The sequence below is a fragment of the Mesorhizobium sp. ES1-1 genome, from assembly GCF_020164785.1.
In the GTDB taxonomy this organism is placed as follows: Bacteria; Pseudomonadota; Alphaproteobacteria; order Rhizobiales; family Rhizobiaceae; genus Mesorhizobium.
Genome location: NZ_JAIUGX010000011.1, coordinates 57,367 through 111,481, shown reverse-complemented (window position 1 = coordinate 111,481; position 54,115 = coordinate 57,367). Strand labels below are relative to the sequence as shown.

The following is a 54,115-nucleotide window of genomic DNA, read 5'->3' as shown; positions in this document are numbered from 1 at the left end:
TCGGCGGCATAGCCGCAGAAGCGCCAGCCTTCATTGACCACCACGGCATGGTGCGTTTTCGAGATGGAGGCGACGATGGCGTTGACATCGAGTGGGCGCAGCGACCGCAGGTCGACGATCTCCGCCGACACGCCGTCCGCCGCGAGGAGCTCGGCGGCCTTCAACGCCTCCACCACCATCTTGGACGTGGCGAAGATCGAAATGTCGCTACCCTCGCGCATGGTTGCGGCCTTGCCGAGCGGCACCGTCACATCGCCATTCGGCACCTCGCCGCGAATGTTATAGAGCAGCTTGTGCTCCAGGAAGACCACCGGCTGGTCGTCGCGGATTGCGGCCTTCAGCATGCCCTTGGCGTCGGCCGGTGTCGAAGGCGCGACCACCTTGATGCCGGGTATGTGGGCAAGCATGGAATCAAGCGCCTTCGAGTGCTGCGCGCCGGCGCCGGCACCGCCGCCGCCTTGCGTGCGCAGCACGAAAGGCATCTTCACCTGGCCGTTCCAGATGTAGTTGTAGATGGAGGCCTGGTTGACCAGGGCATCGAGCGTCAGCGGTATGAAGTCGGCATACATGATTTCCAGCACCGGACGGGTGCCCGTCATGGCCGCGGTCACCGCCATGGCGGTCATCGCCTGTTCGGAAATCGGCGTGTCTCGCACGCGCGACTCGCCGAACTCCTCCATCAGACCCCTTGTCACCTTGAAGACGCCTCCGTAGCGGCCGATGTCCTCGCCGAAGAGGAACACGGACGAATCGGCCTGCATCTCTTCGCGCAGCGCTGCGTTGAGCGCCTCCGCGTACCGCATCATGGCCATGTCAGTACGCCTCGCTATAGGGATTGCAGGCTTCGTCGACCAGGAATGCCGGCATTGGGTCGGAGAGAGCCGTCTCGAAGGCTTCCGCCACCTCGGCCTTGGCCGCCGCCTCGATTTTGGCGAGCTTGGCCTCATCGACGCCGACAAGAAGTGCCTGGCGCGAAACCAGCAGCGGGTCGCGTGCCCTCCAGGCGGTGATGTCTTCCGGCTTTTGGTAGCCGCCCATGTCGGACGTGGAAAAGCCTTCGACGCGGTAAGTCTTGCATTCGACCATGCCGGGGCCTTCGCCGCGCCGGGCCCGTTCGGTCATGGCAGAAACGGCGCGGTAGACCGCGATAGCGTCGTTACCGTCGACGATCTCGGCCGGCATGGCATAGCCGGCGGCGCGGATCGACAGATCCGCCACCGGCGACTGCACATCCGAGGGCACGGTCAGGCCGAACTGGTTGTGCTCGAGCACGAAGACGACAGGCAACTTCCACAGTCCCGCCATGTTCATTGCCTCGTGACAGATGCCGGTCTGGGCGGCGCCGTCGCCGAAAATGCACATGGCGACGTTACCGGTGCCCATGATCTGCATGGAGAGGGCCATGCCGGTCGCCGCCGGAATGCCGGCGCCGACGATGGCATTGCCGCCGATCACGCCCAGCTCGGCATCGGCGATCAGCATGTGGCCGGCGCGTCCGCCGCAGGCGCCGGTGGCGCGGCCAAGGATCTCGGCGACAACGGGGCGCATGGCCATGCCCTTGCCGATATAGACCGCGTGGCCGCGATGGGTGGTGGCGACCTTGTCACCTGCCTCCAGCACCGCGGTTGCCGCCACACCGACGGCTTCCTGGCCGTCGCAGCGATGGATGGGACCGCGTGTGCGTCCTTCCTTGTGGAGCACGCCAAGGCTCTCTTCCAGATGCCGCACCAGCAGCATGCGGCGATAGATTTCCAGGTGCTGTTCGACGGAAGGAGTGTTTTTCACCGATATCTCCGATCTCGTGCGAAATTAAATACAAAAGTGTCGACACTTTGCAAGAGCTTCTGCAAGATGCGAACGAAACAATCTGGAAAACGGGATCGACAATGCGTTTGAAGGACAAGATGGCGATCGTCACTGGCGCAGGAGCCGGCATTGGCGCGGCGGTGACGGAGCTGTTCGTGCAGCAGGGCGCGCGTGTCCTGGTCGTGGACCGCGACGGTGCCAAAGCAAAAGACGTTGCGGACAGCACGGGTCAACTGGCTATGGAGGCCGATGTCTCGGACGAGCGTTCGGTGATGGCTATGGTGGCGCGCGCGCAGGAGGCGTTCGGGCGTATAGACGTGCTCGTCAACAATGCCGGCTACGGCATACGCGGCTCCGTCGTCACCACCGCGGCGCAAGACTGGGATGCGCTGATGGCCGTCAATCTCAAGGGCGTCTTCCTCTGCTCCAAATATGCCGTTCCAGTCATGGCTGCGGGCGGCGGCGGAGTGATCGTGAATACGGCCTCCAACGTCGCCCAGGTTGGGATTGCCGACCGGGCGGCCTATGTCGCGTCGAAGGGCGGCGTCGCGGCGCTGACACGCGCCATGGCGCTCGACCACGCCGCAGACAGGATTCGCGTGAACGCCGTGGCCCCTGGCACCACCTGGTCGAGCTATTTCGACAAGATTCTCGAAACCCATTCCGACCCGCAGGGCTTCGTCACGGCGTTGAATGCGCGCGCGCCGATGAACCGCGTCGCCCAGCCGGCCGAGATCGCGCAGGCGATCCTGTGGCTGGCCAGCGACGAATCCTCCTTTGCGACCGGCTCTATCCTGACAGTCGACGGCGGCATGACTGCCTGGTGAGAGCGGCGGCTGGCCGGTCCATGGCGGGCCTTACCGCTCGTTTGGGATGGAGCGCAGGGCGACGAGCATCGCATCGAGATCGACGCATGGCACGCAGCCGAGCTTTGCTATGTCCTCGGTCACATCCACCGGCAGGCCGGAATTGGAATCCTTCGGCACCTCGTTCAGCCTTCCGCCGATAAGCACAGGCAGGACAAGCCCGCGCGCCGCCATCGCCGCCTTCACCGCCTGAGCGTAGCGAAGCGCCACGCCATTATAGGTGCTGACGGCGATGGCACTGGCTCGGGTCTCGGCCGCGTGCGCGACAAGCGCTTCCGGGTCGACGGCCACGCCGGCATCGGCAATCGCGACGCCGAGGCCAGTCAGCGCTTGCTCGACGAGATACTTGCCGTGTTCGTGCACGTCGGTCGTACCGATGCATACGGTCAGCGGGGCTGGCCTCGTCAGCGGTCTCTGCGCCGAAACCCAGCTTGCCGCCTTGTGGTTCAGCTCACGCGCCCATTCGGCATGGATCAGCGGCTTGCGCCCACGCTGGCTTGCCGCGCCGGGCCCGAAAAGATCCTCCAGGCGCTTGGGGCCCATACGGCGGATGGCGAGCATCAATGCGGCCGGGTCTTCGACATCCACCCCCCGCTCGGCCAGCCCCTTCATGGCGGCCTCGGCGAACCGGCGGCCGCCTTCCACCAGCAGATCGGCCATCGCCTCGGCCTTGGTCCAATCGAACACCGGGTCGTAGAACGGAGCGTGCAGCGTCAGCCGGTGCGCGAAGGTCTGCGCGTCGATGATCTCGTCGACATCGGGAATGCGCTGGTTCTCGGTCACCGGCACGGGATTGATCGCATGGCCGGACGGCCACCGCCCCACCGCAAGTATGTCCGCCAGGAGATAGCTTGCCAGGCTGGCATAGTTGCCCGCCGGGGTCGATTGATAGGAAACGGTGTTTCCGAAGATCATCGTGCCCGGCGTGTCGTTGACCCGCACCAGCGCGGCATGGAAGGCGGTGCGCGACAGCGGATCGCTGAAATGGTGGCCGTAGCAATGCGCGAGACGCGCGCCGATCAAATCCTCGACGATGTGCTTTTCGATCAGCACCATGCCCAGCGCGCAGGCCATGTCGATAAACAGTCCGGCAAATCCGTCGTCCAGATTGGAATGGACAAGGATCTCGGCATCCTGCGCCGCGATCAGACCCAGCGCCGTGACGGTCGCCTCGGTGGTCGCCACCTCATCGTCCCAATAGGGCAGCCGGAACGTAAAATACTGGCCGAGATTACCGATCGCCGTTGCCCCCGCGGCAATGGCCGAGCGGGTGTTTTCCAGCGCGCCCGGCAGGCCGAGCATGAAGTCGCCGAAATGGGCGGCGGCGGGTGCCGCATTGGTGATGCGCGCAAAATCCTCCGGACCGGTGAGCACGATGCCGGTCCCACGTGCTGCCTTGGCGCGCATCGCCTGCGGATAGCCCATCGACCAGTCGAGCGTGATGCCGAAACGATCGACAGTCACCCCCGCCTTGCGGCATTGCCCATGCACCTCCCCGATCGCCGCGATGGTGCGCTCGACGCTTCGGAAGCCGATATGGGCGTGCTGCATGACGCGCTTCTCGGCTGCCGCCTTGCGCTTCCAAGCCGCCTCCGAAGGCATGCCGGTTTCGGTGAGGAAAAGGCAGCTGCCGAGCCGCCAGTCGCGCGCCATGGCGCGCCCTTCGGCGAGGAGGTCGGCGCCCGGCTTCAGGCGCGGTTCGACGAGAGGGGCGGCAACTTCAGCGGTCATGACATTTGCTCTCGGCTCTGGCGATGAAACGGCCAAGGATGGCGGCAAAACCTGCGGGATCGGTCAGCGGATGAAAATGCGCGCCGGGAACGGTTACATGGTCGGCACCCGGTATTGCAGCGGCGATAGACTGCGAAAGGGTGGGCGGCGTCAGTATATCGCCGGCAGCCACTATTACCTGGACCGGGGCGGCGATGCGCGGCAGGTCGGCAAGGCGATCATGGTCGAGCAGCATGCGCACGCGCGCCGCCGCGACGGCAAGGGGCGCCAGCGTGTGTGGAGCGGCTGCGGCTGCCGCGTCGAGTTGCACGGCATGTGTCTCGAGGTAGGATGGTTCGTAGCACAGCACATGGCCCAGGCGCTGATAGGTTTCGGCCATACCGGCATCGAGCAGTTCGGCACGGGCGCCAAACAGCGCACGGAAACGGGCGTCGGCCCGCGCCCAGGAGCTGCTGATCGTATAGCTCAAGCCGATCTCGCCGTGATCGAGCGCAAGCACCTGCGCGATGGCGCCGCCGGTCGAATGCCCGACAATGTGAGCGGGGCCGCCCGTGCGCCTCAGCAGGTCGGCAATGTCACTCGCGATCAGGGGAATGGAATAGGGGCCGCTCGGTCGATCGCTGCGTCCGGCGCCGCGATGGTCAGTGACAATGATGCGATGGTGACCCTCGAGTAGCCCAACGACACCTGCCCAGAACCTCCCGTCGCCGCCGAGCCCGGGGATAAGGATCAGGCGCGGCCCATGGCTGCCTGATGTCTCGTAGTGGATGCGGCAGCCGTCGGCGGCGGCGAAGAAGGGCATCAGCGATGGCCCTCCCGATCGACCAATTCGCGAAGGGCGGCCACGATGCTGAGGGCGGTGAGCGCCGAAGTCTTGGGATTGTCGGGCGAGGGCGCGTTGACGAGATGGAAGGAGGCAGTGCCGGCTGCACTCTCGACTTCGATTTCGTGGGTGTTGCCGGAAGCCGCCGGATCGGCAATCACAAGCACCGTTACCTTCTCGGCCCCCGCCGCCATCGCCACGGCGAAAGCTGCGTTGAGGTTTTTCGGATAGCGCCCCGCCGCCTCGCTGGGAGTGCCCTCGAAGAGGACTATGGCGCGATCGTCGACTGTAAGTCCGGCGGCGGCCAGCTCCGCCGCCCAGGCGGCCGGTGGCTTGCGCGAGGTGTAGCGAACGCGCGCATCGGGAAGCACCGCTATCGCCCGCAGATAGTCCAGGCCCCCCAATGCGCCCGAGGGCAACACCAGGCGCGCGCCGCCGATGCGTGCGGCTTCGCTCAGTCGGGCGGCAAGCGCCGGATCCGACAGCGCGCCGACCGAAGCGATGAGGGTCGGGATGCCGGCTTCGAGAAGCGCGGGTACGCAGGCGGCCACCGCTTGCTGGCCGGCCGCCTCCACCACCGCCGTGGGGCGTGCGTCGATCAATGCGTCAAGCCGCGTCACCGCGCGGACATGGCCCGGCAATCCAGGCCTGGCGCCTTCGCGCAACAGCGCCACCCAACGAACGGCATCGGCGGGGAAAACGCGAACGATGTCGTGCGCGATCGCACCGTAGCCGATGAGGCCAATCGTCAGCATGGCCTGCTTCAGGAGGTCTGCTTCGTGGGATCGAACTTGTCGGCCAGATCAGCCCCGAACACCGTCTTGCGCTCGATCTCCAGCACGTTTTCCGGGCGCGGGAAGTTGGATGGCACGCGATCGCCGGGTTTGCGAGGTTTTCCGATCAGGCGGAAGAAGTCCTCCAGACCATTGGGCACGATCAGCCAGATCCACCGCAGCTGCGTTTCGCCATCATTGATGAACATGTGCCTGACGTTTTTCGGCAGGAACACGACGCTGTCCGGTTTCAGCGGATATTCCTTGCCTTCGATGACGGCACGGCCATGACCTTCGATGACATAGATCGTCTCCTCGTTGCGATCATGCGTGTGCTCGCGCACATAGCCGCCGGGCGCGACCGATTGCGTGCCCAGCGCGAAAGGGTGCTCCATGCCGACGATATGCGGTGCCAAAGCAACGTCGATATGGCCGTTTGCCGGCACCGGCTGCCAATAGCTTTCGCGGCTTTCGGATCCGGAAACATGGATACCGGACGGCGCGGCTGGGAGGCGGGTATCATCCATGGCTTCTGCCTGTCGAAAGAGCTGCGGGATCATGCTGGGACGCTGGCAACTCAGGCGAAGCTACAATGCGGAAAGTGTCGACACAAGAGTAGACAGATTTAATTTCGTGTTCCTATAGTGACACGTCATAAAGGCAGGGGACCCCAATGGACGAAGTCGACGTTCTGGTCATCGGTTCGGGCTCGGCGGCCTGTTCAGCGGCTTTGAGAGCCGCCAAAGGCGGTCTCAAAGTCTTGGTCATCGAGAAGACCGAATGGCTGGGCGGTACATCCGCCATGTCCGGAGCCGGTGTATGGATACCGGCCAATCATGTCGCTGCCGAAGCCGGCATCGCCGATAGCCGCGAGGACGCACTCGCCTATCTGCGCGCCGTCGCACCCGAAGGCTGGGAGCGGAAGGAAGACGCGCTATGGGCTGCTTTCGCCCGCGCGGCGCCCGATATGCTGCGCTTCCTCTCCGGCAACACGCCGCTCGACTTCCGGTTGATCAATGAGCCGGACCCCTTTGCCGAGGCGCCGGGTGGCAAGCTCTTTGGCCGTATGCTCTCGCCCAGACCGCTCAGCCGTCGCATCCTGGGCAGGCTCGCATCCAGGCTGCGCCGCTCCACCTTGCCGCACAGTTTCACCTACCAGGAGGTCGTCGACCTGGATCTCTATCATCACCCGATCCGTGCGGGATTCAAACTCTGGCCGAAGCTCCTTTGGCGATGGCTGACCAATTCCGGCGGGCAAGGCACGGCGCTGATGACCGGGCTGATCAAGGGCTGCCTCGACGCCGGTGTCTCCTTCAAGCTGGCAACGCGCGCAGTTACCCTGCTTCAGGATTTGGACTCACGTATCATCGGCGCGGAGGTGGAAACCGAAGGCCGGCGCAGGAAGATTGCCGCGCGTCGGGGCGTGGTGATCGCAACGGGTGGCTTTGAATGGGACGACGAGATGCGCAAGCAGCATTTCCCCGGCGCATTCGACCGGATCGGTAGTCCGCGCGGCAACGAGGGCGACGGCCAGAAACTTGCCGCGTCCGTTGGCGCGCAGCTGGACCGCATGGACCAGGCGAACGTCTATCCCTGCCTGCCGACGCGCTACCAGGGAGAGCGCCACGGTCTGCCGATGACCTTCCAGGCCGAACCTCACTCCATTGTGGTGGACCGCCACGCAAAGCGCTTCATCAGCGAAAACTCCTTCAACATCGGCGAGGCGATCGATGCACGCGGACCCGACGGCGCCCCCATCCATCTGCCCTGCTACCTCGTAGGCGACCATCGGTTCCCGCGGACGTCCCTGCCCTTCCGCTGGTACGCCTCCTACGAGCGCGACTGGGTGAAGAAGGCGGATACGATTGCCGGCCTTGCCGCAAAACTCGGGCTGCCGCCGGCAGCGCTCGAGGAGACCATTGCCCGCTGGAATGGTTTCTGCGCCAAGGGGCACGATGCGGATTTCCAGCGCGGCGAAAACGGTTGGGAAGCATATAAGGCGCATGGCCCGGAAAACCGTCTGAAGCCCATAGACAAGCCTCCCTATGTCGGCATGACGATCAACCGCTCTCTTCTGGGCACCAAGGGGGGCGCTCGCACCAACGAGCGGGCGCAGGTGGTGAGACCGGACGGCTCGATCATCCCCGGCCTCTACGCGGCAGGGCTTGCAATGGCCAACCCTATCGGCACGCGTGCCGTCGGAGCCGGCACCACGCTCGGCCCCAATTTGACCTGGGGCTTCATTGCGGCCGAGACGATCCTGCACCAGAACAGGTGATCGCGTACGAACTAGACAAGATCTTCCCCAATCATCCTTCAAAAAGCGACGATGATTGTCCGCGCGCGGTGCCATCAGGTGTCGTCTACAGCAACCAGACGGCGCTTCGTGGACTAGTCTGGCGGTCCAAGGTAACCATGCTGACAGCTTGGCAGCACGGTTACCAGGCACTAGCGGAAAATCGCCTCCGCGGCGACCACAGCGGCCTCCACGCCTTCCTTGCCGACGTCGAGATGCGTGACCAGGCGCAGGCGGTTGCCGGTGGCCGTTCCAACGCCGATGCCACGGGCGTGGAAGGCGGCCTTAACCTGCGTCGCGTCAAAGCCGTCCAACTCCACGAATATGATGTTGGAATGCGGCACGTTCGGACGTATGCCCGGTAGCCGCGCAAGCCCTGTCGCCAGACGCGATGCGTTTTCATGATCTTCGGCCAGCCGGTCGACATGGTGATGCAGCGCGTGAATGCCCGCGGCCGCGATGACGCCGGCCTGCCGCATGCCGCCGCCCAGCAGCTTGCGCAGACGCCGGCCTTTCTCAATCATGTCGCGAGAACCGACCAGCACGCTGCCCACCGGCGCGCCGAGACCCTTGGAGAGGCAGATCGAGACGGTATCGAAGTCGCGCGCCAGTCGGCCTGCCGGCATGGCGCTGGCGATTGCCGCATTGAACAGTCTGGCACCGTCCAGGTGCAAGGACAGGCCGTGGTGGCGCGCCAGTCTTGACGCGGCGTCGACATAAGCCTGCGGCAACACCTGGCCGCCGAACGTGTTTTCCAGCGCCAGCAAACGCGTGACGGCGTAATGGGGGTCGTGGGGCTTGATGGCATCGGCGATGTCCTCCAACGCAAGCGTACCGTCGGCCTGGTTGGGTATGGGTTGCGGCTGGATGCTGCCCAACACCGATGCGCCGCCGGCCTCCCAGCGATAAAGATGCGCCATTTGGCCGGCTATGAACTCGTCGCCGCGTCCGCAGTGGATCATCAAGGCGATCAGGTTGGACTGCGTCCCGGATGTGCAGAACAGACCCGCTTCCTTGTCCAAAATCTCTGCGGCCTCGCGCTCCAGCCGATTGACGGTCGGATCTTCACCATAGACGTCGTCGCCCACCGGCGCCGCGTTCATGGCGTCGCGCATCGCCTTTGTTGGGCGCGTGACCGTATCGCTGCGGAAGTCGTACTGGATTTCAGACACGGGGATATCCAGCCGGATATTCGCGAAGCGTCAGGCCGCCATCAACCACCAGGGATTGGCCGGTGATGTAACCGGCGCGGCGGCTGGCGAAGAAGGCGACGGCGTCCGCAATCTCGTCCGACGTGGCAAGGCGGCCCATCGGAATGTGGTTCTCGGTGGCTGCCAGGAACTCGGGATCGTAGAGTGAGGCAGCACCCTCCGTCATGACATGGCCGGGGGCGACCGCATTGACGGTGATGCCGCGGCCGGCCGTCTCCAGCGCCGCCGCGCGAACCATGCCGAGAAGGCCGGCCTTGGTTGTCGCGTAGTGAATCATGTTGGGGATTGCGGTGCGCGTGCCGGTGACGGACGAGGTGATCACGACGCGGCCGTAAGCCCGCTCAAGCATGGCCGGCATGAAGGCCTGCAACGTCAGGAACGCGCCCTTGAGATTGATCGACAGCAGGCGGTCCCACTCCGCTTCCGTCATGTCGACGATGCTGGCGGACCCGAACACGGCGGCGTTGGGGCAAACGATGTCGATCCGGCCCTTCCAGGCGAGTGTTTCCGTCGCCAGAGTTTTGACCGACGCCAACGATGAAACGTCGGCGACGACGCCCTTCACCGTCAACCCGGCACCCGCCAAGCCATCCACGGAGGCTTCGAGGACGGCCCGGTCGACATCGACCAGGACGGTCGAGGCGCCACGCCGCGCCAGGGTCGATGCGATGCCGAAACCGATGCCGCGCGCCGCGCCGGTCACGACCGCCACCTGCCCGGCGAATTCGCCCTGGTCAGCCATGATAGAGCGGCTCCTCGAGGCCGGTAATGTCCGTTTCAAGCGCAATGCGGCCCCCGGCCGTCGGTTCGGCCGTGAAGCCGGTCTCGTAGAGCTTCTCGCCCAGCACGGCGCGGGCCTTGAGGACGCAGCGTATCGACATGGTGGCCACCTCAGTTCTTGACGATGATGTCGTTGAGTTCGCGCACGGTCGTCTCCTCTCGAGTCAGGCTGCGGATGACCCGCCCGCGCGACAGGATGACGAAGCGGTCGCAGCTTTCATAGGCGTGGTAGAGATTGTGGGTGATGAACACGGCTGACACTCCGTCCGCCTTCAACTCACCGAGATGCGCCAGCAGCTTATCCGTCTCGCGCACCGATAGGGCGCTGGTCGGCTCGTCGAGGAGAAGCATCGCGGTCTTGAAATAGACGGCACGCGCAATGGCGACGGCTTGGCGCTGGCCGCCGGACAGTGTCTCGACCAGGATGTCGGGCGAGTCGATGCCGGCTATTTTGACGGTGTTGAGGAGCTGGTCCATGACTATGGCGTTCATCGCCTGCATGTCGAGCAGTCCTGGACCCTTCGTCAGCTCCCGCCCGGCGAAGAAGTTGCGCATGATCGACGCCGAGCCGACCAGGGCCGAGTCCTGGTAGATAGTTTCGATGCCGAGCCGCTCGGAATCCTTGCGCGAGCGGATCGTGGCCGGCTTGCCGTCTCGGAAAATCTTGCCGCTGGTCGGAAATTCGACACCCGACATGATCTTGACCAGTGTCGACTTGCCGGCGCCGTTGTCTCCGAGCAGACCGACCACCTCGTTTGGCCTGATGTCGAAATCCGCCTGGGTCAGCGCTTCGATATGGCCGTAGGACTTGCTGATGCCCTTGAGTTCCAGAAGGGGTGTCGCGACCGCGTTCATTTGGCGCTCCTGCGAGCTAGTGCGGTGTTGGCGATAACGGCGATGACCAGGATCGCGCCGACGAAGACGTCGAGATAGAAGCCCGGCGCGCGCAACAGCAACAGCACGTCCTCGACCATGTAGAGGATGCAGGCGCCGACGACGATGCCGAGCACGGTGCCGCGGCCGCCCGAGAGGAAGAGGCCGCCGATGACGCATACGGCAATGGCGCGCAGTTCCATGCCGAGGCCTTGGGCGGGCGTGGCTGTGCCGACGCGGGTGATGGACAGGACGCCCGCGATCGCCGCGGCCATGCCCGACAAGGCAAACGCCACGATCTTCACCCTGTCGGTGGCGATGCCGACCGCACGAGCGGTGCGTTCGTTGCCGCCTACCAGATACATGTGGTTGCCGATCTTGCTGCGATGCAGGAAGACCGCCGCCGCCAGGGCCAGCACGATGAACCAGATAAAGGCCGCTTCGACGCCGAACACGGAGCCGGTGAACAGGCTGGCAAAGGCCTCGCCGGGCCGGAACGAAACCGAGCCCATTTCCGACAGCCATCGCACCAGGCCGCGCACCAGAAGCATCGAGCCCATCGTCGCAATGAATGAGGGGATCCCTGTCTTGACCGTGATGATCCCGTTGACGATGCCGATGACAATGCCGATCAGCAGGGTCAGCACGAGGGCGACGACCGGCGAGACCCCTGCCGTGTAGAGCATCGCCATCGAATAGCCGGCCAGAGTGTACACCGAGCCGACCGAAAGATCGTACTCGCCGGTAATCATCAGCAGGCCGACGCCGAGTGCCACGACCCCGATGACGGGGATGGCCCGCTGGAGTAGCGATACGTTCTGCGGCGACAGATAGCGGAACGCTTCCGGGAACAGCAGCGCCCCGACGATGCAGACCAGCTGAAAGACGATGAACAGCATGCAGATGCTGGCGACAGGTTCGCGCAGGAGGTCTCGCCAGCGCCTCGATCGCGGCTGCAGGGCCAACCCGCTGAGGTCGGAGGCGGTTTTGGTCATGGTCATTGTCCCGAAAAGTCGCCGGAGAGGTGGCTGGCGGCTTTATCGATCCGCCAGCCTCGTGGATGAGTTAGCGGTAGGTGCCGGCGAACTTCTTGACCAGTTCGGCATTGCCTGAATCGATGATGGTTCCGCCGATCGGGATCGACGCCGGAGGAATGCCGTAGCGCTTGTAGTAGGCAAGCATGACGATCGGCATGTAGCCCTCGTAATAGGCGCCGGAGTCGACCGTTGCGATCATCTTTTTCGCCATGATCGCATCGACGATGCCGGGGCTGAGGTCGAAACCGCCGACCGCGATGCTCAGGCCGGCTTCCGCAGCCGCCTGCGGCGCAATCTCGGTGACGACGCTGCCGAGGCCGATCACGGCCTTGGTCTGGCTGTTGCCGACGAGATATTGCGAGATGCGCGTCAGAGCGGTTGCCATGGTCGGCGTCGCGTCGAGCTTTTCCGAAGTGATGCCCGCCTTGTCGAGCACATCCTTGATGCCACGGTAGCGCTCGGTGCCGTAGAAGGCATCCGGATCCTCGACGGGCGCGACCACATGGTCGCCGGATTTGAGCTTTGCTGTGTCGATCATCTTCTGCGCGATGCGCTGGCCAGCCGCAAAGAAGTCCTGACCGACATAGGCCTGGCTCTTGGTGGCGTTCGGGTTCGGGTCATTGGTGTCGAAGGTGACAACGCCGAGGCCGGCTTCCCGCGCCTTGGCGATGTTGTCGGTGAATGCGCCGGGCAGCCAGTTTACGACGGCCAGACCGTCGACCTTGTTGGCGATAGCCGTCTCCATCAGATTGTTCTGCTTGACCGGGTCGCTGTCGGCATACTGAATGTCGACGTTGACGTTTCGGTCCTTCGCTGCCTCCTGCGCGCCCTTGATCACCGGCTGCCAGAACGGATCGCCAGGCGCGGTATAAATAATGAAGGTCACGTTGACCGGCTCTTCCTGCGCTTGCGCAACAGGCGACATGGACAGAACGGCGAGACCCGCGAAAGCGCCGGCCGCCATCGTTTTCAATCGGTACCGCAGAGACTGGCGGTGGTCGGTAGTCGTCATGTTGATCCCCTTTTATCAGTTCTCTGAACTTGCGGAGGCTGCCCGGTCCGCGGCATCGAAATCCGGGAGGTCGATGACTGCGGACTGAACGATGTGCTGAACGAGGCGATCGGCGGCGCCTTGCGCGTTGCGCGACATGACCAGGTTCAGGATTTCTCGGTGGTCGCGCAACTCCGTGCGCAGCAAGTCCATCGGCATGTCGGGACGCCGGCGATCCTGGAGCAGATCCAGGATCGAGCGCATGAAGCTCGCGGACACGGTGTTGTGCGAAGCCTCGGCCAGCATGACGTGGAAAAGGCGAGCAGGCTCCTTGACCGAAAGCCCACTTTCGAGCGCGTGCGCGTGTTGGTCGAGAAGGCGCGAGATGGCGTGCAACTCTGCATCCGTTGCGCGCAGGCACGCGAGCGTCACGGTCTGCGGTTCCAGCATCTTGCGCGTCTCAAGCAGATCGAAGATTGCCGCATCGTTGATCAGAAACGACACCAGATCAGGCCGGAAAATCTCGTCCGGGCGGGGCGCCTTGATGAATGTGCCTTGCCCTTGAATCGCTTGCACGACGTTGAGCGTGGACAGGATCTGGAGCGCCTCGCGCACGGTCGAGCGACCCACGGATAGTTTTGCCAGCAACTCCCTCTCGGCCGGCAGTTGATCGCCGGCCTTCCACACGCCGCGCCGGATCATCGACAACATCTGGTTGGCCACCTGCTGGGCCGATGTCTCTTTGACGATGGGTTGAAGGTCTAACATTGCGGTCTTCTGGTCTTGTGGTCTGACCACAGGACCACGATGCGATAGGTGCGTCAAGCAAAGATAACACCTGCGGCGACACAAAGCCTTCGAAGCCGGTTGCATTGGCATCCGGCCTGCCTCCACCCTGGCACCGATTAGGCTCGCCATCTCCGCGAACCCCTTCGCCGCTGGGCCTTTTCATGGCCGCTCGATCCGGAACCCTGCTGGCTGCCATGAGTGGACTGTTGCTCGACCTGCTCGTCGCACGGCGAAGGTGGCTTCCGACCGTTAGGGAACGCCGCCATCTCGACCAATGGAGATGGCCACAGCGCTTCCCAAAAATGGACATTGTGATCGTTATTCGCCGTAGCTCCGTCATCTTACGCGACAGGGATGTGGTCAGCGTGCGCACGGGATTCGGCGCGGCCCAAGGCAGCAATCTGGCTCTTGCCAAAGCTGTCTCGATCATCTCGGAGCCGGAAAGCACTGTCGAGTATGCTGAGACTCAGCCGGCTAACGCCAGCTTGCCGTATCGGCTGATTTCGGCCTGAACCTCGGACACAAAACTCTCCAGCGCGGGATTTCTCGCCTTCTTTGCCCGACGCGCGACATAGGCGAGAGGCGGCGGAGCAGGCAGGTCCTCGCGAATGATCTCCATCTCCGGACGCAGGTGACGGTCGCTGAGCAGCGCGACGCCAAGGCCAGCCTGCACGGCCGCCACGATGCCGGCAGCGCTGGAACATTCGAACACGGTTTCCAGATCGGCCCCGCCGTCCTGGCCGATGTCGGTGGCCCAGCGCCGATAGAAGCAATCCTCATCGAACGAAAGGAACGGTACAGGACTGGCCCGCTCCAGTTCCAGGTCGCGCGACCTCACCCAGTGCAGTTCTTCGCGCAACAAAACGATATCCGCCGGCCTTACCTCGTGCGCGAAGACCTGGATGATGGCGACGTCCAGCTCCCCGCGCTCCAGCATGGACCGGAGCACCAGGCTCATGCGCACCTTCGTGCGGACGGCCACTTGCGGGTGCAGGCGCCGGAAGCGGCCGAGGATCCTTGATAGGTCCGAACAGGTGGTGTCCTCGGTCAGCCCGAGCAGGATGCGTCCCGCCAGATCCGCTCTTGCCAGGCTGACAAGCGCCTCGTCGTGGAGGCCAAGTATCTTGCCGGCGTAGGCGAGAAGCGCATCGCCGTCGGCGGTGAACATGCGTCCGCCCGGCCGCCTGTCCAGCAGCTCGCAGCCAAGGCTGGTCTCCATCCGCTTGATTTTATGGCTGACGGCTGACTGCGACAGGCCGAGCGCGTCGGCGGCGCGTGTCACCCCGCCATGCATCTTGATAGCCCGCAGGGCGCGCAATGCGTCGATGTCTAGCCGCCTGCTGTTCGTCTCGATCATCCGTCACTCCGGAAGTCATGTCAGCAAGTGAATGATGTACCCGAGCCGTGCAATCCGGCAAGTGAGAATTACAAATTCTATCCATACTTCATGGTATGATCGATATTTGTCATGTGCGCCCGGCGTGTCGAGCTCCTATCCATGGTTCGTATTGCAGACCGGAACTGCCATGGACCTCTCCGCTGACATTGCCCTGACCCCGCGTTCTCGCCTGCTTCTGCCGTTACTGGGCACAGTCCTGATCATCGGCTGGAGTTCCGGCTTCGTCGGTGTCCGCTACGCAAGTGAGCAGACCAGTGTGGCCGTCCTTCTGTTCTGGCGAACCTTGCTATCGGGTCTTATCCTGCTTCCGTTCGCCTTTGCATTCGGTCCGAAGATGAGCCTTTCGGCCGTGCTGCCGCAGATGGCATTCGGCGTGATGGCCGTGTTCATCTATCTCGGCGGTTTCGCACTGGCGATCGAGCAGCGAGTGCCGACAGGCCTCGTCGCGCTGATCTCGGATCTGGTGCCGCTGGCGATCGCGGCCCTGTCGCAGCCGCTTCTGGGCGAACGGCTTTCGGGACGGCAATGGCTGGGGACCGCGATCGCCGTGGCAGGCGTCCTGATCGTCTCCTTTGACAGCCTCAGCTTCGGCACGGCGCCTCTCTGGGCGTATGCGATCACCGTCGGCTCCATGCTGGTCTTCGCCGCCGCCTCCGTACTGCGCAGGGGCAAGGCCTCCCTGAACATGCCCGTCCACCAAAGCCTGTGCATCCATTCGCTGACCGGCGCAATCCTCTTCGGCCTGTGCGGACTCTATCAGGGGAGCCTTGAGCCGCCCATGACGCGCGAGTTTGCCATTGGCATGGCCTGGCTCGTGTTCTTTGCCACATTCTTGGCCTACGCCGTCTACTACACGATGCTGCGCCTCTATCCGGTCGCGCAGGTGAGCGCTGCGATCTATCTCAGCCCGCCGGTTACCATGCTCTGGGCCTGGATGCTGTTCTCGGAGCCGCTTGCTCCGGCAATGTTCGTCGGCCTGGCGGTGACCCTGGTGGGAGTGTGGCTGACCTTGCGCGGTTGAGTGCGTCGTCGGCATTCCATTGAAACGCGGGCATGAGCGGCCGATCCGGACTTGGTCTTCGCGCCGAACGGCAGTCCGCGTTCAGAGCTTTTCCGAGATCAAGCGTAGACCGAATAGGGCAAGTGCGGTGCCGACCAGGCGTTCGATCCACTGCCCTGCCCGGTCGTAAACCGCGCGAGCAGGGGGTGTGAAGAGGATCACGATGACGAGGCCGTACCAAAGGACCTCAAGGAGAAAACCACCCGTCAGCAGGGTCAGTTTGGTCCATAACGAGACTCCAATGGGCACGGTCACCGCATAGAGGCTCAGGAAGAAGGTGATCACCTTGGGGTTGGACAGATTGACGATGACGCCTGTCCGGAGCCCCTTGATAAGGGTATCCTGCGCTGCCCCTCCGAATTCCGGCGAAAGCGTGTGCTTGGCGCCCAGCCAAGCCTTCACACCGAGATAGACCAAGTAGCATCCGCCTGCGATTTGAACGAGGCTTGCGAGCCAACCGACGCGCGTGAGCGCGATCGATAATCCCGTAATGGTCAAAATGGCGTAGAATGTAGCCGACAGAGCGAGGCCCAATGTCGCGCCGATCGCCGCGCGACGGGCACCCGACAGCGCCAATCGAGAGATAAGCGCGAAGTTCGGGCCCGGACTCGCCACTGCCAGGGCATAAAACCCTAGGGTTGTAGCAATGATCGCGATCTCCGAGTTCATAGTGCACCTCCAAACTTGAACCACAACGCGCGTGTCGTATCGGAGTGCCCAAAAAGTTCAGGCAGGATCGCGATCAGGAGCAGACATGTTTGATGGATTTAGACTGGAGCAGGTCAGCCTTCCAGAAGCAACGCTTCGGGTCCGGATAGGCGGCAAAGGAAAGCCGTTGCTGTTGTTGCATGGCCATCCTCGGACACACGCAACCTGGCATCGGGTGGCGCCGATCCTGGCAGAGCGATACACGGTCGTCTGTCCGGATCTGCGTGGCTTCGGCCAATCCTCGAAGCCTGCGGACACACCGGATCACGCCGGTTCATCCAAGCGTGCCAAGGCGAGAGACTGTATCGCGCTGATGCGCCATTTCGGCTTTGATCGCTTCGGCCTCGTCGGGCACGACAGAGGGTCTTACACAGCCTTTCGAACCGCGATGGATCATCCTGCCGCGGTTGATCGTCTTGCGATACTCGACGGTATTCCAATCGCGGATGCGCTGGCCCGGTGCGATGCCCGCTTCGCTGCGGCATGGTGGCATTGGTTTTTCTTCGCCCTGCCAGAAAAGCCCGAGCGGGCGATCCTGGCTGACCCGACCGCATGGTACGGGGGCAGTTCCGAGGAGATGGGTGAGGAAGCATATGCTGATTTCAATGCCGCTATCCACGATCCGGCCACCGTTCATGGCATGATCGAGGACTACCGGGCAGGCTTAGGTATCGACCGCCGACACGACGAAGATGATCGGCAGGCCAGGCGCAAGCTTGCTTGCGCCTTGCTCGTGCTCTGGTCGGGCCGCGACGATTTGGAGGACTTGCATGGCGATATCCTCGGCATCTGGCGCGGATGGGCGCCCGACGTGACTGGCCGCAGTATCGACTGCGGCCATCACATGGCCGAAGAAGCACCCGAAGAGCTGGCGGCAGAGCTCGGGGCTTTCTTCCAGGCATCCTGACCTGGAGTCGCTTCTGCGGGAGGTGGTAATTAAGACCACCGGGGCGGATCGGGAAACCGGAGATCGTCGAGGGCACACAGTTTCGGCGAAGATGCGTACCCTTCGAGGATGATGTCTGCCCTTTTCGCGAGATGCCCCGTTGAGCAGTTGAAACTGCAGCTGGCTCTGAACCCTGCCTAAACTCAATCCGTCAGATCGGCAGGCACTTTGCCACCATTGGCAGCCAACTTCTGCAGCAGGGCTTTGTGTAGCCACACGTTCATCTTCGCAGAGTCCGAAGTATCCCCCGTATACTGCAGCTCCTTCGCTAGTTCCTTACGATTGGCGAGGCTGCTGTCGAGGTTCAGAGCTTTCATCATGTCTACAATTGAGGTGCGCCAGTTGAGCCGTTCACCGCTGGCCTTCACAGCCGCATCCATGACGGCACTGACATCCACGGCAGAGGTTGCCGATTGTGAAGGAGGCGCGGACACGGTGGGCTTAGGCGCCGCACCTGCGGTGGAGGAAGGAGCGGCAGGGGGCGCAGATGGGGCAGGTGCGGTTGGCGTGGCAGAACCCGGGGCTTCGGCAGCTTCTGCCTTGCCAAAGATAGCATCCTTGATCTTGTCGAAAACGCTCATCATCAAATCTCCTTCATGAAGTGGGTGTTGCTGCCTGATCCAAAGACTGGTGACATCTCTCGAAAGTCACGTCGACATCGGTCCGGCTGTCCTGAGACTCAGGATGGCTGCCACAAGCTCGGCTTCCTTCTCCGGATAGTTCAACGGGTTTTCACCCAATCGTCTTCAACTGCCTGATCCGCGATTGCAACGACAAGCGGAAGCGTCGGCATGAACCCCTCAGGGCGGCTCTGTTATAAGCGATTAAAACGGATAACGTTCCGTCTGTCGGCGGAGTTCGCAGCAAAGGGACGCGCGCTCGCTAGGCGCTTCGGCAAGGGCTGGGGAAGAACTTCGTAAGGAATCTAAATTCGAAGCGGTTTGCACGTCGCTGAACGTACTTCACGCGGGCCATCAATGGTCGTCCTGTAGAACACAAAAGTAGCACGCGCAGAGACGCAAACCATTGCCCGCACAACGCCTTTAGCATTTTGACCACTTAGGAGGAAAATGGCGCGCCCGAAGAGATTCGAACTCCTGACCCCCAGATTCGTAGTCTGGTGCTCTATCCAGCTGAGCTACGGGCGCGCAACAGGCCATGCTTTGCATGACCCCGCGATCCGATCGTGACGACCGGCCGCGACGAGACGTGTTCCCTAACGACTGAATTTGCGAAAAGCAAGCAGATCCGCAAAGTTTTGTCGCTTGCCTCTCATCCGGCCCGGCAAGCGCAATCTCGGCCGATCGATTGTCCTAGGCGCCGGTCGGAGTCGAGGCCGCGGACCAACCTGGGCCGAACCATCAAGCCGGGCGACGTAAATTTCCGCGTGCCTGGTCGAGCCTGACCGGCTGGTCGGGAATGGTGACGGCGAATGTGGTGCGCCCGCCAATCGACTCGACGAGCTCCACCGTGCCGCCATGAGCCCGGATCAGTTCATGTGCGATCGCCAGGCCAAGGCCGGTGCCGCCGCTGCGGGCCGAGCCCCGGAAGGCCGCGAACAAATTTTCGCGCGCCTTGGGTGGCAGGCCGGGGCCGGTGTCGGTGACTGCGATCCGGCTGACGCTGCCCAGCCGCACCGCCGACACGGCCAGCCGGCGCACGATGGCGCTTTCCGTATCCGCCGCCATCGCCTGCACCGCGTTGCGGCATAGGTTGGTCAGCACCCGGAACAACTGGTCGGAATCCGCGTCGACCTCGAAGGCCGCATCGACGGCGTTGACGAATTCGATGCCGCCTTCCGTGTTGAGCAGGCCATGCACATCTTCGACCAGCTGATGCAGCCGCAGCCTGCGGCGTGCCGGCGGCGGCTCCTGCGTGCGTCCATAGGACAGCACGCCTTCCGAATAGGAAACGGCGCGGTCGAGCGCGCGCAGCAGCTTCGGCGCGAAAGCCTGGACGGTCGGATCCTTGACGTGGCGCAGGCGGTCCGACATCAGCTGCGCCGAGGCCAAGATGTTGCGCATGTCATGATTGATCTTGGAAACTGCCAGGCCGAGATCGGCAAGGTGTTTCTGCTCCGACAGCATCTTCTGCAGCCGCTCCTGCATCTGCGACAGTTCGCGCTCGGCCACGCCGATCTCGTCGGCGCGCGCTGCTGGGTGAATGATCCGTCCCGGGTCGTCGGGGGCCTCCGAGAAGGAAAGCATCGAGCGCGTCATTGTCCGGATCGGCCCGATCATGATGAGGTCGATCGCCGCATAGACAAGCATCGCGGTGAACAGCGAGATCAGCAGCGAGACGAAGGCGACATTGCGCGAATAGCGCAGCATCGCATGCCGCAGGCTGTAGTCCGGCATGATCAGCTCGAATTCCTTGTCGCTTTCACCAACCGGGCCGAAGACGCGCAGCATCCGGTCGCCACCGAAAAACAGCGTGTCCAGCGCGCCGGTCATGCCCTTGATCATGCCGATGCTGGCGATGTCGATATGCTCGTCGACCTTCGGCGGCATCTCCGCCACGACGAGGAGCCGCGATACGCCGCCGTCCCGCACGGCGATGGCCTTGGCGCCGATCGCCATCAGCACGTCGTTCTGGGCCTCGCGCGACAGCGAGGTGGACTCGCCCTGGACCAGGACGATCGAGACCGCCGCGGCCGTGCTCAGCCGCTCCTTTAGCCAGTTCAGCCTGTAGCTGGCGATCCAGGGCAGGAAGATGAGCACCTCAGCCAGCAGCACGAAAACGATGGTCAGGAGAAGCAGCTTCGTCGACAGGCCGCGCGACAGCGGCACGGTCCGGCTGCCGACCGTCGCCATGCCGATTGACTGCTCCGCCTGCGCGATCTCGCTCATTTGTCTGTCTTCACGATCACTTGATCCACGCAGACTAGGCGATTCCGGCATTTTTGCCAATTTCAACCTGCCTGCGAAGTGGAAACAATACTAATCAGGCGCGAGCCGTGGGCGTGCCGGCGCCGGATTGACTTCCAAAACCCTTCTTTCTATAAGCCCGCACACGCTCGGGCCATTCGTCCCGGCGCGGTTTCGATCGCGCCAAAACCGGTCCGGCAAAGCTCCTGTTACAAAGTGACAGAATCAAGAAGGGCCGCACCCCGCGGTATTAAAACAAATGAAGCGTACCTACCAACCGTCCAAACTCGTCCGCAAACGCCGGCATGGCTTCCGTGCTCGCATGGCCACCAAGGGTGGTCGCGGCGTCGTAGCAGCCCGCCGCAATCGTGGCCGCAAGCGGCTCAGCGCCTGAACGGAAGACGAGATCGTTGCCCGCACCCGGCAAGCCAGTGGGACCAAATCCCAAGCGGCTTCTGAAGCGCGCGGAATTCCTGGCCGTCCGTCGTGGTGAAAAGCGACGCGGGCGGCTTTTTCTCGTCGAGGTTCTCGATCGCGGCGACGGCCTGTCGCCGCGTGTCGGCTACACCGTCACCAAGAAGGTCGGCAATGCCGTCGTCAGAAACCGCGTCCGGCGACGGCTGCGCGAGGCCGTTCGCACACACGCGGCGAGTGACATGGCGCCTGGCAATGACTATGTCATCGTCGGGCGCGAAGACGTGCTTGCCATTCCGTTCGGCCAGTTGAAGGCCGAGCTCTCCCGCCGACTGCGCGGAACACGATAGGCCAAGGGCTTTCGATGGAAAACAACCGGAACTTCTTCATCACCATCGCGCTGTCGGTGCTGATCCTGGCGGTATGGCAATATTTCTACGTCTTGCCGCGCAGCGAGGCGCAACGCGAGGCGGCCCGCATCGAGCAGCAGCGCGTCGAAGAGCAGAAGAAGGCCGCCGGCGGCAATCCGGGCGAGAATGCTGCCCCGGCGGCGCCGGGTTCAATCCCCAGTGCGTCTGGTGGCGATATTGTGACGGCGGCCGGCCGCGATCAGGCCATTGCGGCCAGCAAGCGCGTCAGGATCGACACACCGAGCCTGGAAGGGTCGATCAACCTGACCGGCGCGCGCCTCGACGACCTCAAGCTCAAGCACTACACCGAGACAGTCGACAAGAATTCGCCCGAGATCAGCCTGCTCAACCCGCAGTCGCTGCCGACCGGCTATTTCGCCGAAATCGGCTTCGTCGGCAACGACAAGACCGGAACGGTGCCGGGCGCTGACACGGTGTGGAACGTCGACGGCAATCCGACGCTCAGCCCGTCAACGCCTGTGACCCTCACCTATACCAACGACAAGGGCCTCACGTTCAAGCGGACCTTCTCCGTCGACGACAGCTACATGTTCACCGTGTCGGACACTGTCCAGAATGCGGGCTCGAGCGCGGTCTCTCTGTTCAACTACGGTCGCGTCACGCGCTATGACAAGCCGGCCGTGGCCAGCACCTATGTGCTGCATGAGGGCCTGATTGGCGTCACGGGCACGGAAGGCCTGGCCGAATACAAATATGCCAAGATCGAATCCGAGAAGCAGATGACGCCCGGCAAGTCGACCGATGGTTGGCTCGGCATCACTGACAAATACTGGGCGGTGACGCTTGTGCCGAGCGAAAAGCAGCCTTTCCAGCCGCGCTACGCCTTTTTCGAGGACGGTCGCCACCGCTATCAGTCCGACTTCCTGACCGATGCGATCAATGTCGAGGCGGGGCAGTCCGCCACTGTCGAGACGGAGGTCTTCGCCGGCGCCAAGGAAGTTGCGAAGATCAACGCCTATGAGGCGGATCGTCATATTCGCCAGTTCAACCTGGTGATCGACTGGGGCTGGTTCTATTTCATCACCAAGCCGATGTTCTGGCTGATCGACACGCTCTACAAATTCTTCGGCAATTTCGGCCTGGCGATCCTGGCCACGACCGTCATCGTCAAGGCCATCTTCTTCCCGCTCGCCAACAAGTCCTACGCGTCCATGGCGAACATGAAGAAGGTTCAGCCCAAGATGCTGGAAATCCGCGAGAAATACGCGGACGACAAGATGGCGCAGCAGAAAGCGATGATGGAGCTCTACAAGACCGAAAAGATCAATCCGCTCGCCGGCTGCTGGCCGGTGGCGCTGCAGATCCCGGTGTTCTTCTCGCTCTACAAGGTGCTATACATCACCATCGAGATGCGCCACGCGCCGTTCTTCGGCTGGATCCAGGACCTCGCGGCACCCGATCCGACCTCGATCTTCAATCTGTTCGGTCTGATCCCGATCACTTTGCCGCACATGCTGATGATCGGCGTATGGCCGCTGATCATGGGCGTCACCATGTTCCTGCAGATGCGTATGAACCCGACGCCGCCGGATCCGACGCAGGCCGCGATCTTCACCTGGATGCCTGTCATCTTCACCTTCATGATGGCGGGTTTCCCGGCCGGTCTTGTCATCTACTGGGCCTGGAACAACACGCTATCGATCCTGCAACAGGGCCTCATCATGAAGCGCCAGGGCGCCAAGATCGAGTTGTGGGACAATTTGGCCGCCCTGTTTCGAAAGAAACCGTCACCGGCCGAGTAGCCGCGAAGGAAGACACGAAAGCCTTGGAAGCCCCGGTTCGTCCGGGGCTTTTTTGTTGGCGCGGCCAGCATTGTTCACATTCCCGTGATCAGCGAAACCCGCTGGCCCCAGGGGGCGTGACTGCTGTGCGTTTCCAAAGGCTATCATTCCGATCAGCCCTCATCAGGAGGAAGAACACATGCGTTTGCCGTCATTCAGGACCATCGCCATATCGGCCCTCGTCGCCAGCGCGGCGCTTGCCGCTCCAGCCTACGCCAAGAACCCCAATGTCGGCGGCGCGCCGATGTACGCCAGCAAGAACATCGTCGAGAACGCCGTCAACTCGAAGGATCACACGACGCTGGTCGCCGCCGTCAAGGCAGCAGGCCTTGTCGACACGCTGCAGGGCGCCGGGCCGTTCACTGTTTTCGCGCCGACCAACAAGGCGTTCGCGGCTCTGCCGAAGGGCACGGTCGATACGCTGCTCAAGCCGGAGAACAAGGACCAGCTCGTCAAGGTCCTGACCGCCCATGTCGTTGCCGGTAAGCTGTCGGGCGCCGAATTGATGAAGAAGGCCAAGGCGATGGGCGGCAAATACGAGCTCAAGACCGTCTCCGGCGACACGCTGACCGCCGAGGTCAAGAAGGGCAAGCTCTACATCATGGATGAATCCGGCGGCGAGGCCAGAGTGACCATCGCCGACGTCAACCAGTCGAACGGCGTCATCCACGTCGTCAACAAGGTGCTATTGCCGAAGTAACGGCTGCCAGGTGAGAGACGGCGGATCGTTGGGCTTCTCGGCCCGCCGTCCCACTAGGGAGGAGCCGCCACGTCTCCGCAAGCCGTGCCGGCGATGCCGGGGTCCTGTCCTTCTCAGGACCCCGGTTTCTTTTTGGTCACCCGGCGACCACCAAAGTCCAGGTCGATCAAGGCCCCTGTTAACGGATTGCGCCATGCCCGGTGCGACGGTGAGTTTCTGCGTCACGAAACGAAAATCGCGGTGATGCAGGGCTCGCTCACCCGGCGATCGGTGCTATAGGGCGGAGCACGCTGTTTTGAACGGCGCTTGCCGGCAGCGTCCGCGCCGCCGTCATGTCAACCGATTTCGCCACGGGCCGACCCATCCGGCCGAGGCCTCCTTCTGGAGCCAGCAGCTTGAACGCTCTGAACAGCACCATCATCACCACCGACCTGTTTACGCGGGGCTGGATTTTCATCCGCGGCGTGCCGGCCATGAAGTTCCTGCCGCCGGAAGGGCCGCCGGAAATCGCCTTCGCCGGCCGTTCGAATGTCGGCAAGTCATCGCTGATCAATGCGTTGGTCAACCAGAAGGGCTTGGCGCGTACGTCCAACACGCCTGGACGCACGCAGGAGCTCAATTATTTCGTGCCGGACGGGTTTACCGGGGAGGGCGCCGACCTGCCGCCCTTGGCGCTGGTCGACATGCCGGGCTATGGCTACGCCACCGCGCCGAAGGAGAAGGTCGACGAATGGACCAAGCTGGTTTTCGACTATCTCAAGGGCCGCGTCACGCTGAAGCGCGTCTATGTGCTGATCGACGCCCGTCACGGCATCAAGGCCAAGGACGATGAAGTCCTGTCTCTGCTCGACAAGGCGGCGGTGTCATACCAGATCGTGTTGACCAAGACCGACAAGATCAAGGCCGCCGGCGTGCCGAAGCTGATCGAGGAAACGCTGGCCAAGATCAAGAAGCGGCCGGCGGCATTTCCCTTCGTCCTTGCGACCTCGTCGGAAAAAGCCGAGGGCCTGGAGGATTTGCAGGCCGCGATCGTGCTTGCCGCCAATGGCGGCTAGGCAAGCCTAAACCCAGCTCGGTCCGGCAAGATGGTGCGGGCTCGGTCCTATGCGTCCGGCGCGATCGTTTGGCTGGCCTCGTCCTCGGCGAGCTTCTGCGTTCCGTAGAACTTCAGGAACATGTCGACCCCCGACCTGACGATATGGTCGATCTCCTCCTGGTTCGGAGCCTTGGTACGGTAAGAGAAGATGCACTGCCGGAAAAGCCCGGCCAGGCAAAGTTCCGTGAACTGATAGGCAGCCAGATCGACATCGTCGATCTGCAACAGGCCGCGCTCGATCGCGGCGTCGAGGAACGCCACGACCTTGTCATGGCCACGCTTGGGGCCGCGCTCGTAAAAACGCGCGCCCATGTCGGGTATCCTGTCGGACGCGCCGATCACCGTGCGTTGCGCCTGGATGACCTTGGCCGAGGTGATCTTGAGCGACAGCACCTTGCCGAACTTCACCAGCGTCTGGCGAAGGTCGTCGGAGCGGTCGAGCAAGTCGTACATATTCTTGAAGATGGTGCCGCGCTCTTCCTCGATCAGCGCCTCGAATAGTTCTTCCTTGTTGGCGAAATAGACATAGATCGTCCCCTTGGACACGCCGGCCTCGCGCGTGATGTCGTTCATCGAGGCTGCTTCGAACCCCTTGTCGATGAAGACGCGGCGGGCGCCGTCGATGATCTGGCTGCGCTTGACCGGATCCTGTCCCGCCGCCGGACGGCCGCGACGCAGGACGTCGCACGGGTCATTGTCGGCATCGAGGTCGGCATCGGGTAGGATCTGGGCCATGGAGTGACACCTTTGAAATAATTCGAACCACTCGGTTCGATTGCACTTGATATGGTCCTCCTCCCGCGCTATGTCAACGGTCGGATCGAACCGAACGGTTCAGTACTATAACATTTTTACTAGAGAAGACTCATGGCCAAGAACGCGCCCGCCTCCGCCGAAGTTCGCCCTTTTCCCAACGCCAAGGTCGCGCCGGCTACGGAACAACCGGAATTTCCCGCACAGCCGGTGGTGGCCCCGCCCCCGACGCCTGAAGCCCCCGTAAAGAAAAAGCGCTCCGTGCGGTCATTCCTGCTGCCGGTCATCGGGCTCGCCTTGCTGGGCGGCGGTGCGTGGTACGGCTATGACTATTGGACCACGGGCCGCTTCATGATCTCGACCGACGACGCCTATATCCAGGCCGACATGGCATTCGTCTCACCCAAGATCTCCGGCTATGTCGATCAGGTCAAGGTGTCCGAGAACCAGCACGTCAAGGCCGGCGACCCGCTGCTGACGATCGATGACGGCGACTACAAGATCGCGGTTGCCCAGGCCGAGGCGCAGATCGCCACACTGGACAAGACACTCGACCGCATCGACGCGCAGACCAAGGCTGCGCGGGCTTCGCTGCAGCAGGCCCAGGCGCAGAAGGTCGCGGATCAGGCCGCCGCCGACAATGCCGGCCGCGCGCAGCAGCGCGCCGCGCAGCTCGTCAAGTCGCGTGTCGGCACGCAGGCACAGCTCGACGATGCGCAGACCGCGCTCGACCAGGCCAATGCGGCCCTGGTTGGCGCCGACGCGCAGATCGCCGCCGCGCAGGCCAATATCGGCGTGCTCGAGGCACAGCGCGCCGAGTCGGCCAGTACGCTCGCTTCGCTTCGGCTTGGCCGCGACAAGGCCTTGCGCGACCTGTCGTTCACAGTGCTCAAGGCACCTTATGACGGTGTCGTTGGCAACCGTTCCGTCGAGCAGGGCGACCTGGTCAGCCCGGGCCAGAAACTCGCCGTCGTCGTGCCCCTGGACAAGGTCTACATCGTCGCCAATTTCAAGGAGACGCAGCTTGCCAGGCTGGTGCCGGGCGAAAAGGTCAAGGTCTCGGTCGACGCCATCGATAGCCAGGATTTCGAGGGCACCGTCTCCTCGCTGGCGCCGGCTTCCGGCGCGGTCTTCTCGCTTCTGCCGCCCGAGAACGCCACCGGCAATTTCACCAAGGTGGTGCAGCGCGTCCCTGTCCGCATCGACGTGCCCGCCGACGTGCTGAAGAGCGGCAAGCTGCGCGCCGGCCTGAGCGTCGTCGTTGCCGTCGACAGCCGCACCGCGCCCTCGGCATCGAATTAAGCGGCCGACGGGGAACAATGCCATGGCGACCGCAACCCTGACAGCGGGATCACCACCGGCCCGGCCGGCGGTGCCGGACACCATCTCGACCCGGCGCGTCATTGCCTTCCTGGCGATGGTGTTCGGCATGTTCATGGCGATCCTGGACATCCAGATCGTCTCGGCCTCGCTGTCCGAGATCCAGGCGGGCTTGAGCGCCAGCTCCGATGAAATCCCATGGGTGCAGACCGCCTATCTGATCGCCGAGGTGGTGATGATTCCATTGTCGGGGTTCCTCAGCCGGATGCTGTCGACCCGCGTGCTGTTCACCGTAGCGGCGGCGGGCTTCACCGCGGCCAGTGCCTTGGCCGCGACCGCTACCAACATCGACCAGATGATCGTCTACCGCGCCGTCCAGGGCTTCATCGGGGGCGGCATGATCCCAAGCGTATTCGCCGCTGCCTTTACCATTTTCCCACCCTCGCGCCGCGCTTTCGTTTCGCCGATGATCGGCCTTGTCGCGACGTTGGCGCCGACCATCGGCCCGACAGTCGGCGGCTATATCAGCCATGCCTTTTCGTGGCACTGGCTGTTCCTGGTCAATGTCGTGCCCGGCATACTGGTGGCGACCGCCGCCTGGTCGCTGATCGATTTCGACAAGCCCAACCTCAAGCTGTTCAGCAAGTTCGACTGGTGGGGTCTCGCCGGCATGGCCGCCCTTCTGGGATGTATGGAGTATGTGCTCGAGGAAGGCCCCAACAATGACTGGCTGCAGGACCAAGGTGTGTTCATCTGCGCCATCGTCATGAGCATCGGCGCGGTGATTTTCTTCTGGCGGGCGTTCACCGCCGAGGAACCGATCGTCGATCTGAGGGCCTTCAGCAACATCAACTTCGCCTTCGGTTCGCTGTTCTCCTTCGTCATCGGCATCGGCCTCTATGGGCTGACCTATCTTTATCCGGTCTTCCTCGGCCGCATACGCGGCTACGATTCGATGATGATCGGAGAGGCGCTGTTCGTCAGCGGCCTGGCCATGTTCGTCACCGCGCCGATCTCGGGCATCCTGTCGAGCAAGATGGATCTGCGGCTGATGATGATGATCGGCTTTTTCGGTTTCGCCACCGGGACATGGTGGATGACGCATCTGACTGCCGACTGGGATTTCTATGAACTGCTCATCCCACAGATCCTGCGCGGCTGTTCGATGATGCTGTGCATGGTGCCGATCAACAACATTGCGCTGGGCACTTTGCCGCCCGACAGGCTGAAGAATGCCTCCGGCCTGTTCAATCTCACCCGCAACCTCGGCGGCGCGGTCGGACTTGCCCTGATCAACACCGTGCTGATCGACCGCAACGCCTTCCACTATGCCAGGCTCTCCGAGCATGTGCAGTGGGGAAGTGCGGCCGCGCAGACCAAGCTGCAGAACATGACTCTCAGCTTCGAGCAGACCAATGGTCTCGATGCGGCAAGCGCTGCGATCTCGAAACTGGCCGGCATGGTGCAGCAACAGGCGGCCCTGCTGTCCTTCATGGACGTGTTCTATCTGTTGACAGTGCTGTTCGCGACGCTTGGCCTGTTCACCATGCTGATAAGGAAGCCGGCCGCGCCGGCCGGCGGCGGAGGCGGCGGGCATTGACGCTCTCTTCAGGAACAGGCCGTTAGAACTCCAGGAACAGGCGGTTAGAAACGTCTGGGACCGTCAAGCAACGAATACCAACCGTGGGAAGCCGTTTCGGGAAGCTCCTCCAGTCCATGACCGAATGGTTGACCACGCAAAAACTCCGGGCCGCAAGCCCGGAGTTTTTTCATGAGAGGCTGAATGTCAGGCTGCGGCGGGCTTGAAGCTCAGGGCCACGCCGTTGATGCAATGGCGCAGGCCGGTCGGCGCCGGGCCATCGTCGAAGACATGGCCGAGATGGCCGCCGCAGCGGCGACAATGCACCTCGGTGCGGGTCATGCCGAGCGACCTGTCCTCGGTCTTGCCGATGCCGCCGGCGATCTCCTGCCAGAAGCTTGGCCAGCCGGTGCCGGAATCGAATTTGGTCTCCGATGAATAGACCGGCAGGTCGCAGCCGGCGCAGGCGAAAGTACCCTTGCGGTGTTCGTTGAGCAGCGGGCTGGTGCCGGGATATTCCGTGCCTTCCTTGCGCAGCACGTTGAAAGCAGCCGGCGTCAGGATGGCCTTCCACTCATCGTCGGTTTTGGTGATCTCGAACTTTTCGGCGGCAAGAGCCGGCTGCGCGCCGCCCATGCGCAGAAATGCGGCTGTGGCTCCAACCACGCCAATGGCGGCGGCACCGCTCAAAAGAAAGTCGCGACGGTTCATGACCAGTTTCTCCTGTCGTCTCTTTTGTCCAAACTATACCGTCACGCAAAAATCAAAAGCCGGTGACGGGCCCCTTCTAACGAAACTCCGCACCGCCACGGGCGACCGTGGGGCGGCGCGGAGCACGCATGTCGATTGCGGATCACGCGAGTGAGACAACGCGATCGACGGAGGCTCTTGCCGCAGGTTCGTCCGCGGCAAGTCGTTTGTTACATCTTCGGCAGCAGAACCTTGTCGACGACGTGGATGACACCGTTCGACTGCTCGACATCGGCGATCGTCACATTGGCGACGTTGCCGTTCTCGTCGGTCACGGTCACCTTGCCGCCATCGGCCTTGAGCGAGAGCTCGCAACCCCCGACGGTCTTCACCTTGTGCGTGCCGCCATCGGCCTTGACCATCGAGGCGACGTCGGCGGCCATCGCCTTCGCGCCGATGACGTGGCAGGTCAGGATCTTGACAAGCTTGTCCTTGTTCTCGGGCTTGAGCAGCGTGTCGACCGTGCCGGCCGGCAGCGCGGCGAAAGCCTCGTTGGTCGGCGCGAAAACGGTGAAAGGTCCGGCGCCCTGCAATGTCTCGACCAGGCCGGCTGCCTTGACGGCGGCGACCAGCGTCGTGTGATCCTTCGAGTTTACGGCGTTCTCGACGATGTTCTTGTTGGCATACATTGCAGCGCCGCCGACCATCGGGTTCTCAGCATAGGCAGCGGTCACGAGCGCGGAAACGGCAATAGTACCGGCGAGCAAAAGGGTGGCGTATTTACGCATGATGTAAACTCCTCGGGGTTTCTCTTCCCATTTTTGGGGACGCGAGGAGATACGGAACACAAATGCGTGAGTTTCAGAGAATCGCCGAATTTCTTATTTTATTTGTTCTGGCCACAGAATCCGGGGCGCGATGGTTTGCCGGCTTGCGCGCTGATATCGGCCAAGCTCTCCCGAGATAGACTTAAAGCGGCAAGCTTTAATGTTAGCGTGACGCTAAGCCGGTCAGATGCTTTTCAGATCGCCCGAGGCGACCAGAGGTCCGGTCGGATTGCCGGTCGGCGAGCCGCCTGCGGGTTCGAGGGTAACGGCGAGCACCGCCCCCTGCGCGAGTTTCTGCTGAGCCGCCGGCGAAACGACGATATGCGTCGTCGATCCGACCGGGATCACGCCCATCGAGACGGGAGGGTTCTTGCCCTCGATCATCCAAAGTTCGAAATCCTTGCCGGAAGCGCGCTCACCGGAGACATGCGACAGGCCGACCTCGTGATGCGCGGTGTCATAGACCGCCAGATATTTGACATCGCTGCCCTCGGCGGCCAGCGAGGCGACCAGGCGCGCCTGCGGCTGCTCGGCCACCGGATTGAGATAGGGCAAGGCAATATAGATTGCGAGCGCGGCAACCGCGGCCGCAGCCAGCCCGCGCCAGAAGGCAAGGCTGGACCATAGGCTGGTTTTCGACTGCGCCGAGCTTGCCGCTCCGGCCGCGAACAGACGGCGATCGATGGCCGGCTTCACGGATGCGGGCGGCTCAATCTCCGGGTAGGCGGCGCCGAGAGGCGACAGGTTCACCTCCCATCCATCGACGAGACGCGCAAAGGCGGTTTCGGAATCGATGCGCCGGGAGGCGATCTGACGCTCGTCCGCCGGCAGGACGCCAAGAACATATTCGGCGGCGAGCACGTCGTCGCCTCCATGTTCCGGTCCACTGTCTTGCGCGAAGGTCATCTTTCCAGGCATTCTCTGAGTTTCATCAGGCTGCGGCGCAGCCAGGTACGCATCGTGTTCAACGGCACGCCATGGCGCTCCGCCAATTCGGCATAGCTTTCGCCTTTTAGATAGGCGCCCCGGACGGCCGCCGCCCGATCCTGTTCCAACTCATCGAGGCAAAGATGGATCCGGCCGGCCTCGTCGCCCGCCACCACCATTGCTTCCGGCCCCGGCGCCGGATCGGCCACATCGAGCGCCGTATCGATATCGACGGCCGGCTTACGGCGCGCCCTGATGCGATCGATCGCGTGGTTCCGCGCGATCGCTACCAGCCAGGAAATGGGGCTGAGGTCTGATACGGCAAAACGATCCGCCTTCGTCCAGATCTTGACGAAGACTTCCTGCAGGGCTTCTTCCGCATCTCCCCGGTCATTCAATACACGAAGACAGACGCCGAAAAGTTTCGCGCTGGTCTGGCGATAGAGCAGATCGAACGCGGCCCGGTCCTTCATCGAAGTCCGGACGATCAACTTGGTGATGTCCTGGGGCGTCATGCGAGCAAATTAGGGTATTGCAATGTATTTGCAACGACCGAAATGGCGTTGTGCACGGCTAGCTTGGCGCTATGCCGCCACGTTTGAGGACCGTCAAGGCGACGAGGCGATCCTGCTTTGGGCAGCTGCGCAGCCGGACAGACTTGCGGGCGGGAGGGCGCCGCTTAAGATGCCTTCATGATGACGACACCGTGAGCTCCATGGATATGACAGCAATGCCATTTGCCCCCCGCTCCAATTCCCGCTAAGACGCCGCCGTCTCTCACCCATATCCAGGGAACCACGCCGATGTCGGAGATCACCGCCACCGCCGAAATGCAGGCCGCCCTGCTGTCGCGGGCGCTGCCCTACATGCAGCGTTACGAGCACAAGACGGTCGTGGTGAAATATGGCGGTCACGCCATGGGCAATATCGAACTCGGCAAGGCCTTTGCGCGCGACATCGCGCTGTTGAAGCAATCCGGCGTCAACCCGATCGTCGTCCATGGTGGCGGGCCGCAGATTGGTGCGATGCTGGCCAAGATGGGCATCGAATCCAAATTCGAGGGCGGGCTGCGCGTCACCGACCAGAAGACGGTCGAGATCGTCGAGATGGTACTGGCCGGCTCGATCAACAAGGAGATCGTGGCGCTGATCAATGCCGAGGGCGAATGGGCAATCGGCTTGTGCGGCAAGGACGGCAACATGGTCTTTGCCGAAAAGGCGCGCAAGACCGTGATCGATCCGGACTCCAGCATCGAGCGCGTGCTGGATCTCGGTTTTGTCGGCGAGCCGGTAGAAGTCGACCGCACCTTGCTCGACCTCCTGGCGCGGTCCGAGATGATCCCGGTGCTGGCGCCGGTGGCGCCCGGCCGTGACGGCCACACCTACAACATCAATGCCGACACCTTCGCCGGCGCTATTGCCGGCGCCTGCCAGGCGACGCGCCTCCTGTTCCTCACCGACGTGCCCGGCGTGCTCGACAAGGACATGAAGCTGATCGACCAATTGACGGTGGCGGAGGCCAAGGCGCTGATCAAGGACGGCACCGTTTCGGGCGGCATGATCCCCAAGGTCGAGACCTGCATCGAGGCGATCGAGCGCGGCGTCGAAGGCGTCGTCATCCTCAACGGCAAGACGCCGCACGCGGTGCTGCTCGAACTGTTCACCGAACATGGCGCCGGCACGCTGATCGTGCCCTGAGCGGCGGCTGGCACCGTCACGAGTTGCGCCCAATCTCGAGCGCAGGTGCAGCGGGTTTTGACGCCCGCCGCGCAAAGACCATCGATGCCTCCTCGGCGTCCTGCGGCGCGCCCCAGAACTCGGCAAGCGTCGGGCCGTCCTGCACCCTGACGTCGCGCATCAGAAATCCCCAGACCTCGCGAAACCAGACGCGGCGGCCCATTTGCGTGTACCAGCGCATGGAATGACGCTGCTCGCGATCCTTGTGGAACAGTATGCGGGCCAGTGCCTTTGGCCGCGACTGCACGGCGAGTTCGATCAGCTTGACGCTGAAGAACAGCATCCACGGCTTCAGCCGGGTCATGTGCAGCACCTGGTGTTTGTAGTCCCAAAGCCGCGCGCCCGCTGGATGACCTTGCGGTCCTTGGCGATCCGGAAGAACGGCGTCCAGCGATGCGGCGTCACATAAAGTGCCTGGATCTGGTCGGGATCGTAGGCGATGAGTTGGCGAAAGCCGCGCCACAGGTCGCGAAACCCTTCATCCTCGAATCCGGCCACCCAGGTCGCCATCGACAGGATGCCGTGCTGGCGCAGCAGCCTGATCGCCTCGCGGTCGGATGAGGTGCTGCCGCCCTTGCGGATCAATTGAAGCGTCTGCTCGTCGGTGTTTTCCATGCCGAGCAGCCAGCGGATGACGCCGGCCTTGCGGTAGAGGGGGAGGATGTCGGCATCGCGCACGATGTCGTCGGCACGCGTCGAGCCGACAATCAGCACCGGCACGTTCTCGGCGATCAGGGCGTCGAGAAAGGCGCGCCACGCCTTCCTCGAAACCGTCGGGTTCTCGTCGGCGAGGTTGACCAGCTCGACGCCGTGTTCGCGGTGCAGCCAGGCGATCTCCTTGGCGAACTTCCTGGGATCACGATGCCGCCAGCGGGTCCAGAAGCCGCGCTGACCGCAATAGTTGCACAAATGCGGACAGCCGCGCGAGAACTGCATGACCACGGCGCGCTTGCCGCCCCAATAGCTGTAGCGCCTCGTGTCGATCAGCTCCCAGCCGACGCGGTAAGCGTCGAGATCGGCAATCGTCATGGCCGCCTGCGTGGCGAAGGGTCGGCGCAATTCGTCGCGAAAGGCGATGCCGGCCACGCTCGCCGGCGGCTGGCGCATCTCCAGCGCCTCGACCAGCGCCACCACGGTCGCCTCGCCCTCGCCGCGCACGATGAAGTCGAAGACATCGGTAGCCGCGAGTATGTCGCGCCAATGATAGGTCGGAAAGACGCCGCCATAGATGACGGTCGTGGCCGGTTCGCGCTGCTTGATCATCCCGGCGATCAGCAAGGCGGTCGGGTGCGCCGAGGTCGAGCCGGAATGTCCGATCAGGACGAAGTCTGGGTGATCCTCCAGCGCCTCGCGGACCAGCCGATCCAGCGGCATCGGCCCGAATTCGGCGTCGACGAGCCGAAGTTCATGACCGGCGTCGATCAACGGCCCACCGATCGCCAGCAGGCCAAGTGGCGGCAGATGGTCATCCGGCACGCGGCTGCCGACGGCGGTGTGTGGCGGATTGATCAGGACGATTCTCATGACGGACCCTTCGATGATGGTCCGCTCGTCCTAGGCCGCCATCCAGGCTTGCAATGGGGCTCGGTTCAGCAATTTCCGTGCAGCTATTGCGCAGATGTCGGCAAATCTCCGCCGATGAAGATCTGGAATCGCTTCGGCCGCCGACGCCCGCGTGATCGTTCCGTCTCTCGCGATTCACGCATCGTCATCTCGATCCCATCCTAGGCCGCAACCACCTTGCTCAGATGCTCGCCCAGCCGGCAGGCGAGTGCGGTTATCGTGGTGGTCGGGTTGCATTCGCCGGAGGTGCAGAATACCGAGGAGCCGCCGACGTAAAGATTGTCCATGCCGTGCACCTTGCAGTTGGCATCCACCACGCTCCTGGTGACATCGGTGCCCATGCGCGTGCCGCCCATGTGGTGGTGCCCGGCCGTCTCCTCGTCGGTCGGAAAATCCCCGCTATCGGTGATCCAGTCGGCGATGCGTACCCGGCCGAGGTCCTTTTGCGCAAGCGTCGTGCCGAATAGCTTGAGCCCTTCACGAAGCGTGCGCCGCTCCAATTCCGATTTCTTCCAGTGCAGCTCGATGCGCGGCACGCCGGCATGGTCGACATCGGTTTTCGATAGCACGATCTGGTTTGACGCCAGGGGCGCCTGTTCCCAGGCGACATACAGCTGCGCCGCGCAGCGCAGGTTCTGGCTGAGCTGATAAGCCGCCCATTCTGCCATGTCCGGCGCCGTGCAGGCGAGGTCGGCGATGACCCTCTTGATGCCGGCATAGGGCATTTCGATCAGCCTGATGCCGAAATTCATGATCTGCAGGCGCTCCATTGCGGCGAGCGAAGGCGAGAAGAAGGCCTCGTTGACGGCATCGACCTCGAACTCGCCATAGTCGGCCAGGATCGCATTGCCGCCCTCGAAGGTCGGATGCTCCATCCAATAGCGCCCCAGTGCCGCCGCATTAGGCACGACGCCGCCGTTCGAGCGCTGGTTCGACCACAAGAGCAGCCGCGAATTCTCCAGCCCGCCGGTGCAGACGATGAAGTAATCCGCGCTGAACAGGCCGGCATCCTGGCCGTTGGACCACAGCCTGGCGCCGGTCACCTTCTTGCCGTCGCCGGTCAGTTCGGTGGCGTAGGTGTTCAGCACCACCGCGATGTTCCTGCTCTTGTCGAGCTCATCGGCGAATTTCTCGGCGAAGCGCACCGCTGGGCTCTTGATCAGCTGGATCCAGCGGATGTCGTCCGAGATCGGCACATCGGGCCGGAAGCCGGGAAGTTCGAGGATGTCATGGACCTCAGGCAGATAGGGCTCGATATCGGCGCGGCTGATCGGCCATCCGGTATCGGGAGCCCAGGCCTTCGGCTCGAAGTCCAGCTTGTCGAGCACGCGGCACCAGCCCGCCCAGTGGTTCGAGCTGCCGCCCATGTAACGCAGCCGGGTGATGTCGAGATCGAAATAGAAATCGCCTACCGTGGTGCCGCGATAGAAGTCCTGCGACTCATCGCTGAATTCCCGCGAACCGGCTTCCAGCACCACGACCGGGATGCCGGCGGCGCCGAGCTTGCGGGCAACGGTGGTTCCGGCGGGGCCGGAGCCCAGGATGCAGACCTTGGCTATGAAATTGGCGGCACGAAACGCCTCGTAGTTGTCGAAGATCACGCCAGGTCGCTCCGCTTCAGGATCCAGCCACTGACCTCGACGATTTCGTGCGGATCGGCATCGGGACGATCGCTTGAGGAGGCGCTCGGATGCGGCAGCGCGCGAAACAGCGACAGGGCAGGCAGCGCGATCAGCGCCTGCACGATCGTGCGGCGGTGCATTTTCTTGATGAAGGAACTCATGACGTGTCTCGCGGGGGTACGGGCTTCGATCCGTGTTGCCATCCCTCAACGGCACACGCTTCATCGTTGAAGCTAATATCGTGCCAGCCATGGCTACAAAGCGGTGAAAAGCTGGGTGGCAGGCCGTCTGGATACAAACAGGGTTAGAAATTTCTTAACAGCCTTGCGTGTCGGGCGGCCCTGTCATGCTGCCGCTTGTATGTCGGCGTCTAGGATTGTCAGGTTCCGGCCCCGATGCTTGGCCTGGTAGAGACGCCGGTCGGCGGCTCGCATCAAGTCCGACACATGGGCATCCTCGCCGCACAGAGTGCCGCCGATGCTGACGGTGAGCGGGATGGTTCGTTCATCGACGGGCCGGAAGCGAATGAGCTCGACTTCGCGGCGGATGCGCTCGGCAACGCGCTTGGCCTCCTGTTCGGTGGCGCCGATCAGATACGCGGCGAACTCCTCGCCGCCTATGCGGCCAAGGATGTCGCCGCCCCGCACGCCGCGCTCGATCGCGCTGGCGATCAGCAGCAGCGCCTCGTCGCCCGTCAAATGGCCGAAACTGTCGTTGATCCTCTTGAAATGATCCGCGTCGATGATCAACAGCGCACCGCGATCCGACTTGCGCCGCGAGCCATCGAGCGCGGCGAAGAAGCTCTCTCGGTTGAGCATGCCGGTCATGTCGTCTCGGCTCGCCTTTTCCTGCAGGCGGCGATGCGCCGCGGCGAGTTGTGCATGGGCGCGGGCAAGCTCGCGATGCGCGCTCTTCAACCGGTCGCTTTGCCAGAAGGTGCTTGCGCTGGCGACCCATGCGAGGACCAGAGGACAAACCGTCGAACTCAGCCAGATCGTGCGGCTGACCGGAAATCCCATCGCCGGGACGACGATCAGCGTCAGCAGGAGGGAGGCGGCGACGGAGGCGAAAGCGACGGCAGCGGATTTCAGGAATATGCTATTCATCGCGTGCTCCATGGACCGCTTCTGTGCCAGCAAGCCCTGAAGGACACCTTTCCAAGATGCCTAAAATTTGAATCGCCGAACCATTTCAACCGGTCTGGACCCGGTTGGCTTGTGGATAAACTTCTCGTCCGGATCTGCCTTTTCATGCCATAAGGATGACATGACGACACTCCCTGATCCGGCCCGCTTCGCCCACGTCACCGACTGGGTTTTCGACCTCGACAATACGCTCTATCCGCACCATTCGAACTTGTTCTCGCAGATCGACGTCAAGATGACCGCCTATGTCGGGGAGCTGCTGGCGCTGCCGCGCGACGACGCGCGTAAGCTGCAGAAGGAGCTTTATCGCGAATACGGCACGACGCTGAACGGGCTGATGGCCCGCCACGGCATCGATCCGGACGATTTCCTCGAAAAGGTGCATGACATCGACTATTCGTGGCTGGTGCCCGATCCGGTTCTGGGCACCGCCATCCGCCAGCTTCCGGGCCGCAAGTTCATCTTCACCAATGGCGACCGCAAGCATGCCGAACGCACGGCGCGCCAACTCGGCATCCTCGATCATTTCGACGATATCTTCGACATCGTCGCCGCCGGGCTCAATCCTAAGCCGGCGCGCCAGACCTACGAGAAATTCGCCGAACTCCACGCAGTCACCGGCTCCAATGCAGTGATGTTCGAGGATCTTGCGCGCAACCTGTCGGTGCCGAAGGCGCTCGGCATGACCACGGTGCTCATCGTGCCGCGCAATTTTGAGCCGACTTTCTCGGAGATATGGGAGCGCGATCCGGCGCAGGAAGACGACGTCGATTTCGTCACCGACGATCTTGCGGGGTTCCTGACGGCGATCGTGGAGGGGGTGGAGGAATTGGAGAAATGAGGAATTGAGGAATTGCGGTCCAATTCTTCAATTCCCGGTTCCCCGCCCTACTCCCCCAGTTTGTAGAACCGGCTGATAATACCCCAGGCCTCGTCGGCGGTGTCGACGAAATCGATAATGTGCTGGTCGCCAGGGCTGATCGTGCCCTGCTCGGCGAGGAAGTCGAGATCGATCGCCCGTTTCCAGAAAGACTTGCCAAACAGGATCACCGGCACGCGTTCCATGCGCCCGGTTTGGATCAGGGTCAGCGTTTCGAAGAACTCGTCCATCGTGCCGAAGCCGCCCGGAAACACCGCCACCGCCTTGGCGCGCATGACGAAATGCATTTTGCGGATGGCGAAATAGTGGAAGTTGAAGCAGAGCTCCGGCGTCACATAGATGTTCGGCGCCTGCTCATGCGGCAGCACGATGTTGAGGCCGATGGACGGCGCGCCGACATCGTCGGCGCCGCGGTTGCCTGCTTCCATCACGCCAGGCCCGCCACCAGTGACCACCACATATTCGCGATAGTACGATGCCGCGGACTGCCGCGAGCACAGGCGCGCGAATTTGCGCGCCTCGTCGTAATATTTGCTGTTTTCCTCGAGGTTCTTCTTCTGCGTGTCGTTCTTTGCAGCCCAGGCCTCGCCGCCGGGTTCAGGCAGGCGTGCGCCGCCGAACAGGATCACCGTCGACCGGATGCCGCGCTCGGCGAGGATCATCTCCGGCTTCAGCAATTCGAGTTGCAGGCGGACGGCACGCAATTCGCGCCGCGTCATGAAATCGGGATCGTTCCAGGCCAGCCGGTAGGTCTCGGCACGCGTCTGCGGCGTATCCGGCACGCTCTTCGACCGCTCAAGGTCCTCGTCCGAATGCGGCAGCGGAGTCCACCCCGCCTTTTCCATGGGAGTCATATGTTCATCCGTCCAATTCTTTCACTTGCGCCGTCCCGTGACGCACCCGCGATTGACCCCCATTGAGCCTTAACATAAGCAGGGTCCGCGAAAGGCATGGCCTGCCAGGGGTCCGCGCGACTTTCAAAACAAGTTAGGGCGCAGCCCCTTAACAGCTTGGTAATGGAGCGAATTCATGTCGAAGCCCGATCTCGCGAGCCTCGAAAAGACCATCGAGAAGGCCTTCGAGGAACGCGATACGATTTCGACGGCGACGCGCGGCGAAACGCGCGACGCCATCCTGTCGGCGCTCGACCTGCTCGACCGGGGCAATGCCCGCGTCGCCGAGCGCCAGGCCGACGGCAAGTGGCACGTAAACCAATGGCTGAAGAAGGCGGTGCTGCTGTCGTTCCGTCTCAACCCGATGGAAATCATCAAGGGCGGCCCCGGCGAGGCGGTCTGGTGGGACAAGGTGGCCTCGAAGTTCGACGGCTGGGGCGCGGTCGATTTCGAAAAGGCCGGCTTCCGTGCCGTGCCCTCGTCGATCGTGCGTCGCTCTGCCTATGTCGCACCGGGCGTCGTGCTGATGCCGTCCTTCGTCAATGTCGGCGCCTATGTCGACACGGGCACCATGGTCGACACATGGGCGTCGGTCGGCTCATGCGCGCAGATCGGCAAGAACGTGCATCTATCGGGCGGCGTCGGCATCGGCGGCGTGCTGGAGCCGATGCAGGCCGGTCCAACCGTCATCGAGGACAATTGCTTCATCGGCGCGCGCTCCGAAGTGGTCGAGGGCTGCATCGTGCGCGAGGGCTCGGTGCTCGGCATGGGCGTCTTCATCGGCCAGTCGACCAAGATCGTCGACCGTGCCACCGGCGAGGTCTTCTATGGCGAGGTGCCGCCCAATTCGGTCGTCGTCGCCGGTTCCTTGCCGGGCAAGCCGCTGCCCAATGGCGCGCCCGGCCCTAATCTCTATTGCGCCGTCATCGTCAAGCGCGTCGACGCCAAGACACGCTCCAAGACGTCGATCAACGAATTGCTGCGCGATTGAGTCTTGCCGCAATCGCCAGTGCGTTGAAAGGGGCGGCAATGGGCCGCGCTGGCCTTGACGACCAGGGGCGTGGACCGGCGGCCCTCGGCATGATCTATCCGATCATCGTTCGCATGCTGGCGCAGGCCGAATGCACGACCAACGCAAGCGCCGGAGGTGCCAAGCAATATGGACCAGACCCGCTCGCCTGATAGATCGAATCTCACCTGGCTTTTCTTCAAGACCTCGGGTCGAGTCAGCCGCGCGGCCTATTTTCTCGGCGGCTTGCTGGTCGCCATCATCCAGGCCTTTCCGCTCTATCGTTTCACGCTGGTGCCGGAAGGCTCGGCGGAGAGCAATATGTGGTCGTTCATCTTCTTCATCGCCTTCATCGCCTCGCTATGGTCGAACATCGTGCTGGCGGTAAAGCGGCTGCACGATCTCGATAAGCCCGGCATTGCTGCGCTGATCCTGTTCGTACCGGTCGTCTCGATCATCGCTTTTGTCGTGCTTTGCCTGTTTCCGGGTCAACCCGGGCCAAACCGTTACGGCCGGCGCACCAACGAGCCGGCCCAGCCCTGACGATTGGTCGGACACCATGCGCTACCGAACGCTTGATCCGAAACTGATCGTCGCAACCGCCGAACGGCTGGAAGAACGCATCGCCGACCGTTTCCCTCAATCAGGCTTGCGCGGCGTTGCCGCCGAGCTGGTCTCGCTGTCGCGCGACCTGGCAACGGCGGCAAAGGCGCTGGAAGAGCCGATCCTGTGGCTGCGCGGCCTCATTGTCGCGGCTTTCATTGCCGGTGTGCTGGTGTTTGTGTTCGTCGGCACCATCCTGCCGCTCGACCGCCTTTCCGGCGTCCCCGACGCTGTGCAATCGGTGCAGGGCATCGAGGCGTCCATCAACACCATCATCCTGGCCGTGCTCGGCTTCCTGGCTTTGATACGCACCGAGGAACGCATCAAGCGCAAGAAGGTCTTTCGCCAGTTGCACGGCCTCCGCTCGCTGATCCATGTCATCGACATGCATCAGCTGACCAAGGATCCCGCCGCGCTGTCGACCGACTTCAAGCCGACGGCCCATTCGCCGGAACGCATCACCGATCCCGCCGATCTGGCGCGCTATCTCGACTATTGCTCCGAAATGCTGTCGATCACCGGTAAGGTCGCCGCCCTGTTTGCGCAATCGGTCAATGACGACGTGGTCATCGACGGCGTCAACGACATTGAGAATCTAAGCTCCAACCTGTCGCGCAAGATCTGGCAGAAGATCACCCTGATCGAGGGTCGCCGCTGACGGCATCCGGGGTGAGGCCAGGCGCGCCGCGCTTGTCGGACTCAGCCCGATCGACCAGCGCCGTCACGCGCCGGATGATGGGCGTTGGCGTCCCCGTTTTCTGGGCCAGCCGCAGGATGGCGCCCTGCAGGTCGCCGATCTCGGTCGGCCGGCGGTGATGCAGATCGTCCCACATCGATGAGCGCGCCTGAGGGTCTATCGCCAGCATGCGCCGCGCCAGCAGCCTGAACAGCCAATCCGGCAGCCTGAGCACGGTCGGCAACAGCGCCGGCCGCAAGCCGGCGACCCGCGCCGGCTCGATGCCGGATGCCTTCATTGCGGTCAACGCTTCGTCGATCTGGCTGGCCAGGATCAATCGCCAGCGACGATCTGCAAGTTCCGATGCCAGCGGCAGATCCGCCAGCGCCACCAGCGCGTTGTTCAAATTCATCAAGAGCTTGCCCCACAGCACTGCCTTGATGTCGGCATGGGCTTCAACGGCAAACCCGGTGACATTAAGAAGGCCGACTAGGCCGGCGTCGCCGGCTTCTATCATCGCCATGCCGCCGCTCGCGCGATGGACGCGCAGCGGTACCACGCCGCCGCCCGACTGCACGACATTGAACGGCACCATCCCGGCCAGAACTGTTCGCCCGGGCAGATCCCCGCGCAGCCTGTCGGCATTGTCGACGCCGTTCTGCAGGCTGACTACCGCGGCGCCGGGCCGGGCATGAGCCCCGATCAGAGCGGCCATGTCTTGGGTCGCGCCGCTCTTGACCGTCACCAGGATCACGTCCGCCTCGCGCAAGGCGGTCGCCGGATCGGTGGTGATGCTGATTGCGTCTGGTGGGATCGAGCGGCCGCGGCCGTCCAGGTCGGTAACCAGCATTCCGCCCCGCAACGCCGCCTCGATGCGCAGCCTTGCCAGCAGGATCACCCTCCGCCCGGCGAGCATCAGGCATCCGCCGGCATAGCATCCGACGCTTCCCGCGCCAGCAATGACAATCGTCCTGTCCGCGTCCGCCATTCGCTCGCTCCGTCCGCGCGATTATACGACATGAAAACCATAATGTCGGCAGATGGTCGGCCATTGCGCCGACCCCCATGTCTGGTCGTGACAGGCCATGCGCTTTCGACTATCGCTTTTGCCATGACGCTGCCGACAGACCCCGCCGCCAACCTCGCCGCCCTTATCCAATGTGCCTCGGTGACGCCAGCCGAAGGCGGTGCGCTGAGCGCGCTGGAAACCATGCTGAAGCCTCTCGGCTTTGTGGTCGATCGACCGATCTTTTCCGATGACGGGACGTCCGATATCGAGAACCTCTACGCGCGTCGTTCCGGCAACGGCCCGCACCTGATGTTCGCGGGCCATACGGACGTCGTGCCGGTCGGCGACGAGACCGCCTGGACGCATCCGCCCTTCGCCGCCGAGATTGCCAATGGCGAGATGTATGGCCGCGGCGCCGTCGACATGAAGGGCGGCATTGCCTGTTTCGTCGCGGCCGTCGCGCGCCATGTCGAGTCACATGGCGGCCCCAAGGGCTCGGTCTCGCTGCTGATCACCGGCGACGAGGAGGGCCCTGCCATCAACGGCACTGTCAAGCTGCTCGACTGGGCGGCTTCCCGGGGCGAAAAATGGGATGCCTCGATCGTCGGCGAGCCGACCAATCCGGACGCTCTCGGCGACATGATCAAGATCGGTCGGCGCGGCTCGCTGTCCGGCGCAATCACCGTCAATGGCCGCCAGGGCCACGCCGCCTATCCACAGCTGGCCGACAATCCGGTGCGCGGGCTGATCAGCCTGCTCGACGCCTTGCTGCATCCCGTCTTCGACAACGGGACGAAGGACTTCCAGCCGACGAACCTGGAGGTCACATCCATCGACGTCGGCAATCCGGCGACCAATGTCATCCCGGCCAAGGCGACCGCGCTCTTCAACATTCGTTTCAACGACACCTGGACGGCGGAAACCGTGCAGGCGGAAATCCACAACCGGCTGGACCAGGCTGCCGGCCGCAAGAAATATCGGCCGGGCAAGGACACGCCGGTCGATTATGATCTCGCCTGGCGAGACCGTCCGAGCCATGTCTTCCTCACCCGCGACGACAGGCTGATCGAAACGCTGAGCGGTTCCGTCAAGGCCGTCGTCGGCAGGCAGCCCGCCCTGTCGACCTCGGGCGGCACATCGGATGCGCGCTTCATCAAGGACTATTGTCCGGTGGTCGAGTTCGGGCTGGTCGGCAAGACCATGCATATGGTCGACGAGCGCGTTGCCCTTGCCGACTTGGAAACGCTGACGCAAATCTACCAGCGTTTCATCGAAGACTGGTTCGAACGGGGCTGAGCAGCATGCTTTCGGCGGAAGAGACCCAAGCCTCCCTGACCGGCGCCTGGCGATTGATGCTGGGCAAGGTCGATGGGCTGCGCCTGCTGGACCTCTCGGCCGACGGGTTCTGGAATTCCTTTTTCGCTGTGGTCGTCGCGGCGCCGGCGCTGATCGTCGGCTGGGTCGGCACGGCAAACCAGATCGGCGATCCCACTGCTTTTGCCGGGCGCTTTGGCATGTTGATACGTCTGGCCACCGTGGATCTTGGGTCGTGGATGCTGCCGCTTTTCGCCCTCGTCCTGGTAGCCCCGCGCATCGGAATAGGCGACCGGTTCGTCCATTACGTCGTTGCCAGCAACTGGGCGTCGGCGATCACGGCATGGATCATGCTGCCGTCGGCGCTGATCCAACTCATATTGCCGCCACCCAACCAATTCTTCGACCTGGTTTACCTGTCTCTGTTTGCGCTGTCCCTTGTGCTGATCTGGCGCATGACCATCGCCGTGATCGGCAAGGGCGTGGCGGTTGGCGCCGCTGTTTTCGCCGGCATGCTCATTGCGTCATTCGTCGTCCTTTTCGGCCTGGCGGCTATACTCGGTATCTCCGGGCCGACGGCCGGGACCTAAAGCAATTTCAGGAAGCGTGCGCGGCGCTTCCTTTGGAATTGCGTGAGAAACGAAAGTCTAACTTTCGGGATAATCGACGCCAACGAGAAAAAGCCCATCCGGCGGGGCGACCTGGCCGCAGGCGGCCCGGTCCCGAGCATCGAGCGCCGCTTTCAGGTCGGCCGTGGTCCAGCCCCCTTCGCCGACACGCTTGAGCGAGCCGACCATCGAGCGCACCTGGTTGTGCAGGAAGGAGCGCGCGGAAGCCTTCACCTCTACCACGTCGCCCTCCCGGCTCACATCGATCCGCTCCAATGTCCTGACCGGGCTGTTGGCCTGGCATTGGGTCGAGCGGAACGTGGTGAAATCATGCCGTCCGAGCAGGACTTTCGCCGCCTCGTGCATGGCGTCGGCGTCGAGCCTTTTGGGCACCCACCACACCTTGCCTTTGTCGAGAGCCGCCGGGGCGCGGCGGTTGACGATGCGATAGATGTAATGCCGGCCGGTGGCCGAGAAGCGCGCGTCGAATGCCTCCGGCACCGCTGTCGCCCTCAGCACCGCGATGCGGTCGCCGGCGATCTGCAGATGCGCGTTGATGGCGTCGCGCACCTTGTCACTTGGCCAAGCCTTGGCGAGATCGACATGTGCCACCTGGGCGGTGGCGTGGACGCCGGCGTCCGTGCGGCCGGCGCCGCGCAGCGATACCTGTTCGCCACAGAATTTTCCGATCGCCTGCTCGATCGCCTGCTGCACGGAAGGCTGGCCTGCCTGACGCTGCCAGCCGGCGTAGAGACCGCCATCATACTCGATGTCGAGACGGAAACGCGGCATGTCAGCCGGGCTTCCGCCGCTCAGGCCGGGAGCGCGGCGAAAGCCGAGGCGTAGATCAGCCTGCCGGATTCGGGCGCGTCGCCCCAAGCCAGCGCCTGCAGGGACGCGCCCTGGTGTCCGCTCTCGAACTTCTCGGCTCGCGCGTGGGTGTAGCCGAAACGCCCGTAATAAGCGGGATCGCCCAGAACCACGGACAAGGTCTCGCCTGCGTCCCTGAGGCGAATATGCGCCTCGCGGATCAGCGCCCCGCCAATGCCACTGCCATGAAACGAGGGCTCCACCGCCAACGGCGCCAATGCAACGGCGGCGAACTTCCCGCCTTTGCCCTGGACGAACAGGCGCGAGAACAGGATGTGGCCGACGACCTGGCCTTCCTCTTCCGCCACCAGTTCGGCAACGGCATCGCCGCCCGTGACCAGAGCGTCGACCAGCCCGGCCTCCGCCTGCTGGCCGAAAGCGTGTTCCTCGACGAGGCGGATGGCCTCGCGATCCCGCGGCGTCGCCGCGCGTATCGACATCATGCTCATGAAAACGCCATTCCTTTTTCGATTCTGGTCCCGCGCAGGAATTCCGATGCGAGAGCGGGCCTTCCGCCCGCCCTTTGAACTTCGATCAGCCTGATCGCGCCCGAACCACAGGCGACCGTCAACCGGTCGTCGAGAAATCCGCCCGGTTCGCCAGCGCCGTCCGATAGCGTCGAACGGAGCAGTTTCAGCCGTTCCGGGCGGCCGCCAAGGATAAGCTCGGACCAGGCGCCTGGAAAGGGCGACAGGCCGCGTATGGTGTTGTGGACTTCGGTCGCCGGCCGGGTCCAGTCCACGCGCGTCTCGGATTTATCGATCTTGCGGGCATAAGTCACCCCGTCCACCCTTTGCTTGGTAAATTTCAGGCTATTGGCTTGCAGCCGCGCCAGAGCTTCCAGCATCAGGGCAGCGCCGAGGCCCATCAACCGATCGTGCAGATCGCCGGCCGTCATATCCGGGTCGATGGCGCATTTTTCCACCACACCCACCGGGCCGGTGTCGAGACCTTCCTCCATGCGCATCACCATCATGCCGGTCTCGCTGTCGCCCGCCATGATGGCACGCTGGATCGGTGCCGCTCCACGCCAGCGCGGCAGCAGCGATGCATGGCCGTTGATGCAGCCGAGCCTCGGCGCATCCAGAATCGCTTTCGGCAACAGTAGACCGTAGGCCACGACCACGGCGATGTCGGCCTGCAAGGCTCGGAATGCCTGCTGCTCGGCCTCGCCCTTGAGCGACGTGGGTGTCCGGACCTCGACGCCCAGCCGTTCCGCCTCGCGCTGCACCGGCGACGGCGTCAGTTCAAGGCCGCGCCGGCCAGCCGCGCGTGGCGGCTGCGTGTAGACCGCGGCGATGTCATGCCCGGCCTGTGCGATCGCGCGCAGCGTCGGCACGGAAAAGTCCGGCGTGCCCATGAATATGACGCGAAGCGGCATTGTCGTTCGATGTCCCGTCTTCCGCCTCGGCCGTGAGCCGGCTCAGGCTTTCGCTTCAAACGGGTTTATGAGCTTCAGGTCAAGGCCATCGAAATCGCGGACATTGCGCGTGGCAAGCGTCGCGCCGTGTGCAAGGCAGATCGCGGCGATCATCGCGTCTTTAGTCTCGACGGGTATTCCAGCCAGTCGTCTTGCCGCGGTGATGCGGCCATACTGTTCCGCAGCCATATCTCCGAAAACCAGGGTTCGACCAGAAAACTCGCCTCTGATCCTGGAGATGCTTTGGAGAAGACCGTCCCGCCGTAAGGCATCCTGAATGAGGTAGGCTCCGAAATAGAGCTCCGCGAAAACGTTAGTGGAGAGAAAGAGGGCCGCCATTTCCTGACCGTTCAACCAGTCGATGACGTTTTGGTTTCGGTGCCGCGAAAGCACCTCCGAAATGACGTTGGTGTCCAGTATGATCATTGTGATCAACCGAAGTCGGGCGGCCCACGGTCAGCTTCGCCTCGCGACTTCATGATCTCCTGGATTTCGTCATCGGTAAAACCATCGTCGCCAACGAGCGAGCAGAGAAGGTCTCCCGCTTTTCCTGTTCGCTGCGCCGCAAAACCCTTTTGCATCAAAACGACTGCCTCCTCGGAAAGGCTTCGCCTGTTGAGGCGAGCACTTTCCTCCAGACGCCGTTTCAATTCAGGATCGATCCTGCGAATAAGCATGTCACCCATTGGCACCTCATCAACTTGATATCAATGATATCACTGTCGATCGAAAGATCCAATCGAAGACTTGCTGGTGGGCTTACGGGCCATTGATCCGCAAAAAGCACCTATCCCACCAGCTTGCCCGGAGCCTTGTCCTTGGCCAGCTTCTTGAACTTTTTCACCACCATGTCGCGCTTCAGCTTCGAGATATGGTCGATGAACAGCACGCCGTTGAGATGGTCGATCTCGTGCTGCAGGCATGTCGCCATCAGCCCTTCGGCCTCCATCTCCTGCAGCTTGCCGTCGCGGTCGAGATACTTGACCCGCACAGAGGCGGGGCGCTCGACCTCTGCGTAATAGTCAGGGATGGACAGGCAACCTTCCTCGTAGACCGAGCGCGCATCGGCGCTCTCCAGGATCTCAGGGTTGATGAACACATGCGGCGCCGGGGTCTCGTCCTCCTTGGCGAGGTCGATCACCAGCATGCGCACGGGTTCGCCGATCTGGATCGCCGCCAGTCCGATGCCGGGCGCGTCATACATGGTTGCCAGCATGTCGTCGGCAAGCTTGCGCAAGGGCGCGTCGACACGTTCCGCCGGCTTGGAAACCTGGCGCAGGATGGGGTCGGGAAGGATGATGAGCGGCTTGATCGGCATGGCGTCCCACGTAAGACGTCCAGCGAAAAGCGTCAACCGCTGGGGAGGGATCTCGTTCCCGTTTTGATCTGTGCCGGCGGCGCGAATCGTCTATGCTGTCCACATGAACGACCTGACATCGATCCTTTCGGAGCCCATCGCGCGGCTTGGCGCCTCCACGGTCACGCTTGGCCATGCGCTGGCCTTCGGCGCCATGCTTTTTCTGGGCCTCTTCACGGCGCTAGTCATAGCATTGTGGCGGTCGGCCAAGGCGCGCGCCATCGCTGCCGCCGAAGCCGCGGACCATGCGCGAGATGCCGAGGCGCGCATGGCCGGCATCCTGCAAGCCCAATCGGAGATGCAAGGCCGCATGGGAGCCATCGCCGAAGTCTTCGGCGCACGGCAGGCGGAGCTTACGCAATCGATCGGCCAGCGGCTCGACGCGATGACCGGCCGCCTGGGCCAGACCATGACCGAGCAGACCCGTTCTACCCATGAGAGCCTGGCCAAATTGCAGGAGCGGCTGGCGATCATCGATGTCGCCCAGGGCAATATCCAATCCCTCGCCGGCCAGGTCGTGCAATTGCAGGCGATTCTTTCCAACAAGCAGACGCGCGGCGCTTTTGGCCAATCGCGCATGGAGGCGATCGTCGCCGATGGGCTGCCGCATGGCGCCTACGAATTCCAGGCGACGCTGTCGAACGGCAGCCGCCCGGACTGCCTGGTCAAGATGCCGAACGGCGCGCCGTCGCTGGCCATCGATGCCAAGTTCCCGCTCGAGGCTTGGAATGCCATCCGCGCCGCCGATGGTGCCGACCTTCAGAAATCCGCTGCGCAGGCTTTCCGTCGCGACATCGAGATCCACGTCCGAGACATATCGGAAAAATACCTGATCCAGGGCGAGACGCAGGACACCGCCTTCATGTTCGTGCCGTCTGAATCGGTGTTCGCCGAGATCCACGAGAATTTCGAGGCGATCGTCCACAAGGCGCACCGCGCCCGCATCGTCATCGTCTCGCCCTCGCTGCTGATGCTGTCGATCCAGGTCATCCAGGCCATACTCAAGGACGCCCGCATGCGCGAACAGGCGCATCTGATCCAGGGCGAGGTCATCCGCCTGATGGAGGACGTCGCCCGTGTCGATGAACGCGTGCGCAAATTGCAGGTCCATTTCGGCCAATCGGCCAAGGACATCGATGACATCCTTGTCTCGACCTCGAAGGTGACCAAGCGCGGCCAGAAGATCGAGGCGCTGGAGTTCGGCGTTCAGACCGAGGCCGATGCCGCCGCGGACGTCGCGCCACGCACTCCCGCCGCAAAGGTCGATGCAGGCCCGCGGGCTGCCGACTCCAAGACCGGCCAGCTCAGGCTGAGGGTCGTCGAAGGCGACGATTGAGACGCCGCCCGGCGCTATTGCTCTTCCAAGGTGGTCATGCCCTGGAATTCCGGCAGCCAGTGCAGCGCTGAACGATGCCATTTCTGCTGTGTCGGGATCAACTCCTGACGTTGCCGTGCGGTCCCAACGCGAATGCCATAGACCTTCGGGCCATCTCCGACCGACGTGGCGTAAATGTGTGAACCGCAGTCGGCGCAGAAGGCCTGCTCGCGCTTGGCGCCGCTCGCCACGGTCTTGATGTAGACTTTCGGCGCGCCCTTGGTGATGCGGTAGCTGCTTTCGGGTGCCGGAACCGTCACGCGAAAGGCGGTGCCGGTCAGTTGCTGGCAGTCCGTGCAGTGGCAGACGGTCGTCCTTTCCGGATCGACCTCCGCCTCGTAGGTGATGGCGCCGCAATGGCACCCGCCGTCGATCTTCATCTTCGTTCCTCCGGGATTGTCTCTAACCTAGCGGGCCAAAATAGTCAGGCAATGGCGTGGCGCTAGTCCAGGACAGGATCGGAGGCGGCTTCGATCAGTTTTCGCCGCTTCTGCCAAGTGCCGGTGGTCTGTGGCTTGACGAACAGCCGCGTGATCTCCGGCATCTCCTGTTTCAGCTGCGCCTCCAGCCGTTCCACGCAGGCTTCGATCTCCGGCGCCGTCAGATGATCCTCGAACTCGATGCTCAATCCGGCCACGATCTCTGTCGGCCCCATATGGACGGTCAGAACGCCGTTCGCCTTCTGCACCGCCGGATCCTTCTGCACGATCGCCAGCACCTGTCTCTCCACCGCGGGCGCTGCCGGCTCGCCGATCAGCAGGCCCTTGCTCTCGCGCGCCAGGAAGATGGCCGTCGCGCCGAGGACCACTCCAATGCCGATCGAGGCGGCGCCATCGAGTTCCGGCATCTCCAACAGTTCCGCCGCGAGAATGCCGGCGAAGGCGATGATTAGGCCTAAAAGCGCGGCGCTGTCCTCGAACAGCACGGTGTAGACGCTCGGATCCTTGCTCGATCGTACGGCCCGCAGCCAGCCTTGCTTGCCCTTCTGCTGGCGGAACTCCTTCAGCGCGACCAGCCATGAGCTGCCCTCGAACAGGAAGGACAGGCCAAGCACGATGTAATTGACCTTGACGTTGGCGACCGGTTCCGGCGCCATCATGTGGACGACCCCTTCATAGAATGACACACCCGCCCCCAGCGCGAAGACCAGCAGGGCGACGATGAAGCTCCAGAAATAGAGTTCGCGGCCGTGGCCGAACGGATGCGTAAGGTCGGCCGGGCGAGCGGCGCGATGCATGCCGTAGAGCAGCAGTCCGCCATTGCCGGTGTCGACCAGCGAATGCACGCCTTCCGACAACATCGCCGAACTGCCGGTGAACGCGGCGGCGCCGAATTTGGTCAGCGCGATGGCAAGGTTGCCGGCGAGCGCTGCGTAGATGACCCTTTTCGAGCCGCCATGCCCGGCCATGGTTCTAGTCCCCGTTCAATGCAAGCAATCTAGCGGCCACACGGGCCGAGCTCCACCACAACGCGCGAAGCAATGGGTCGTTCAACGCTCGATGCGTCCGCGGCGCGGTGGGGCTGCTACTCCACGATCTCGTCGGTCCACACCTTGAAGCTTTCAAGCGTGCTTGGTCCGAACGTGTGGGTGAGCGGAACGTCGGCGGCATCGCGGCCGGAAGCGATCAGGATGCGGCCGATGCGCGGCGAATTGTTGCGCGGATCGAAAACGTGCCAGCGGCCGCCGAGATAGACCTCCATCCAAGCCGCGAAATCCATGCTCGACCACGGCTTTGGCATGCCGATGTCGCTGATATAACCGGTGCAGTAGCGTGTCGGGATGTTGAGGGCCCGGCAAAAGGTGACGGCGAGATGCGCGAAGTCGCGGCACACGCCGCTCTGTTCGCGATAGGCTTCCGCCGCGGTGCGCGTCGGCCGCGCATTGCCGTAGCTGAAGACGATATGATTGTTGACGAAATCGCAGACCGCCTGGACGCGCGCAATGCCGAGCGGCATATGGCCAAACAACCGCCAGGCTTCGTCAGCCAAGAGGTCGCTCTCGCAAAACCGGCTTGGCAGCAGGAACAGCAAAGTCTCCGACGGCAAGTCGCGCACCTCGTGCTGCCAGGCCATCAAATCGGCCATCTCGAAGGTGCCGGGATCGCGGATGACCGCGTCAGTGCCCAGGGTGAAACGTCCGGACGGGGCGACCAACCTGTTGCACCAATTGCCGAAACTGTCGCGATAGCTTTCGATGGGGACCGGGGGGTCGGAGGTCAGAAAGTCCGGCCGCTCGAGATCGGAGGCGCGGGAATAGTGGACATTCAGCATCGCGATGAGTGGCGTTTCCTGACGAAAGTCGAAGCTCATCTCGCAGCCGATATGAATTCGCATCTTCGTCCTGACCGTGCTGCCGTTTCATCACGCGGCGAAAGCCGGGCCGATGCTGCAGTGCGAAGACAATAATGGCATGGACCGGAATGGTTTACGAGCAAATTAGAAACCGGTTGAAAGCGCCTGGCCGACGAGTGGTTGGCGCGCGAACCCCTTGCGGTCCGGCTGTTCTCTTGTTTCAATTCGCCTCCCGCAATCGGAGAAACGAATCATGGCTAAAGGCGCGATGAAGGCAGGCAAGGAAGCCCGCAAGCCGAAGAAGGATGCCAAGAAGCCCGCCCCCGCCCCGGCCCTGAAGGCGCCGCCGGTGAAGGCGATGAAACTCAAGGACAAGTGAGTCCGTCAAATCCTTTTTGAACAGGATGATGGGCGGCAACATTCGCATGTTGCCGGCCGTTGTTGATCGGGCACGCGAAATCCCATAGTGCCTTGGCGGGGACGACCTCGCACTCCCAAAATCAGGCCGGGACGACCCGCCATCCCAAAACCGAGCATCGTTCCGATGCTCGCACGGAGCGCTCCCGATGTCATGGATCTTGCTCTTTTTTGCCGGCCTGTTCGAAATCGGCTGGGCAATCGGCCTCAAATACACCGATGGGTTCTCGAAGCCGGTGCCCACCTTGGTGACCATTGCCTCGATGATCGCCAGCCTGGCTTTGCTCGGGCTGGCGCTGAAGACCTTGCCCGTCGGTACCGCCTACGCGGTCTGGACCGGCATCGGCACGGTCGGCACGGCGCTGCTCGGTATCTGGCTGCTCGGTGAACCAGCCACTGCGGCAAGGCTCGGCTGCATCGCGCTCATCGTCTGCGGCATCATGGGTCTGAAGTTCGCGGCCTGAGCCAGGTTTTGGTCAAGGCAAACGCCTTCAGGGCCGCTGCGAGGCGACCCTGATTTGAAACAGATGGCTAGAACGGAAGGCCTTAGCGGGCGGAGAAACCCGGAGGCGTCCTGCCGGTGCGCTGCTTGCGGGCCGCGTAGCGCGCATCGCGCTTGGCCTTGCGTTCAGCTTCGTCGGCGAGCAGACGGGCGATACGCTCGTTCTCGTCGGCTTCCCTGAGCTTCGCTTCAGCCAGCGCTGCTTCTTCAGCGGCAAGGCGTGCCGCTTCGGCCGCTGCTTCGCGCTCGGCCTTCTCGACCGCCTCGCGTGCCAGCTTTTCCTGCTTCAACCTTGCCTTCTCGGCCTCGCGGATCTCGCGGGCCTCGAGGATCGCCTTGCGTTCGGCCTGCCGTGCAAGTACCGCCGGATCGTCCGCCGCAGGCTTTGCCTTGAAGCGCTCCAGAAGCGCCTTCTTTGCCTCGTTCGCGGCATTGCGCCGCTCGAACACGTCTTTTTCCCTGTAAATAGCCAAGTCCACTTCCCTGAAGTCAATTCGCGACGCTTACATACGCGCGAAAACCGAGAGTTCAAGCGCCAAAACGGGATGGCAGCCATGAATTTGTTGGCTGTTGCTGCCGGGAGACGCCTTTTCGATCGAACCGATATGCACTGTTCACCCATCCGCCTCTGGCGGCAAGGCGAGCCGGTCGTTACCTCTAGCCCGAAAAACCGACATCAGGATGACACTCGAATGGAACTCGGTCTCTACACTTTCGCCGACGTCAGCCCGCAACCGGGCCCAGGCGCAATCAGCCCGCATCAGCGGCTGCGAAACCTGATCGAGGAGGTCGAACTGGCCGACCAGGTCGGCCTCGACGTCTTCGGGCTGGGCGAGCATCATCGGCCGGACTATGCCGCGTCGGCACCCGTAGTCGCCCTGGCCGCGGCGGCCGAGCGCTCCAAGCGCATCAAGCTGACCAGCGCCGTCACCGTCTTGTCCTCCGACGATCCGGTGCGCGTCTTTCAGCAGTTCGCCACGCTGGACCTTCTGTCGGGCGGACGCGCCGAGATCATGGCCGGGCGCGGTTCATTCATCGAATCCTTCCCGCTGTTTGGCTATAATCTCGACGATTATGACGAGTTGTTTGCAGAAAAACTCGACCTTTTGCTGGCCGTTCGCGACAGCGTGAAGGTCACCTGGTCCGGCAATCTGCGTGCGTCGATCAACGATCGCGGCATCTATCCGCGCCCCTTCCAGGACAAGCTACCGGTCTGGATCGCCATTGGCGGCACGCCGCAATCGGCCGCCCGCGCCGGTGCGCTTGGGCTGCCCTTGGCGTTGGCCATCATCGGCGGCGAGCCGGCGCGCTTCGCGCCGCTGGTCGACGTCTATCGCGAGGCTGCCAAAC

The 54,115-nt window shown here is 63.0% G+C and carries 60 protein-coding genes, 1 tRNA gene and 1 pseudogene (2 of these 62 running past the window's edge); 23 read left to right on the top strand and 39 right to left on the bottom strand.

Annotation, left to right across the window (positions count from 1 at the left end; genetic code table 11):
• A protein-coding gene (locus LB513_RS19345; protein ID WP_224665109.1) for an alpha-ketoacid dehydrogenase subunit beta crosses the window boundary here: on the bottom strand, positions 1 to 812 show its 5' portion. 163 nt of this gene lie to the left of the window's left edge; only the first 812 of its 975 coding nucleotides appear in the window; its start codon is at positions 810 to 812; its stop codon lies off the left edge, out of view.
• Between the two features lies 1 nt (position 813).
• A complete protein-coding gene (locus tag LB513_RS19340; protein ID WP_224665108.1) occupies positions 814 to 1,785 on the bottom strand; it encodes a thiamine pyrophosphate-dependent dehydrogenase E1 component subunit alpha in 972 nt (323 codons plus the stop codon).
• A gap of 101 nt (positions 1,786 to 1,886) precedes the next feature.
• On the opposite strand from LB513_RS19340, the gene LB513_RS19335 reads away from it, so the two are divergent.
• A complete protein-coding gene (locus LB513_RS19335; RefSeq protein ID WP_224665107.1) occupies positions 1,887 to 2,633 on the top strand; it encodes an SDR family oxidoreductase in 747 nt (248 codons plus the stop codon).
• Between the two features lie 30 nt (positions 2,634 to 2,663).
• Here the strand turns inward: LB513_RS19335 and LB513_RS19330 are convergent, their stop codons facing one another.
• From LB513_RS19330 to LB513_RS19315, 4 genes are read right to left on the bottom strand one after another with little or no spacing between them, the layout of a single operon-like run.
• Entirely contained in the window at positions 2,664 to 4,403 is a 1,740-nt protein-coding gene (locus LB513_RS19330; RefSeq protein WP_224665106.1) for a hypothetical protein, read from the bottom strand.
• Positions 4,393 to 5,205 (bottom strand): alpha/beta fold hydrolase, encoded by an 813-nt coding sequence (locus LB513_RS19325; protein ID WP_224665105.1) that lies wholly within the window; start codon positions 5,203 to 5,205, stop codon positions 4,393 to 4,395. Before LB513_RS19325 ends, LB513_RS19330 begins: the two co-directional genes overlap by 11 nt.
• Positions 5,205 to 5,981, bottom strand: coding sequence for an aspartate dehydrogenase (locus LB513_RS19320; RefSeq protein ID WP_224665104.1), 777 nt, complete (start codon positions 5,979 to 5,981; stop codon positions 5,205 to 5,207). Before LB513_RS19320 ends, LB513_RS19325 begins: the two co-directional genes overlap by 1 nt.
• 8 nt (positions 5,982 to 5,989) lie before the next feature.
• Positions 5,990 to 6,526 (bottom strand): cupin domain-containing protein, encoded by a 537-nt coding sequence (locus LB513_RS19315; RefSeq protein WP_224665103.1) that lies wholly within the window; start codon positions 6,524 to 6,526, stop codon positions 5,990 to 5,992.
• Between the two features lie 146 nt (positions 6,527 to 6,672).
• On the opposite strand from LB513_RS19315, the gene LB513_RS19310 reads away from it, so the two are divergent.
• Positions 6,673 to 8,277, top strand: coding sequence for an FAD-dependent oxidoreductase (locus LB513_RS19310; protein WP_224665102.1), 1,605 nt, complete (start codon positions 6,673 to 6,675; stop codon positions 8,275 to 8,277).
• Positions 8,278 to 8,447: 170 nt separating this feature from the next.
• Here the strand turns inward: LB513_RS19310 and ltaE are convergent, their stop codons facing one another.
• From ltaE to LB513_RS19270, 8 genes are all read right to left on the bottom strand, one after another.
• Positions 8,448 to 9,467 carry a low-specificity L-threonine aldolase gene (ltaE, locus tag LB513_RS19305; protein ID WP_224665101.1) on the bottom strand — a complete coding sequence of 340 codons (1,020 nt, stop codon included), beginning with the start codon at positions 9,465 to 9,467 and terminating at the stop codon, positions 8,448 to 8,450.
• Positions 9,460 to 10,248, bottom strand: coding sequence for an SDR family NAD(P)-dependent oxidoreductase (locus tag LB513_RS19300; protein ID WP_224665100.1), 789 nt, complete (start codon positions 10,246 to 10,248; stop codon positions 9,460 to 9,462). Before LB513_RS19300 ends, ltaE begins: the two co-directional genes overlap by 8 nt.
• Positions 10,241 to 10,387, bottom strand: a complete 147-nt coding sequence (locus tag LB513_RS19295; protein WP_224665099.1) for a hypothetical protein — start codon at positions 10,385 to 10,387, stop codon at positions 10,241 to 10,243. Before LB513_RS19295 ends, LB513_RS19300 begins: the two co-directional genes overlap by 8 nt.
• A gap of 10 nt (positions 10,388 to 10,397) precedes the next feature.
• The gene (locus tag LB513_RS19290) at positions 10,398 to 11,141 is read right to left on the bottom strand and encodes an ATP-binding cassette domain-containing protein (protein WP_224665098.1); all 744 of its coding nucleotides are present in this window, start codon (positions 11,139 to 11,141) and stop codon (positions 10,398 to 10,400) included.
• Positions 11,138 to 12,154 (bottom strand): ABC transporter permease, encoded by a 1,017-nt coding sequence (locus LB513_RS19285; RefSeq protein ID WP_224665097.1) that lies wholly within the window; start codon positions 12,152 to 12,154, stop codon positions 11,138 to 11,140. Before LB513_RS19285 ends, LB513_RS19290 begins: the two co-directional genes overlap by 4 nt.
• 70 nt (positions 12,155 to 12,224) lie before the next feature.
• Positions 12,225 to 13,208, bottom strand: coding sequence for a substrate-binding domain-containing protein (locus LB513_RS19280; RefSeq protein ID WP_224665096.1), 984 nt, complete (start codon positions 13,206 to 13,208; stop codon positions 12,225 to 12,227).
• Positions 13,209 to 13,223: 15 nt separating this feature from the next.
• The gene (locus tag LB513_RS19275; protein WP_224665212.1) at positions 13,224 to 13,955 is read right to left on the bottom strand and encodes a FadR/GntR family transcriptional regulator; all 732 of its coding nucleotides are present in this window, start codon (positions 13,953 to 13,955) and stop codon (positions 13,224 to 13,226) included.
• Between the two features lie 487 nt (positions 13,956 to 14,442).
• Positions 14,443 to 15,333, bottom strand: coding sequence for a LysR family transcriptional regulator (locus LB513_RS19270; protein WP_224665095.1), 891 nt, complete (start codon positions 15,331 to 15,333; stop codon positions 14,443 to 14,445).
• A gap of 169 nt (positions 15,334 to 15,502) precedes the next feature.
• Here LB513_RS19270 and LB513_RS19265 point away from each other — a divergent pair, with 169 nt between their 5' ends.
• Complete coding sequence (locus LB513_RS19265) at positions 15,503 to 16,396, top strand: DMT family transporter (RefSeq protein ID WP_224665094.1); 894 nt, start codon at positions 15,503 to 15,505, stop codon at positions 16,394 to 16,396.
• Positions 16,397 to 16,477: 81 nt separating this feature from the next.
• Here the strand turns inward: LB513_RS19265 and LB513_RS19260 are convergent, their stop codons facing one another.
• Positions 16,478 to 17,104 carry a LysE family translocator gene (locus LB513_RS19260; RefSeq protein WP_224665093.1) on the bottom strand — a complete coding sequence of 209 codons (627 nt, stop codon included), beginning with the start codon at positions 17,102 to 17,104 and terminating at the stop codon, positions 16,478 to 16,480.
• 85 nt (positions 17,105 to 17,189) lie between these two features.
• Between LB513_RS19260 and LB513_RS19255 the strand changes: the two genes are divergently transcribed.
• A complete protein-coding gene (locus tag LB513_RS19255; protein WP_224665092.1) occupies positions 17,190 to 18,050 on the top strand; it encodes an alpha/beta fold hydrolase in 861 nt (286 codons plus the stop codon).
• Between the two features lie 182 nt (positions 18,051 to 18,232).
• On the opposite strand, the gene LB513_RS19250 is transcribed toward LB513_RS19255, so the two are convergent.
• From LB513_RS19250 to LB513_RS19240, 3 genes are all read right to left on the bottom strand, one after another.
• Positions 18,233 to 18,670, bottom strand: coding sequence for a DUF3597 domain-containing protein (locus LB513_RS19250; RefSeq protein WP_224665091.1), 438 nt, complete (start codon positions 18,668 to 18,670; stop codon positions 18,233 to 18,235).
• Positions 18,671 to 19,160: 490 nt separating this feature from the next.
• Positions 19,161 to 19,237 (bottom strand) — tRNA-Arg (locus LB513_RS19245).
• 213 nt (positions 19,238 to 19,450) lie between these two features.
• Positions 19,451 to 20,938 (bottom strand): sensor histidine kinase, encoded by a 1,488-nt coding sequence (locus tag LB513_RS19240; RefSeq protein WP_224665090.1) that lies wholly within the window; start codon positions 20,936 to 20,938, stop codon positions 19,451 to 19,453.
• A gap of 277 nt (positions 20,939 to 21,215) precedes the next feature.
• Here LB513_RS19240 and rpmH point away from each other — a divergent pair, with 277 nt between their 5' ends.
• The 5 genes from rpmH to yihA all read left to right on the top strand — a co-directional run bounded on the left by rpmH (position 21,216) and on the right by yihA (position 25,337).
• Entirely contained in the window at positions 21,216 to 21,350 is a 135-nt protein-coding gene (rpmH, locus tag LB513_RS19235) for a 50S ribosomal protein L34 (RefSeq protein ID WP_008833937.1), read from the top strand.
• A gap of 16 nt (positions 21,351 to 21,366) precedes the next feature.
• Positions 21,367 to 21,720: a ribonuclease P protein component gene (gene rnpA / locus LB513_RS19230; RefSeq protein WP_224665089.1), complete on the top strand. Its 354-nt coding sequence runs from the start codon at positions 21,367 to 21,369 to the stop codon at positions 21,718 to 21,720.
• Between the two features lie 14 nt (positions 21,721 to 21,734).
• A complete protein-coding gene (gene yidC, locus LB513_RS19225; RefSeq protein ID WP_224665088.1) occupies positions 21,735 to 23,543 on the top strand; it encodes a membrane protein insertase YidC in 1,809 nt (602 codons plus the stop codon).
• Between the two features lie 178 nt (positions 23,544 to 23,721).
• Positions 23,722 to 24,282, top strand: a complete 561-nt coding sequence (locus LB513_RS19220) for a fasciclin domain-containing protein (protein ID WP_224665087.1) — start codon at positions 23,722 to 23,724, stop codon at positions 24,280 to 24,282.
• A gap of 395 nt (positions 24,283 to 24,677) precedes the next feature.
• Positions 24,678 to 25,337, top strand: coding sequence for a ribosome biogenesis GTP-binding protein YihA/YsxC (yihA, locus tag LB513_RS19215; protein ID WP_224665086.1), 660 nt, complete (start codon positions 24,678 to 24,680; stop codon positions 25,335 to 25,337).
• A gap of 47 nt (positions 25,338 to 25,384) precedes the next feature.
• Here the strand turns inward: yihA and LB513_RS19210 are convergent, their stop codons facing one another.
• Entirely contained in the window at positions 25,385 to 26,113 is a 729-nt protein-coding gene (locus LB513_RS19210; protein WP_224665085.1) for a TetR/AcrR family transcriptional regulator, read from the bottom strand.
• Between the two features lie 132 nt (positions 26,114 to 26,245).
• Here LB513_RS19210 and LB513_RS19205 point away from each other — a divergent pair, with 132 nt between their 5' ends.
• Positions 26,246 to 27,433: an HlyD family secretion protein gene (locus tag LB513_RS19205; protein ID WP_224665084.1), complete on the top strand. Its 1,188-nt coding sequence runs from the start codon at positions 26,246 to 26,248 to the stop codon at positions 27,431 to 27,433.
• Positions 27,434 to 27,455: 22 nt separating this feature from the next.
• A complete protein-coding gene (locus tag LB513_RS19200; RefSeq protein WP_224665083.1) occupies positions 27,456 to 29,051 on the top strand; it encodes a DHA2 family efflux MFS transporter permease subunit in 1,596 nt (531 codons plus the stop codon).
• A gap of 186 nt (positions 29,052 to 29,237) precedes the next feature.
• On the opposite strand, the gene msrB is transcribed toward LB513_RS19200, so the two are convergent.
• The 4 genes from msrB to LB513_RS19180 all read right to left on the bottom strand — a co-directional run bounded on the left by msrB (position 29,238) and on the right by LB513_RS19180 (position 31,989).
• Positions 29,238 to 29,741, bottom strand: coding sequence for a peptide-methionine (R)-S-oxide reductase MsrB (gene msrB / locus LB513_RS19195; protein WP_224665082.1), 504 nt, complete (start codon positions 29,739 to 29,741; stop codon positions 29,238 to 29,240).
• Between the two features lie 209 nt (positions 29,742 to 29,950).
• Positions 29,951 to 30,508 (bottom strand): fasciclin domain-containing protein, encoded by a 558-nt coding sequence (locus LB513_RS19190; protein ID WP_224665081.1) that lies wholly within the window; start codon positions 30,506 to 30,508, stop codon positions 29,951 to 29,953.
• A 222-nt stretch (positions 30,509 to 30,730) separates the two neighbouring features.
• Positions 30,731 to 31,453 (bottom strand): anti-sigma factor domain-containing protein, encoded by a 723-nt coding sequence (locus LB513_RS19185; protein WP_224665211.1) that lies wholly within the window; start codon positions 31,451 to 31,453, stop codon positions 30,731 to 30,733.
• A complete protein-coding gene (locus LB513_RS19180; RefSeq protein WP_224665080.1) occupies positions 31,450 to 31,989 on the bottom strand; it encodes a sigma-70 family RNA polymerase sigma factor in 540 nt (179 codons plus the stop codon). Before LB513_RS19180 ends, LB513_RS19185 begins: the two co-directional genes overlap by 4 nt.
• Positions 31,990 to 32,277: 288 nt before the next feature.
• On the opposite strand from LB513_RS19180, the gene argB reads away from it, so the two are divergent.
• The gene (gene argB / locus LB513_RS19175; RefSeq protein WP_224665079.1) at positions 32,278 to 33,171 is read left to right on the top strand and encodes an acetylglutamate kinase; all 894 of its coding nucleotides are present in this window, start codon (positions 32,278 to 32,280) and stop codon (positions 33,169 to 33,171) included.
• Positions 33,172 to 33,187: 16 nt separating this feature from the next.
• Here the strand turns inward: argB and bchE are convergent.
• The 4 genes and pseudogenes from bchE to LB513_RS19155 all read right to left on the bottom strand — a co-directional run bounded on the left by bchE (position 33,188) and on the right by LB513_RS19155 (position 37,501).
• Positions 33,188 to 34,734 (bottom strand): annotated as a pseudogene (gene bchE, locus LB513_RS19170) (magnesium-protoporphyrin IX monomethyl ester anaerobic oxidative cyclase).
• Between the two features lie 200 nt (positions 34,735 to 34,934).
• On the bottom strand, positions 34,935 to 36,374 hold the full coding sequence (locus LB513_RS19165; protein WP_224665078.1) for a GMC oxidoreductase: 1,440 nt from the start codon (positions 36,372 to 36,374) through the stop codon (positions 34,935 to 34,937).
• Positions 36,371 to 36,556, bottom strand: coding sequence for a hypothetical protein (locus tag LB513_RS19160; protein WP_224665077.1), 186 nt, complete (start codon positions 36,554 to 36,556; stop codon positions 36,371 to 36,373). Before LB513_RS19160 ends, LB513_RS19165 begins: the two co-directional genes overlap by 4 nt.
• A 183-nt stretch (positions 36,557 to 36,739) precedes the next feature.
• A complete protein-coding gene (locus LB513_RS19155) occupies positions 36,740 to 37,501 on the bottom strand; it encodes a GGDEF domain-containing protein (protein WP_224665076.1) in 762 nt (253 codons plus the stop codon).
• Positions 37,502 to 37,661: 160 nt separating this feature from the next.
• On the opposite strand from LB513_RS19155, the gene LB513_RS19150 reads away from it, so the two are divergent.
• Positions 37,662 to 38,381: a pyrimidine 5'-nucleotidase gene (locus LB513_RS19150; protein ID WP_224665075.1), complete on the top strand. Its 720-nt coding sequence runs from the start codon at positions 37,662 to 37,664 to the stop codon at positions 38,379 to 38,381.
• A gap of 47 nt (positions 38,382 to 38,428) precedes the next feature.
• On the opposite strand, the gene LB513_RS19145 is transcribed toward LB513_RS19150, so the two are convergent.
• Positions 38,429 to 39,274 carry an LOG family protein gene (locus LB513_RS19145; RefSeq protein WP_224665074.1) on the bottom strand — a complete coding sequence of 282 codons (846 nt, stop codon included), beginning with the start codon at positions 39,272 to 39,274 and terminating at the stop codon, positions 38,429 to 38,431.
• Between the two features lie 175 nt (positions 39,275 to 39,449).
• Between LB513_RS19145 and dapD the strand changes: the two genes are divergently transcribed.
• From dapD to LB513_RS19125, 4 genes are read left to right on the top strand one after another with little or no spacing between them, the layout of a single operon-like run.
• Positions 39,450 to 40,304 carry a 2,3,4,5-tetrahydropyridine-2,6-dicarboxylate N-succinyltransferase gene (gene dapD, locus LB513_RS19140; RefSeq protein ID WP_224665073.1) on the top strand — a complete coding sequence of 285 codons (855 nt, stop codon included), beginning with the start codon at positions 39,450 to 39,452 and terminating at the stop codon, positions 40,302 to 40,304.
• Between the two features lie 38 nt (positions 40,305 to 40,342).
• Positions 40,343 to 40,495 (top strand): hypothetical protein, encoded by a 153-nt coding sequence (locus LB513_RS19135; protein WP_224665072.1) that lies wholly within the window; start codon positions 40,343 to 40,345, stop codon positions 40,493 to 40,495.
• Positions 40,473 to 40,865: a DUF805 domain-containing protein gene (locus tag LB513_RS19130; RefSeq protein WP_224665071.1), complete on the top strand. Its 393-nt coding sequence runs from the start codon at positions 40,473 to 40,475 to the stop codon at positions 40,863 to 40,865. The genes LB513_RS19135 and LB513_RS19130 overlap by 23 nt, the downstream gene beginning before the upstream one ends.
• 16 nt (positions 40,866 to 40,881) lie before the next feature.
• Positions 40,882 to 41,583: a hypothetical protein gene (locus LB513_RS19125; protein WP_224665070.1), complete on the top strand. Its 702-nt coding sequence runs from the start codon at positions 40,882 to 40,884 to the stop codon at positions 41,581 to 41,583.
• On the opposite strand, the gene LB513_RS19120 is transcribed toward LB513_RS19125, so the two are convergent.
• Entirely contained in the window at positions 41,558 to 42,589 is a 1,032-nt protein-coding gene (locus tag LB513_RS19120; protein WP_224665069.1) for a 2-dehydropantoate 2-reductase, read from the bottom strand. The two genes, LB513_RS19125 and LB513_RS19120, sit on opposite strands and share 26 nt — an antisense overlap.
• Before the next feature lie 123 nt (positions 42,590 to 42,712).
• On the opposite strand from LB513_RS19120, the gene dapE reads away from it, so the two are divergent.
• On the top strand, positions 42,713 to 43,906 hold the full coding sequence (dapE, locus tag LB513_RS19115; RefSeq protein ID WP_224665068.1) for a succinyl-diaminopimelate desuccinylase: 1,194 nt from the start codon (positions 42,713 to 42,715) through the stop codon (positions 43,904 to 43,906).
• 5 nt (positions 43,907 to 43,911) lie between these two features.
• Positions 43,912 to 44,514: a transporter gene (locus LB513_RS19110; protein WP_224665067.1), complete on the top strand. Its 603-nt coding sequence runs from the start codon at positions 43,912 to 43,914 to the stop codon at positions 44,512 to 44,514.
• 57 nt (positions 44,515 to 44,571) lie between these two features.
• Here the strand turns inward: LB513_RS19110 and truA are convergent, their stop codons facing one another.
• The 6 genes from truA to def all read right to left on the bottom strand — a co-directional run bounded on the left by truA (position 44,572) and on the right by def (position 48,140).
• The gene (gene truA, locus LB513_RS19105; RefSeq protein ID WP_224665066.1) at positions 44,572 to 45,324 is read right to left on the bottom strand and encodes a tRNA pseudouridine(38-40) synthase TruA; all 753 of its coding nucleotides are present in this window, start codon (positions 45,322 to 45,324) and stop codon (positions 44,572 to 44,574) included.
• A gap of 20 nt (positions 45,325 to 45,344) precedes the next feature.
• On the bottom strand, positions 45,345 to 45,851 hold the full coding sequence (locus LB513_RS19100) for a GNAT family N-acetyltransferase (RefSeq protein WP_224665065.1): 507 nt from the start codon (positions 45,849 to 45,851) through the stop codon (positions 45,345 to 45,347).
• Positions 45,848 to 46,783, bottom strand: a complete 936-nt coding sequence (gene fmt, locus LB513_RS19095; protein ID WP_224665064.1) for a methionyl-tRNA formyltransferase — start codon at positions 46,781 to 46,783, stop codon at positions 45,848 to 45,850. The genes LB513_RS19100 and fmt overlap by 4 nt, the downstream gene beginning before the upstream one ends.
• A 42-nt stretch (positions 46,784 to 46,825) precedes the next feature.
• Entirely contained in the window at positions 46,826 to 47,248 is a 423-nt protein-coding gene (locus LB513_RS19090) for a type II toxin-antitoxin system VapC family toxin (RefSeq protein ID WP_224665063.1), read from the bottom strand.
• A gap of 5 nt (positions 47,249 to 47,253) precedes the next feature.
• Complete coding sequence (locus LB513_RS19085; protein ID WP_224665062.1) at positions 47,254 to 47,508, bottom strand: plasmid stabilization protein; 255 nt, start codon at positions 47,506 to 47,508, stop codon at positions 47,254 to 47,256.
• 101 nt (positions 47,509 to 47,609) lie between these two features.
• The gene (gene def, locus LB513_RS19080; RefSeq protein ID WP_224665061.1) at positions 47,610 to 48,140 is read right to left on the bottom strand and encodes a peptide deformylase; all 531 of its coding nucleotides are present in this window, start codon (positions 48,138 to 48,140) and stop codon (positions 47,610 to 47,612) included.
• Between the two features lie 103 nt (positions 48,141 to 48,243).
• Here def and LB513_RS19075 point away from each other — a divergent pair, with 103 nt between their 5' ends.
• Positions 48,244 to 49,515 carry a DNA recombination protein RmuC gene (locus tag LB513_RS19075; protein ID WP_224665060.1) on the top strand — a complete coding sequence of 424 codons (1,272 nt, stop codon included), beginning with the start codon at positions 48,244 to 48,246 and terminating at the stop codon, positions 49,513 to 49,515.
• Positions 49,516 to 49,529: 14 nt separating this feature from the next.
• Here the strand turns inward: LB513_RS19075 and LB513_RS19070 are convergent, their stop codons facing one another.
• From LB513_RS19070 to LB513_RS19060, 3 genes are all read right to left on the bottom strand, one after another.
• The gene (locus LB513_RS19070) at positions 49,530 to 49,934 is read right to left on the bottom strand and encodes a GFA family protein (RefSeq protein ID WP_224665059.1); all 405 of its coding nucleotides are present in this window, start codon (positions 49,932 to 49,934) and stop codon (positions 49,530 to 49,532) included.
• A gap of 62 nt (positions 49,935 to 49,996) precedes the next feature.
• Complete coding sequence (locus LB513_RS19065; protein WP_224665058.1) at positions 49,997 to 50,962, bottom strand: cation diffusion facilitator family transporter; 966 nt, start codon at positions 50,960 to 50,962, stop codon at positions 49,997 to 49,999.
• A gap of 116 nt (positions 50,963 to 51,078) precedes the next feature.
• On the bottom strand, positions 51,079 to 51,888 hold the full coding sequence (locus tag LB513_RS19060; RefSeq protein ID WP_224665057.1) for a transglutaminase-like domain-containing protein: 810 nt from the start codon (positions 51,886 to 51,888) through the stop codon (positions 51,079 to 51,081).
• 211 nt (positions 51,889 to 52,099) lie between these two features.
• On the opposite strand from LB513_RS19060, the gene LB513_RS25200 reads away from it, so the two are divergent.
• Both LB513_RS25200 and sugE read left to right on the top strand, forming a co-directional pair.
• Positions 52,100 to 52,225: a hypothetical protein gene (locus LB513_RS25200; RefSeq protein ID WP_013528464.1), complete on the top strand. Its 126-nt coding sequence runs from the start codon at positions 52,100 to 52,102 to the stop codon at positions 52,223 to 52,225.
• Positions 52,226 to 52,412: 187 nt separating this feature from the next.
• The gene (gene sugE, locus LB513_RS19055) at positions 52,413 to 52,727 is read left to right on the top strand and encodes a quaternary ammonium compound efflux SMR transporter SugE (RefSeq protein WP_224665056.1); all 315 of its coding nucleotides are present in this window, start codon (positions 52,413 to 52,415) and stop codon (positions 52,725 to 52,727) included.
• Between the two features lie 82 nt (positions 52,728 to 52,809).
• Here sugE and LB513_RS19050 read toward each other — a convergent pair whose 3' ends face one another.
• Positions 52,810 to 53,238: a DUF6481 family protein gene (locus LB513_RS19050; protein ID WP_224665055.1), complete on the bottom strand. Its 429-nt coding sequence runs from the start codon at positions 53,236 to 53,238 to the stop codon at positions 52,810 to 52,812.
• 219 nt (positions 53,239 to 53,457) lie between these two features.
• On the opposite strand from LB513_RS19050, the gene LB513_RS19045 reads away from it, so the two are divergent.
• Positions 53,458 to 54,115: the 5' portion of an LLM class flavin-dependent oxidoreductase gene (locus LB513_RS19045; protein ID WP_224665054.1), read on the top strand. It continues 395 nt past the right edge of the window; only the first 658 of its 1,053 coding nucleotides appear in the window; its start codon is at positions 53,458 to 53,460; its stop codon lies beyond the right edge, outside the window.

Bases quoted from the DNA above. Each gene is read 5' to 3' on its own strand.
- LB513_RS19125 (WP_224665070.1), top strand. From the start codon at position 40,882: ATGCGCTACCGAACGCTTGATCCGAAACTGATCGTCGCAACCGCCGAA.
- LB513_RS19150 (WP_224665075.1), top strand. From the start codon at position 37,662: ATGACGACACTCCCTGATCCGGCCCGCTTCGCCCACGTCACCGACTGG.
- LB513_RS19335 (WP_224665107.1), top strand. From the start codon at position 1,887: ATGCGTTTGAAGGACAAGATGGCGATCGTCACTGGCGCAGGAGCCGGC.
- LB513_RS19210 (WP_224665085.1), bottom strand. From the start codon at position 26,113: ATGGCCCAGATCCTACCCGATGCCGACCTCGATGCCGACAATGACCCG.
- LB513_RS19300 (WP_224665100.1), bottom strand. From the start codon at position 10,248: ATGGCTGACCAGGGCGAATTCGCCGGGCAGGTGGCGGTCGTGACCGGC.
- LB513_RS19075 (WP_224665060.1), top strand. From the start codon at position 48,244: ATGAACGACCTGACATCGATCCTTTCGGAGCCCATCGCGCGGCTTGGC.
- dapD (WP_224665073.1), top strand. From the start codon at position 39,450: ATGTCGAAGCCCGATCTCGCGAGCCTCGAAAAGACCATCGAGAAGGCC.
- LB513_RS19280 (WP_224665096.1), bottom strand. From the start codon at position 13,208: ATGACGACTACCGACCACCGCCAGTCTCTGCGGTACCGATTGAAAACG.
- LB513_RS19110 (WP_224665067.1), top strand. From the start codon at position 43,912: ATGCTTTCGGCGGAAGAGACCCAAGCCTCCCTGACCGGCGCCTGGCGA.
- LB513_RS25200 (WP_013528464.1), top strand. From the start codon at position 52,100: ATGGCTAAAGGCGCGATGAAGGCAGGCAAGGAAGCCCGCAAGCCGAAG.
- argB (WP_224665079.1), top strand. From the start codon at position 32,278: ATGTCGGAGATCACCGCCACCGCCGAAATGCAGGCCGCCCTGCTGTCG.
- LB513_RS19250 (WP_224665091.1), bottom strand. From the start codon at position 18,670: ATGAGCGTTTTCGACAAGATCAAGGATGCTATCTTTGGCAAGGCAGAA.
- LB513_RS19120 (WP_224665069.1), bottom strand. From the start codon at position 42,589: ATGGCGGACGCGGACAGGACGATTGTCATTGCTGGCGCGGGAAGCGTC.
- LB513_RS19275 (WP_224665212.1), bottom strand. From the start codon at position 13,955: ATGTTAGACCTTCAACCCATCGTCAAAGAGACATCGGCCCAGCAGGTG.
- LB513_RS19220 (WP_224665087.1), top strand. From the start codon at position 23,722: ATGCGTTTGCCGTCATTCAGGACCATCGCCATATCGGCCCTCGTCGCC.
- LB513_RS19185 (WP_224665211.1), bottom strand. From the start codon at position 31,453: ATGACCTTCGCGCAAGACAGTGGACCGGAACATGGAGGCGACGACGTG.
- LB513_RS19240 (WP_224665090.1), bottom strand. From the start codon at position 20,938: ATGAGCGAGATCGCGCAGGCGGAGCAGTCAATCGGCATGGCGACGGTC.
- LB513_RS19100 (WP_224665065.1), bottom strand. From the start codon at position 45,851: ATGAGCATGATGTCGATACGCGCGGCGACGCCGCGGGATCGCGAGGCC.
- def (WP_224665061.1), bottom strand. From the start codon at position 48,140: ATGCCGATCAAGCCGCTCATCATCCTTCCCGACCCCATCCTGCGCCAG.
- LB513_RS19295 (WP_224665099.1), bottom strand. From the start codon at position 10,387: ATGTCGATACGCTGCGTCCTCAAGGCCCGCGCCGTGCTGGGCGAGAAG.
- LB513_RS19190 (WP_224665081.1), bottom strand. From the start codon at position 30,508: ATGCGTAAATACGCCACCCTTTTGCTCGCCGGTACTATTGCCGTTTCC.
- LB513_RS19270 (WP_224665095.1), bottom strand. From the start codon at position 15,333: ATGATCGAGACGAACAGCAGGCGGCTAGACATCGACGCATTGCGCGCC.
- LB513_RS19180 (WP_224665080.1), bottom strand. From the start codon at position 31,989: ATGACGCCCCAGGACATCACCAAGTTGATCGTCCGGACTTCGATGAAG.
- LB513_RS19070 (WP_224665059.1), bottom strand. From the start codon at position 49,934: ATGAAGATCGACGGCGGGTGCCATTGCGGCGCCATCACCTACGAGGCG.
- LB513_RS19285 (WP_224665097.1), bottom strand. From the start codon at position 12,154: ATGACCAAAACCGCCTCCGACCTCAGCGGGTTGGCCCTGCAGCCGCGA.
- yidC (WP_224665088.1), top strand. From the start codon at position 21,735: ATGGAAAACAACCGGAACTTCTTCATCACCATCGCGCTGTCGGTGCTG.
- LB513_RS19090 (WP_224665063.1), bottom strand. From the start codon at position 47,248: ATGATCATACTGGACACCAACGTCATTTCGGAGGTGCTTTCGCGGCAC.
- dapE (WP_224665068.1), top strand. From the start codon at position 42,713: ATGACGCTGCCGACAGACCCCGCCGCCAACCTCGCCGCCCTTATCCAA.
- LB513_RS19320 (WP_224665104.1), bottom strand. From the start codon at position 5,981: ATGCTGACGATTGGCCTCATCGGCTACGGTGCGATCGCGCACGACATC.
- fmt (WP_224665064.1), bottom strand. From the start codon at position 46,783: ATGCCGCTTCGCGTCATATTCATGGGCACGCCGGACTTTTCCGTGCCG.
- LB513_RS19260 (WP_224665093.1), bottom strand. From the start codon at position 17,104: ATGAACTCGGAGATCGCGATCATTGCTACAACCCTAGGGTTTTATGCC.
- rpmH (WP_008833937.1), top strand. From the start codon at position 21,216: ATGAAGCGTACCTACCAACCGTCCAAACTCGTCCGCAAACGCCGGCAT.
- LB513_RS19085 (WP_224665062.1), bottom strand. From the start codon at position 47,508: ATGGGTGACATGCTTATTCGCAGGATCGATCCTGAATTGAAACGGCGT.
- LB513_RS19160 (WP_224665077.1), bottom strand. From the start codon at position 36,556: ATGAGTTCCTTCATCAAGAAAATGCACCGCCGCACGATCGTGCAGGCG.
- LB513_RS19130 (WP_224665071.1), top strand. From the start codon at position 40,473: ATGGACCAGACCCGCTCGCCTGATAGATCGAATCTCACCTGGCTTTTC.
- sugE (WP_224665056.1), top strand. From the start codon at position 52,413: ATGTCATGGATCTTGCTCTTTTTTGCCGGCCTGTTCGAAATCGGCTGG.
- LB513_RS19200 (WP_224665083.1), top strand. From the start codon at position 27,456: ATGGCGACCGCAACCCTGACAGCGGGATCACCACCGGCCCGGCCGGCG.
- LB513_RS19060 (WP_224665057.1), bottom strand. From the start codon at position 51,888: ATGCGAATTCATATCGGCTGCGAGATGAGCTTCGACTTTCGTCAGGAA.
- LB513_RS19315 (WP_224665103.1), bottom strand. From the start codon at position 6,526: ATGGATGATACCCGCCTCCCAGCCGCGCCGTCCGGTATCCATGTTTCC.
- LB513_RS19325 (WP_224665105.1), bottom strand. From the start codon at position 5,205: ATGCCCTTCTTCGCCGCCGCCGACGGCTGCCGCATCCACTACGAGACA.
- LB513_RS19145 (WP_224665074.1), bottom strand. From the start codon at position 39,274: ATGACTCCCATGGAAAAGGCGGGGTGGACTCCGCTGCCGCATTCGGAC.
- truA (WP_224665066.1), bottom strand. From the start codon at position 45,324: ATGCCGCGTTTCCGTCTCGACATCGAGTATGATGGCGGTCTCTACGCC.
- LB513_RS19265 (WP_224665094.1), top strand. From the start codon at position 15,503: ATGGACCTCTCCGCTGACATTGCCCTGACCCCGCGTTCTCGCCTGCTT.
- LB513_RS19135 (WP_224665072.1), top strand. From the start codon at position 40,343: ATGGGCCGCGCTGGCCTTGACGACCAGGGGCGTGGACCGGCGGCCCTC.
- LB513_RS19255 (WP_224665092.1), top strand. From the start codon at position 17,190: ATGTTTGATGGATTTAGACTGGAGCAGGTCAGCCTTCCAGAAGCAACG.
- LB513_RS19065 (WP_224665058.1), bottom strand. From the start codon at position 50,962: ATGGCCGGGCATGGCGGCTCGAAAAGGGTCATCTACGCAGCGCTCGCC.
- LB513_RS19155 (WP_224665076.1), bottom strand. From the start codon at position 37,501: ATGAATAGCATATTCCTGAAATCCGCTGCCGTCGCTTTCGCCTCCGTC.
- LB513_RS19330 (WP_224665106.1), bottom strand. From the start codon at position 4,403: ATGACCGCTGAAGTTGCCGCCCCTCTCGTCGAACCGCGCCTGAAGCCG.
- LB513_RS19205 (WP_224665084.1), top strand. From the start codon at position 26,246: ATGGCCAAGAACGCGCCCGCCTCCGCCGAAGTTCGCCCTTTTCCCAAC.
- LB513_RS19290 (WP_224665098.1), bottom strand. From the start codon at position 11,141: ATGAACGCGGTCGCGACACCCCTTCTGGAACTCAAGGGCATCAGCAAG.
- LB513_RS19310 (WP_224665102.1), top strand. From the start codon at position 6,673: ATGGACGAAGTCGACGTTCTGGTCATCGGTTCGGGCTCGGCGGCCTGT.
- msrB (WP_224665082.1), bottom strand. From the start codon at position 29,741: ATGAACCGTCGCGACTTTCTTTTGAGCGGTGCCGCCGCCATTGGCGTG.